This window comes from Curtobacterium sp. MCPF17_001 (genome assembly GCF_003234615.1).
Lineage (GTDB): Bacteria > Actinomycetota > Actinomycetes > Actinomycetales > Microbacteriaceae > Curtobacterium.
The window spans coordinates 1-45,539 of record NZ_QKSL01000020.1 but is presented as its reverse complement, the minus strand read 5'-3'; the positions used below and the strand labels follow the sequence as shown (position 1 = coordinate 45,539).

Here is a 45,539-nt window from a genome sequence, read left to right as displayed (position 1 = left end):
TCCGACCGCCGCGGCCACGATCGAGAGCGTCGCGAAGTGCCCCTCCGGCTCGACCGTGTCCCGGAGGATCGCGTCCCGGTCGTCCGGTGCCAGCGCGGTGGACCTGGCGAGGTCGACGCCACGGGCTGAGCGGGGCACCGAGGCGAGGGTGGTCGGCCCGGTCAGACCGAACGCCCCGGCCGGCCCGTAGTAGGCCCCGGAGGCGGCGTTCCGCCCGACAGCCGCGTACAGCAGGGGCTCGGAGCCCTGCTCGACGTCCTGTGTGAACGGCAGCGCCCGGTCGCTCGACTGCACGGGGCGGTCGCGGCCGAGCGACCGACCCGCCGACTGCAGGTTCGTCCGGGTGTAGCCGGGGTGCGCGATGGTCGAGGACAGGTGCCAGTCGCGGGTGACCGCCACCTGGTGCAGGTGCAGTCCGAGGAGCAGGTCGGCGAGCTTCGACTGGGCGTAGGCGAGCCACGGCTGGTAGCCGGTCTGCCACTGCAGGTCGCCGAAGTGGATCTTGCCCGGCACCGCGGCGATGCTCGACATCGTCGCGACCCGGGGGGCTCCGGCACGCAGCAGGGTGGGCAGCAGCAGGTTCGTCAGCGCGAACGGGCCGAGGTAGTTCGTCCCGAACTGCAGCTCGAAGCCGTCCGCGGTCTCGAAGCGCTCCCGGGGTGCCATCACGCCGGCGTTGTTGACGAGCACGTCGAGCGGACGGTCGTCGGCGATGATCCCGTCGGCGAAGCGGTGCACGCTCGACATGTCGGCGAGGTCGAGTTCGCGGACCTCGAGGTCGGCGTCGGGGTGCTCGCTCCGGATCTCGGCGGCGGCGGCTTCGCCCTTGGAGGCCGTGCGGACGGCGAGGACGACGCTCGCGCCGGCTCCTGCGAGCCTGCGGGCGGTCTCCTTGCCGGTGCCGCTGTTCGACCCGGTGACGACGATGCGTCGGCCGGTCTGGTCGGGGAGGTTCGCGGGCTGCACCATGCGTCGGACCGTACACAGCCGTGCTGGGGGTGCGGGGGCGGGCGGATCGTGCTAGTTTTCATGCGTTCGCATTGATCGACTGCGAGATCCGGGAGGGTCCCATGAGCAACGCCTTCGGCACCGACCGACCCTCGGACGTGCCGCCCCCGGCACCGGACCGCATCGGCCCCGTGCAGCTCGGCCTCGACACCTTCGGCGACGTCACCGAGTCCGCGGACGGGGGCGTGCAGACCCACGCCCAGACCCTCCGCGACCTGCTCGACGAAGCCGTCCTCGCCGACCAGGTCGGCATCGACTTCATCGGCGTCGGGGAGCACCACCGCGCCGACTACTCCGTGAGCGCCCCCGAGGTCGTCCTCGCCGCGATCGCCGCCCGCACCGAGCGCATCCGACTCGGCAGCGCCGTCACGGTGCTCTCCTCCGACGACCCGGTCCGCGTGTACGAACGCTTCGCCACCGTCGACGCGATCTCGGACGGGCGCGCCGAGGTCATCCTGGGCCGCGGGTCCTTCACCGAGTCCTTCCCGCTGTTCGGCTTCGACCTGCACGACTACGAGGTGCTGTTCGAGGAGAAGCTCCAACTCTGGAGCGCCCTCCGCGGGGGCGACACCGTCACCTGGCAGGGCACCAAGCGTGCCTCGCTCGTCGAGCAGGACGTCTTCCCGAAGCTCGAGCACGGCCCGATCCCGACCTGGATCGGCGTCGGCGGCTCCCCGCAGTCGGTGATCCGGGCGGCGTCCTACGGCATGCCGCTGTTCCTCGCGATCATCGGCGGGCAGCCCGCGCAGTTCGCCCCCTTCGCGCGGCTCTACCGCCAGGCGCTCGACCAGCTCGAACTCCCGCAGCAGCCGATCGCCATGCACTCGCCGGGCTTCATCGCCGAGACCGACGAGGAAGCGGCCGAGCGCTACTGGCCCTTCCACAAGGCGGTCACGGACCAGCTGGGTCGGGAGCGCGGCTGGCCGCCGCTCGACCAGGCCGGCTACCGCGCCGGGCTGTCCGCCGGCGGGTCGCTGTACGTCGGGTCCCCGGAGACCGTCGCGCGGAAGATCGCGCGCAACATGCGGATCCTCGGCGTCTCGCGGTTCGACATGCGGTACGCCACCGGACGCCTCCCGCACGCCGACATGATGCGGTCGATCGAGCTCTACGGCACGCGTGTCGCGCCGCGGGTCCGCGAGCTGCTGGCCGAGCCGGTCCCGGTGCCCTGAGCGCGCCTCCCGTCCGGCCCGGCCGGCCGATGCCACCGGTGTCTCGCATCCGTCCGCCTGTCTGCGTCCGCACGGCCGGGAGGCACGGGGCACGCCCGCCCGGTGGCTCCCGGGACGACGCGGGTAGCGTCGGGCGCATGTCGCCGAGCAGCAACGAGACCACCGAACGACGGTTCCGCGGGCGGATCCTCGGCGCCGGGAGCACCTCCGGCGTCCGGTTCGTGGTCGGCATGTGGGAGTCGTCACCGTTCGGCGCCTTCACCGACGTCTTCGTGGAGTTGCCCGACGGCTCGAGCGTCCTGCTGGCCCCGGACGAGATCGTCGCCGCCTACGTCTCCGGCACGTACCGCTTCGACGCCGTGTCCGTGGTCGACATCGACGCCCGCCGCACCGACCGCGGCCTGGAGCTCGACGCCGGCCCGCTCGTCGCCTCGGTCGACGTCGGCGCGATCTCCCCGCTCGGCAGGGTCCTGCGGATCGTCCCGAAGCGCATCGCCCGCGACCCCCGCTGGCTCACCGTGATCGACCCGGTCGCGAAGCTCGTCGCCCCGGGGGCCGGGACCGCCGGCACCGCGGGCAACGGCCGGCGCGAGTACTACGGCGTCACCGGGGCACACGACGTCGTCGGCGTCCGCGGCACCTGGGCGGGGGAGGCGCTCGGCGACCTCGCGCCGCTCGACCCGCCCGTGCGGTTCGGGTTCGCCTCACTGCCGCGGATCCCACAGGTCGTCGACGTCGAGACCACGATCCGCGAACGCGCCTGAGGCACGGGACGGGCCCCTCGCGCGCGTCCAGTGAACGGGGGCACACTGGTCGGAACGGTTCGCGCCCGACGCCCGGCTGACGTGTCAGCGGGGACGGGGCGCACGACGCAAAGGAGCATCATGACCGACACCCAGACCGACCACCGTGCCGCCATCTCGGACATCGTCCACGGTGCCCGCACGGCGCTCCTCACGACGGTGAGCGAGGACGGGCAGCTGCACGCCCGGCCGCTCGCCGTGCAGGACAAGTCCTTCCACGGCAGCCTGCGTTTCCTGGTGCAGGACGGCAGCGAGAAGGTCGAGGACATCGCCCGGAACCCGCACGTGAACGTCGCGATCGAGTCCCAGGGCGGCTACCTGTCCATCGCCGGCACGGCCACCGTCACCGAGGACCGGGCGGTCGTCGACGAACTGTGGTCGCCGTTCGCCGAGGCGTGGTTCCCCGAGGGACGCGACGACCCGTCGATCCGGCTGCTCACCGTCGAGGGCGTCTCGGTCGAGTACTGGACCCAGGACACCGGCACGGTCGGGTCGCTCGTGCAGACCCTCAAGGCCGCGCTCGGGCACCAGTCCCAGCCGGACGTCGGCAGCCACGGCACGCTCGAGGTCTAGCCGTGCGGATCCGCCCGGGCCGCAGCGGCCCGGGCGGGTGCGCGTGCCGGCGCTCCGGGTACCGTCAGGGCGGCCCGAGCAGCCAGAGCACCGCGACGAACACCGGTTGCAGGACCAGCGCCCCGGCGACGAGGGTCCAGCGCATCGCCGGTCTCGCGACGAGTTCCGGCGAGCCCATCAGCGGCGCGAGCGGCATGAGCAGCCGCGGGGTCGACGCCATCGGCAGCGACACGGCGAACACGTAGAGCGCGTACCCGGCGGCGAACACGAGCGTGGTCGTCCCGAGCTTCCGAGTCGACCGGCGCGCCAACCACACCGGGTAGAGCACGAGCAGCACGACGACCATGAGCACACCGCCCACACCGAGCCACTTCGCGGTGGTCAGGAACCACGGCGACAGCGGGACGAAGTGCACCCGGCCGATGAAGTTCACCCACCAGGACATCTCTGTCGCCAGGTACGCATCGGGGCGACCGGTGGCCCAGCCGGCGATGACCGGCCACGCGGCTCCGGCGGCGGCCATCACGAGTCCGGCGACCACGACCTGGACCCGCTCGCGGACGGGGAACCCGTCGAGGCTGCGGGCGCCCGAGCGACGGGCCCCGACGTACCGGACGAGCGCGATGACGCCGAGGGTCAGGGGGATCGCGAGCGCACCAGGACGTGTGAACGAGGCGACGATCCCGAGCACGGTGAGCAACCCGTACCGTCGTCGTTCCATGGCCAGCAGCGCCCCGAAGGTCAGCGCGAGGAACGCGGTCTCCGCGTACCCGACCTGCAGCAGGAACGACAGCGGACCGCAGGTGAAGAAGAAGACCGCCCACAGCGCCGCCGTGTCGCCCGCGTGGTCCTGGACGAGTCGGTGGAGCAGGAACGTCGCGATGAGTCCGGCGATGATCGCGACGGCCGGGCCGCCGATCGTGAACGGCAGACCTGTGGAGACCGTCAGCAGGCGGATCGTGAAGGGGAACGCCGGCAGGAACGCCCACGCGTTCTGGGCGACGTGACCGGTGGCGTCGAGCGGCAGCACCGACGGGTACCCGTGCAGTGAGATCGCCTCGTAGTACTGGCCGTCCCACGAGGTCAGGAACGCCGTGAACCCGTGGTCGTTGCCCCAGAGCGCGTTGTCGGGCTGGACCCGGCTCATCAAGGGGTAGGCGACCATCAGCCACATCGTCGACACCAGGCGTCCGACGGCCCACAGGAGCAGGACCGCAGCCCACGCCGGCATGCTGACGACCGTGTCGACGACGCGACGGCGACCCGCGGCGACCGAGCCCGTCAGGACACCGTCCGGGCGGCTCACGCGCGCGGTCCGCGGAGGTCGGGTACGGCAGACTGCACGAGGCCACGGTAGTCGGCGATCCCTGAAGAGGAGGGACGCGCGACGGTGCGGGTGTCCAGAGCGCGTGATCTGGGCCTCCCGACTGCGTCGGCCGGGACGCGAGCCGGGACGCGAGCCGGACTAGCATGCCAGGCGATGACGACGACGACAGCACGACGGACGAGCAGCACGGCGGTCGCCGTGCTCGTGGCCGGCACCTTCTTCATGGAGCTCCTGGACGGCACGATCCTGGCCACCGCGGCCCCGGCCATGGGCCGCGACCTGGGGGTCGACTCCGCAGCGGTCGGCGTCGTGATCACCGCGTACCTGGTCACCCTCGCCGTGTTCATCCCGGTCAGCGGATGGATCACCGACCGCGTCGGCTCACGGACCGTCTTCGTCTGCGCCATCGCGCTCTTCACGGTCGCGTCCGCGCTCTGCGCCGCCTCCACCGGACTCGTCGAGCTGACGCTCTGGCGGATCCTGCAGGGGCTCGGCGGCGCGCTCATGGTGCCGGTCGGGAGGCTCGTGGTGCTCCGGAGCGCCGGTCGCGACCAGCTCGTCACGGCCATCGCGATCCTCACCTGGCCGGCGCTCGCGGCTCCGGTCATCGCGCCGTTCCTCGGCGGGGTGCTCGTCGACACCCTCTCGTGGCACTGGATCTTCCTCGTCAACATCCCGCTCGGGGTGGTCGCCGTCGTCGCGGCGCTCCTGATCGTGCCGCAGGAGCGGGCACCGGAGCGGGTGCCGTTCGACTGGCTCGGGTCGCTGCTGGCGTGCCTGGGGCTGGGGGCGCTCGTCGTCATGGCGTCGCTGCTGGCGCTCGACACCGTGCCCGTCGTACCGACCGTGCTCGCGGGCGTCGTCGGGGCGCTCTGCACCTGGCTCGCGATCCGGCACTTCCTCCGGGCCGCGCACCCGATCATGGGGCTCGGCGCGTTCCGGCTCGAGACCTTCCGGGTGTCCCACGCCGGCGGCAGCCTGTTCCGCCTGGCCGTGTCCGCCGTGCCGTTCGTGCTGCCGCTGCTGTTCCAGGACGCATGGGGGTGGACCGCGCTCGAGGCCGGGTCCGCCGTGCTCTGGGTCTTCGTCGGGAACCTCGGCATCAAGCCCGCGACCACGCCGTTCCTCCGCTGGTGGGGGTACCGGCCGGTGATCGTGGTGTCCTCGGCCGTCGCCGCACTGTCCGTCGTGGCGATGGTGTTCCTCACGCCGACGACCCCGTTCTGGCTGCTCGTCGTGCTCCTCGTCGTCAGCGGAGCCGCACGCTCGGTCGGGTTCACCGCGTACAACACCATCGCGTTCGCCGACGTCGAGCAGCCCGACATGACCGCGGCGAACACGCTGTCCTCGACGCTGCAGCAGACCGCGGCCGGGTTCGGCGTCGCCGTCGTCGCCGTCGTGCTCCGGGCCGCGGCCGGGGTCGGCGGGGAGGGGCTCGCCGGCTCCGGGCCCTACGCGGTCGCGTTCGTCGTGATCGCGGTGCTGCTGGTCGTCGCCTGCGTCGAGGGGCTCCTGATGAGCCGGACCGCGGGGGAGACGGTGCGGCCGTCGCGGCGTCTGCGAACGGGGTCGTCGGGCGTTCCGCGGAGCTGACCGAGTGTCACGGCTCGTCACCCGGCGTGCACCCGCAGGTCACGTGTCCGGGATGCGCAGCGCGCTACAGTCTCAGCAACCTGCTGCGATGCCCGAGTACCGTGACCGCGGCAGGAGAGCGGGCCGTTCAGGGCCCAGGACGGAAGGCAGCATGGCGGCGCCACACGAGCAGGGATCCACCGAACCGACCACCGCAGTCGGGCAGAGGTCCTTGCGTGTCGTGAGCTACAACCTCCGTGAGCACACCGCGAACAGCGAGCTCGCCGCCCTGGCCGAGGCCTCGCGGGCCGATGTGCTCTGCGTCCAGGAGTGCGACAGCACCGACCTCGCCACCTCGGTCGGCGGGCTGACCCTCGCCGCGTCGACCCAGGCGAACCGTCTCGGTCTCGCCATCTACAAGCGCGACGACCGCTTCGACGTGCAGGACCTCGGCATCCACTCGCTGCAGAAGTCCCTGCACGACCGGGTCCTCTCGCCCGCGCACGAGCGACTGATCGCCATGCACCTGTACGACAAGGAGGCCGAGGCCGAGGTCATCGTCGCGTCGTTCCACGCCTCGCCCCTGACCGCGACGAACTCGCTGCGCCGCAAGCAGATCGAGGCCGCGCACGACTTCGTCCGCGACCTGTCGAGCGAGGCCCCGGCGATCATGGTCGGCGACTTCAACTACCCGTGGTTCCAGACGAACCTGCGCCGGAAGATCGAGGAGTCGGGCTTCGCGCTGTCGCTCTCGGACCAGCCGACGTACCTGCGCTACCGCAAGTTCACCGGGCACTTCGACTTCGCGACGAGCGTCGGGCTGCACATCGCCGGCGTCGAGACCCTGCCCGCGGGCATCTCCGACCACCGCCCGATCCTCGTGCGCGCCGACTACGACGTGCCCGCGTCGGCTGCCGGGACGTCGTCCGCGGTCGCCTGACCCCTCGGCGTCTGCCGGACGGGAGGCGCTTGGCGGGCTGGTCGCGTGCCTCCCGTCCGGCGTCGGTTCGGCGAGGTCGCACGACGTGCCGTCGGCGTTCGGCCGCGGTCGCACGATCTGCCACTCGGGGAGCGGTCCGGCGGCAGATCGTGCGACCTCGCGGCGCCGGACGGGTGACGGACGGGGAGGCCGACGGGAGGCGCGTGGCGGGCTGGTCGCGTGCCTCCCGGCCGGCGTCGGTTCGGCGAGGTCGCACGACGTGCCGTCGGCGTTCCGCCGGGGTCGCACGATCTGCCGCCCGGGGAGCGGTCCGGCGGCAGATCGTGCGACCTCGGCGGCCGACGCGGGCGGACGCACCAGGCCCGGGCTGGCGTCAGCGACGGAGCGTCGCGCGCGCCAGGCGGTTGCCGACGAACTGGCCGAGCTGCACGATCACGACGATCGCCGCGACGGACACGTAGACGACCCACCAGTCGTAGCGCTGCGACCCGTAGGTGATGGCGTACTCACCGAGCCCGCCGCCACCGACCAGCGCGCCCTGTGCGGTCATGTCGACGATGCCGATGTAGATGAACGTGTAGCCGAGGACCAGCGGTCCGAGCCCCTCGGGGATGAGCACGGTCAGCAGGATCGACACCGGGTGCGCACCGGAGGCCCGTGCCGCCTCGACGACACCCGGATCGATCGCGAGGAGGTTCTGCTCCACGATGCGCGACACCGCGAACGCGGCCGCGAGGGAGATCGCGAACGTCACGGCGGGGACGCCGATCGTCGTCTGCACGGCGACGCGCGAGAGCGGTGCGATCGCGGCGAGGAAGATCACGAACGGGATCGGGCGCACCAGGTTCACGACCAGGTTGATGACCGTGTACGCGGTGCGGTTCGACAGCAGGTTGCCCGGCCGGGTGGCGTAGAGCAGCAGCCCGAGGGCCAGGCCGATGACGCCCGCGATGACGAGCGACACCAGGGACATGACGATCGTGTCCCGGGTGGCGGCGAGGAACACGTCGAACGTGTCGATGACGCTCTGGAACGAGTTGTTCATGCGCGTGCCTCCTCGACGACGGTGATGCCGACGGACCGCAGGGCACCGACCGCCCGGTCGACGTCGGCGTCGGTCCCACCCAGTTCGTAGGTGAGCGACCCGATGCGGCGCTCGCGGATCTCGCTGACACCGCCGAAGACGAGTTCGGCGGTGACGGTGGTGTCGCGGAACGCCTGGTCGATGCGGCCCTGCAGTCCGGCCTCGTCGGTGATCCGGACGGACACGAGGCGCCCGGGGTGGCGTTCGTGCAGCCGGGCGACGGTCTCGGCCGAGGGGCGGTCGTGCAGGGCGGTCCGGACGAAGCGCTGCGCGGCCTCGGTCGTGGGGGCGGAGAACACGTCGTAGACGTCCCCGACCTCCACCACGCGGCCCTGCTCCATCACGGCGACCCGGTCGGCGATCCGCCGGACGGCGTCCATCTCGTGGGTGATGACGATGATCGTGACGCCGAGCTCGCGGTTCACACGGCGCAGGAGGGCGAGGACCTCGGACGTGGTCTCGGGGTCGAGGGCGCTCGTGGCCTCGTCGGCGAGCAGCAGCTCGGGGCTCGACGCGAGCGCCCGGGCGATGCCGACGCGCTGCTTCTGGCCGCCGGACAGCTGCTCGGGGTAGGCGTACGCGCGGTCGAGCAGTCCGACGAAGTCGAGCAGTTCCGCGACGCGGCGGTCGCGTTCTGCCTTCGCGACACCGGCGACCTTCAGCGGGTACGCCACGTTGCCGGCGACCGTGCGGGAGCGGAACAGGTTGAACTGCTGGAAGACCATCCCGATGCGTCGACGGGCCTGACGGCGGTCCCGCTCGGGGATCGCCGTCAGCTCCTGCCCGGCGACGGTGACGGTGCCGGAGGTCGGGAGCTCCAGCGCGTTGACGAGTCGGACCAGGGTCGACTTGCCGGCGCCGGAGTACCCGATCACCCCGAGGACCTCGCCCTTCTGGACGTCGAGGTCGACACCCTCGACCGCGGTGACGGTCTCTCCGGTGTCGGCGCGGCGGTAGCTCTTGGTGACACCGCAGAGTTCGACGAGGGCGGCCACTACTCCGCTGCTGCCTTCGCGTCCTGCTCGACCGTGGCGAGCTCGTCCTGCAGGGTCGAGGCCTCCTCGTCGCGGGCGACGGCGTCCGGGTAGTCCTTCTTGAACACCTTCTGCACGGCGCTGTCCTGGAACAGGTGTGCGAGGTCCAGGTAGGTCTTGTTCGTCTTGTCCTCGTCCCGGACGGCGAAGACGTTCACGTACGGGGCGGCCGAGGAGCTGGACGGGTCGTCGGTGAAGACCTTGTCGGAGGCGGGCAGCCCGGCGGCGGTGGCGAAGTTGTTGTTCACGACGGCGGCGGCGACGGAGCCCTGCTGCAGCGCGTTCGCGGTCTGTGAGGCGTCGAGCGGCTGCACGTCCACCTTGTGCGACTCGATGTCGTCGGTGGTCGAGAACGCGCTGCCGCCGTCCTTCAGCTCGACGAGCTCCGCGGACTGCAGGACGAGCAGGGCGCGAGCCTCGTTGATGGCGTCGTTCGGGATCGCGACCTTCGCGCCCTCGGGGATCGCGGACGGCTCGTCGTACTTCGTGGCGTAGAGGGGCAGCGGGTAGACCGCGGTCGACCCGATCGGCTGCAGGTCGTCCTTCGCGGTGACGTTGTAGTTCGCCAGGTACTGGATGTGCTGGAACTGGTTGATGTCGACCTGCCCGTCCTTCAGGGCGGGGTTCGGCAGCGAGTAGTCGGCGAAGTTCGTCAGCTTCACGGTGACGTTGAGTCGTTCCTTCGCGAGCGCCGTGTAGGTCTTCCAGTAGGGCAGCGCCTTGTCCGCGACACCGATCGTGACGGTCTGGGCCTTCCGGTCCGAGCCGGACGTCCCGGCGGCACCGGCCTGGTCGGAGCCGCCACCGCGGACGGCGACGACCACGACGGCGATGACGATCGCGACGACGACGACGGCTGCGGCGATGATCCACCCGATCGGGCGCTTGCGCTGCGGACGGTCGGGCAGGACGGGTGCGGCGGACATGGGTGCTCCTCGTGACGGGGTCGCCCTGGTGGCAGGGACGGTGCTGTGGGGGTCCCGACGCCGGGCGTCGCCCCGCGGGACAGCCACGAGTGTGCCGGGCGGGCCCCGACCGGGTCGATTCGCGTTCCGTCGTGTTACGGCGGAGGTCGCTGCGTGACGGCACGGCGTCGTCCTGAGACGTCGGTGTTCGACGACGGGCAGGCTCGGACGCGTGCGCAGCATCGAACTCGTCCTCGCTCCGGACGCCGAACGGGCCGTCCGGGTCGCCTGGGAGGCCCTGGTCGTCGCCGACCTGCCGAGCATGGGCCGGCACACGTCCGACACGAACGCCCCGCACGTCACCCTGACGGCAGGGGAGACCCTGCCCGTGCCGTCCCATTTCGACGCGCCGCTGCCGACGAGCATCCGCCCCGCCGGTCTCCTGCTGTTCCCGGCCGGCCCCGGGCGTCACGTCCTGGGTGTGTCCGTCGTGGTCGACCGCTCGCTCGCCGTGTTCCACGAGGCGGTGCACCGGGCGGCCCCCGGCGCCGTCGACACCTCCCTGCCGGGTCGGTGGGCACCGCACCTGACGCTGGCGCGCCGCCCGCGGGACGTGGACCTGCCGCGGATGCTCGAGGTGCTCGCGTCGGTGCCGCTGCCGGAGACGCTGGACGTCGCCGGCGTCCGGCACTGGGACGGCGGGACGAAGACGGTCACGCGGCTCGTCTGACGGGCGGACCACGTGCCTCCCGGGAGGCCCTGCTCAGCTCCCCAGGACCCGCTCGCCGAACGCGGACGAGAACTTGCCGACCGGGTCGCGTCGCGCGACCAGGTCGCGGAACGCCGGGAGGTGCGGGTGGAGCGCGGCGATCGCCGCCCCGTCGAGGGAACTCATCTTCCCCCAGTGCGGACGCCCGCCGAACGGGGCGAGCCGCGCCTCCAGGTCGGGCAGGAGGGCCGCGACCTCGTCCGGGTGCTTCTGCCAGGTGAAGGCGATGCAGAGCACGTCCTCGCCCTGCGTCGGGCTGAGCCACAGGTCGTCGGCGGCCATGGTCCGCAGCTCGCAGACGTGCAGGTGCGGCTGGATCCGGTCGGCCAGGCTGCGCAACGCGTCGAGCGCGGCGGCCGCGTGCCGGAGCGGCACGAAGTGCTCGCTCTGCACCTCGGACCCGACCGAGGGCACCGACTCGATCGGGAAGTGCGGCAGGCGGTCCCACCACGGCCCGACCGAGCCGTCACGCGCGGTGTGGTGGCCGTCACCGGGGGAGCCGGGCAGACGGGGTGCGCCCAGGAGGCTCGTGGGGACCTCGACGTCGTCGGCACCGTCCGGGACGCGCGACTTCACGAGCACCTCCGACACGGTGTCGCCGAACAGCGTGTAGGCGCAGACCGAGTAGCCGGCGGCGAAGACCTGGGCGGCGGAAGCGGTGAAGGTGTCCCACGGGATCGGCCCGTAGAGGTCCTGCCGCATCCGGTAGGCGGGTTGCACGTCGACGGTGACGCGGGTGACGATACCGAGCAGCCCGAGGTGGATCGCGGCGCCGGGCAGGTCCGGGTCACCGCGCCGGATCGTCGTCGTGGTGCCGTCCGGGCCGATCAGTTCGAGCGCGGCCACCGCGGTGCTCAGCGAGCCCAGGGTGGTGCCGGAGCCGTGCGTGCCGGTGGCGATCGCACCGCCGAGCGAGATGTGGGGGAGGGACCCCTCGTTGTGCAGGGCGACCCCGGCGGCGTCGAGAGCGGGAGCGACCAGTCCGTACCGGGTGCCGGCACCCATCGTGGCGGTGCGGCGGTCCTCGGCGACGACCAGGTCGGTGGGCACCGCGGTGAGGTCGAGCAGCACGCCCGCGGTGTCGGCGACGTCGTTGAAGGAGTGCCGGGTACCGAGGCCGTGGATCCGCGGACTGCGGGCGACGAGTTCGGCGACGTCGTCGAGTGAGGTCGGCCGCACCACCCGCTCGGCCGTGTAGGTGACCGTGCCGGACCAGTTCAGCTCGCTCGTCGTCGACCGCATGTGCCCACGATGCCACGGCTGCGCAACGCACGACGCGCCCCCTCGGGAAGAGGGGGCGCGTCGTGTGATCCGGGTGGTCGGTGCGGTGTGTCGGGCCGCCGTCAGTGCATGGCGGGCGCGGGGGCGCCCTCCGGCGTGGCCGGCTTCCGGACCATCGCCGAGGCGATGATGCCGAGCATCGAGATCACCGCGCCGACGAGGAACGCCGAGTGCACGCCGGACGCAGTCGCCCGGGCCGTGGCCTCGGCGGCCGTCGCGGCACCCGCGACGTCGCCGTTCGTCGCCGCGGCGGTGGCGCCGAGGGTGAGCAGTGTGACGAACAGTGCCGTGCCGGCCGCGCCGGCGAGCTGCTGGGCGGTGCCGAGGACCGCGCTGCCGTGCGAGTACAGGCGCGGCGGGAGCCCGCCGAGCGCAGCGGTGAACAGCGGCGTGAAGGTCAGCGCCAGGCCCAGGCTCAGCACGATGTGCGCGACGAGGACGAACGTGACGCTGGTGTCCGCGGTGACCGTCGAGAGCGCCCAGAGCACGGCGCTGATGATGACCGACCCGGGGATGAGCAGCATGCGCGGCCCGTGCCGGTCGTAGATGCGACCGACGATCGGGGACAGCAGCCCCATCAGCAGACCACCGGGGAGCAGCAGGAGTCCGACCTGCAGGACCTCGAGGCCGAGCACGCGCTCCAGGTAGATCGGCAGCAGGATCAGCGTGCCGAACATCGCCATGAAGCTGATCGCCATCGCGACGATCGGGATCGTGAAGCCCTTCGTGCTGAAGGTGCGCAGGTCGAGCAGTGCGGCGTCGCGGCGCTGCAGACGGGTCTGGCGGACGATGAACACCGCCAGGGCGACGAACCCGACGACGAGCGAGCCGATCGGCAGTCCGTACCCGGTGTCGCCGGCCTCGCCGATGCTCGACAGGCCGTAGACGATCCCACCGAACGCGAAGGCCGAGAGGACCACCGAGAACACGTCGATCGCGGACTTGCGCGGGGTCGAGACGTTCCGGACCTTCAGCATGCCGAGCACCAGGGCGGCGAGTGCGATCGGCAGGACGAAGCCGAACAGCCAGCGCCACGAGAACGCGTTGAGGATGAGACCGGAGATCGTCGGGCCGATCGCGGGGGCGACCGAGATGACGATCGAGATGTTGCCCATCACACGGCCGCGGTGGGCCGGCTCGATGAGGGTCAGGACGGTGGTCATGAGCAGCGGCATCATGATCGCGGTGCCGCTCGCCTGCACGATGCGCCCGATGAGCAGCATCGTGAAGCCGGGGGCCAGCAGTGCGATCAGCGTCCCGGCGGAGAACAGGCTCATCGCCCAGACGAACACCGGACGGGTGTTGAAGCGCTGCAGCAGGAAACCGGTGATCGGGATCACGACGGCCATGGTGAGCAGGAAGCCGGTGGTCAGCCACTGTCCGGTCGCGGCGCTGATGCCGAGGTCGTCCATGAGTCGCGGCAGCGCCACGCCCATGATCGTCTCGTTGAGGATGACGACGAACGCCGAGACGAGCAGCAGCCCGATCACGAGGCGGTTGCCCGCGGGGGAGGACTCTTCGACGGACCCGGTGCGGGGTGCGGAGTCGACGGCCTGGGTCAAGGGGGCTCCTGGTGTCTTCGTGGTGTGACGGTTGACCCACGACGGGTGGGTACCGAGGCTGCAAGAGCTGACAGGACCACGGCATTCCCGACTGCTGCCGAACGCGGGGTGAACTCCGCGTGTCGCTCGCGTCAGTGCAGGATGCGGAAGCCGTCGTCCTCGCCGAGCGGGGCGACCTCGCGGACGGCCACGTCGGTGACGGTCGCCGAGGGCGGACCGGAGCGGAGCATCACGACGAGGGCGTCGACCGCGGGGCCGGGGCCCTCCGCCTCGACCTCGACGGTGCCGTCGAACAGGTTCCGTGCGTACCCGACGAGTTCGAGTCCGTCGGCCTTCCGTGCCGTCCAGTACCGGAACCCGACGCCCTGCACGGTCCCGGTCACGACGGCGTGCTTCCTCGTGGTGCTGCCCATGGCCCGATGCTACGAGCGACGTGTTACCCGGGCGTCACGGCTGCGTTCCGGTCCGGTGACCATCGTGATACGGTCATCAGTACCCGAACAGTTCGGGTCAGAATGACCATAACAACCAGGAGCAGTGATGGGCGACACCGGGATCCGGCTCGCGGTCTCGACCGTCATCGTCGCGCTCCGCCCGCACCCCGACACCGGCGTCCCCGCGCTGTGGATGCCGCTGGTCCGTCGCGTCGCCGAGCCGTTCGAGGGTTCCTGGGCGCTGCCCGGTGGCTGGGTCGGGTCGGACGAGGGGCTCGACGACTCGGCCGCCGCGCGCCTCCGCGAGACGACCAAGGTGCAGCCGCGGTACCTCGAGCAGCTCTACGCGTTCGGGGCCGTCGACCGTTCGCCGAGCCGGGTGGTCTCGGTCGTCTACTGGGCACTCGTGCACCCGGACGAGGCGAACGTCGTGCCGGACGACTGGAACGTGCGGTGGTTCCTCGCCGACGAGCACCCGCCGCTGGCGTTCGACCACGACCGCATCGTCGAGTACGCGCTCTGGCGACTGCGCAACAAGATGTCGTACTCCCGGATCGCACAGGCGTTCCTCGGCGACCGGTTCACGCTCGCCGAACTCCGTGGCGTGTACGAGGCGGTGCTCGGGCAGACGCTGGACCCCGCGAACTTCCGACGGCAGGTCGCCCAGAGCGACGCGGTCCTGCCGACCGACGAGACCACGAGCGGCGGGCGGCACCGACCGGCCCGGCTGTACCGCTCGAACCCCGACCTGTCGTACGCGGACAACGGCCCGCTGACGACCCGCTGACATCCGACCCCCACCTGAGACGGGAACCGCCGTGTCCATCGCGACCACCATCGAACTGATCTCCAACGGCCGGGCTGCCGGCGCCACCTGCACGCCGGACCTCGCGGCGCCGACCTGGGACTTCGACACCGTCCCCGGCTACGGCCCCGGTTCGTCGATGTCCGACGTCATACCGACCTCGGCCCCGCGGCAGGGCGTGATCCCGGACGAGTACCGGAACGCCCCGGACGACGAACTGCACGAGCGCATCGAACGGGCGAAGGCGACGCTGGGGGACCGGGTGGTCGTCCTCGGGCACTTCTACCAGCGGGACGAGGTCGTCCGGCACGCGGACTTCCTCGGTGACTCGTTCCAGCTCGCCAACGCGGCGTTGACGAAGCCCGACGCCGAGGCGATCGTGTTCTGCGGCGTGCACTTCATGGCGGAGACGGCCGACATCCTGGCGCGGGACGACCAGCGGGTGATCCTGCCGAACCTGGCCGCCGGCTGCTCGATGGCGGACATGGCCGACATCGACAGCGTCGAGGCCGCCTGGGCCGAGCTCGAGGCGCTCTACGGCACCGAGCCGGACGCCGACGGCCGCGTGCCGGTCATCCCGGTCACGTACATGAACTCCGCTGCGGACCTCAAGGCGTTCTGCGGGCGGAACGGCGGCATCGTCTGCACGTCCTCGAACGCCGCCACCGTGCTCGAGTGGGCGTTCGAGCGGGGGCAGCGCGTGCTGTTCTTCCCGGACCAGCACCTGGGCCGGAACACCGCGAAGGCGATGGGCATCAGCACCGACCGGATGCCGATGTGGAACCCGCGGCTGCCCGGCGGCGGCAACACCGCGGCGGACCTGCTCGCGGCGGAGGTCGTCCTGTGGCACGGCTTCTGCTCGGTGCACCGGCGCTTCACCGTGGACCAGATCGAGCAGGCTCGCCGGGATCACCCGGGCGTCCAGGTCATCGTGCACCCGGAGTGCCCGATGGCCGTCGTCGACGCGGCCGACGTCGCGGGCAGCACGGACCTGATCCGGAAGACCGTCGCTGCCGCCACCGAACCGACGACCTTCGCGATCGGCACCGAGATCAACATGGTGAACCGCCTGGCGGCCGAGTACCCGCAGCACACGATCTTCTGCCTGGACCCGGTCGTCTGCCCCTGCTCGACCATGTACCGGATCCACCCGGGGTACCTGGCGTGGGTGCTCGAGGCGCTCGTCCGCGGTGAGGTCCTCAACGAGATCGTGGTGCCCGCCGCCGTGCAGGTCGACGCGAAGGTCGCCCTCGAGCGGATGCTCGCGGCCAAGCCCCGCCCCCTCGCCGGCCAGCGGGACCCCGGTCCAGCCGCCACGGGACCGACTGTCACCGGCCCGACCACCACCGGCCCGGCCACGACCACGGACGCGCGGGCCTGAGGATGCACGTCGTCGTCGTCGGGTCCGGCATCGCCGGCCTCACCGCCGCCATCCGGGCCAGCGCCCGGCACGACGTCACCCTCGTCACGAAGGGCGCCCTCGCCGACGGTGCCACCGCGCGCGCCCAGGGTGGCATCGCGGTGGCGCTCGGGGCGGACGACTCCGCCGCCCTGCACGAGCACGACACCCACGTCGCTGCGGCGGGCAGTGCCGACGCCCGTGCCGTGGACGTCCTCTGCACCGACGGCCCGGCCCGCGTCCAGGACCTGCTCGCGCTCGGCGTGCCCTTCGACCGCAGCACCGACCCGGAGACCCTCGACCGCTACGGGGACGACCTGGCCCGCGGGCGGGAGGCCGCGCACGCCCGCTGGCGGGTGCTGCACGCGGACGGCGACGCGACCGGGGCCGCGGTGGAGCGGACGCTCGTCGCCGCCCTGCACCGTCGGCACGTCACGATCCTCGAGCGCACCTGCCTCACCGACCTCGTCGTGCGGGACGGCCAGGTCGTCGGCGTCGAGGTCCTGGACCTGCTCGGCGAACCCCGACGGCTCGACGCCGACGCCGTGCTGATCGCCTCCGGGGGCGCCGGGCACCTGTACCGCGAGACGACGAACCCCCTGGTCGCGACCGGCGACGGCACGGCCGCGGCCTGGCGCGCGGGAGCCGTGCTCGCCGACCTGGAGTTCGTCCAGTTCCACCCGACCCGGCTCGCGGTCCCGGACGGCGGCCTGGTGTCCGAGGCCGTCCGCGGCGAGGGGGCCGTCCTCCGCGACGCGACCGGTCACCGGTTCATGACCGACGTCCACCCCGAGGCCGAGCTCGCCCCGCGGGACGTCGTCGCACGCGGCATCGCGGCTGCCATGCGATCGCAAGGAGGCCGACCCGTCCTTCTCGACGCGACCGGCCTCGACGCCGACTTCCTCGTCCGCCGCTTCCCGGGGCTCACCCGCGACACCCGGGCGGCCGGCTTCGACTGGACCCGCGAGGGCGTCCCCGTCGCCCCGGCCGCGCACTACGCGATGGGCGGGATCGCGACGGACACGGAGGGCCGCACGAGCCTCCCGGGTCTCCTCGCGGTCGGCGAGGCCGCCTGCACCGGGGTCCACGGCGCGAACCGGCTGGCCTCGAACTCGCTGCTCGAAGGGCTCGTCTTCGCGGTCCGCGCGGCGGACGCGCTCGGGGCACCCCGACCCGGTCGACTCCGGCTGCGCGGCGACGCGACGCTCGTCCCGACCGTCGTCCGGTCGGGCGGCGACCGGACGGGAGGCCCGGCCCGGCTCGATCCCGGCACCTCCGTCCGGCAGTCGCTGCAGTCCGTCATGACCGACCACGTCGGCCTGCTCCGCGACGCGATCGGGCTCGCCGGGGCCCGCGCTGCCCTGGCCGCACTGTCCGCCCCCGCCCCGACCACCGTCCGGGACGCCGAGGACCGCGCGCTGCTCGACCTCGCCCGGCTCACCGCCCTCGCGGCCGAGGCCCGCACGGAGTCCCGCGGCGCTCACGCGCGCACCGACCACCCGGAGACCGACCCGACCGCACCCGTGACGATCGCCTGGGTCATGGCGACGCCCGCGCCCACCGGCACCGCCAGGCCCACCGGTACCGCCACGCTGGAGCCCCTCCGACCGTCCGCCCGACAGGGAGCACTCGCATGACCGGCACGACACCAGCCAGCCCGACACCAGCCAGCACGACGCCCACCACCACCGCGTCACCGACCGCGGCCGCCCTCGACCCCGGCACGATCCCGCCGCACGCGCTCCGCCGGGTCATCGACACCGCCCTGGAGGAGGACGCCCCCTGGGGTGACGTCACGAGCGAGACGCTGATCCCCGCCTCGGCCACCGCGACCGCGACCCTGGCCGCCCGCGAACCCGGCGTGCTGGCGGGCGGGGACGTGTTCGTCGCGGTGATGCACGCCGTCGACCCGGGCCTCGTCGTCGCGCTCGCGCTCCGCGACGGTGCGGCCTTCGGCGCCGGGGACGTCATCGCGAGCGTCACCGGCTCGGCGCGTTCGGTGCTCCGGGCCGAGCGGGTGGCGCTCAATCTGGTGCAGCGGATGTCCGGCATCGCCACGCTGACCGCGCGCTACGTCGACGCGACCGTCGGCACGGGGGCGCGGATCGTCGACACCCGGAAGACGACGCCCGGGCTCCGCGCCCTCGAACGGCACGCGGTCCGCTGCGGCGGCGGTCACAACCACCGCACGTCGCTGTCCGACGCGGTGCTCGCGAAGGACAACCACCTGGCGGTGCTGCTCGCCGAGGGCGTCGGCATCGGGGACGCGATCCGTGCCGCCCGAGCCCGGCTCGGACACACCGTGCACCTCGAGGTGGAGGTCGACCGCATCGACCAGATCGAACCCGTCGTCAGTGCAGGCGTCGACACGATCATGCTCGACAACTTCACGGTGCCGATGCTGCAGGAAGGCGTCGCACTCGTGGCCGGCCGGGCGCTCGTCGAGGCCTCGGGTGGTGTGTCGCTCGACACGGTCGCCGCGATCGCCGCCACCGGCGTCGACATCGTCTCGGTCGGTGCCCTGACCCACTCGGCGCGCGCGCTCGACCTCGGGCTCGACGTCGACGTCGACGTCTGAGGGCGGCCGTGTTCTACCTCGACCGCGCCGCGACCACGCCGGTCCGTCGCGAGGTCCTCGAGGCGATGTGGCCCTACCTGACCGGGACCTTCGGCAACCCGTCGTCGACCCACGGCATCGGGGACGCCGCCGCCCGGGGCCTGGCCGGCGCACGGTCGGTCGTCGCCGGAGCGCTCGGCTGTCGTCCGGGCGAGGTCGTCTTCACCAGCGGCGGCACCGAGGGTGCGAACACCGCGGTCAAGGGGATCGCGCTCGCCGCACCCCGCGGCCGCCACGTCGTCACGAGCGCCGTCGAGCACGAGGCCGTCCTCGAGAGCTGCCGTTACCTGGAACGGTTCCACGGCTTCGACGTGACGGTGCTCCCCGTGGAGCCGGACGGCACGGTGGCGCCGGAGACCCTGCGTGCCGCCCTCCGACCGGACACCACGCTGGTCTCGATCGCGCACGCCGACAACGAGATCGGCACGGTACAGGACGTCCCCCGACTCGCCGCGATCGCCCACGAGGTCGGCGCTCGCTTCCACACCGACGCCGTGCAGTCCGCCCCGTGGCTGCCCGTCGGGCTCGACGTCCTGGGTGTCGACGCGGTCTCGGTGTCGGGGCACAAGCTCGGCGCGACGAAGGGGACCGGTGCCCTCGCCGTCCGTTCAGGCGTCCGGTTCGAACCGCTCGTCCACGGCGGGGGACAGGAGCGCGGACGGCGTTCGGGCACCGAGGACGTCGCGGGTGCGGTCGGCCTCGCCGCGGCCTGGAGGGCCGTGCTCGCCGAGCGGGACACAGCCGCAGCGCACGCGTCGGCCGTCCGTGACGTCGTCGTCGCCGGGGTGCTCGACCGGGTGCCGGGTGCGCTCCTCACCGGATCGGCCGACCACCGCCTGCCGGGACACGCCTCCTTCTGCTTCCCGGGCGTGCACGGCGAGACGGTGCTGCTCGCACTGGAACGACGGGACGTGGTGTCGTCCTCGGGCAGCGCCTGTGCCGCCGGCAGCACCGAGGCCTCGCACGTGCTGCTGGCACTGGGCCTCCCGGAGGACCTGGCGCGCTCCGCCGTCCGGTTGACGTTCGACGCGTCCCTCACGACGGACGACGCGACGGTCGTCGTGGAGGCCGTGGTCGACGCCGTCACGGCGGTCCGGTCCCTCGCCTGACCTGGTGTACTAGACGTTCTACTCCATGTCTGGGGCCGTGTCCCCCCTATTGCGGACACGCGCGGTCGTCCAGAGTGGAGGCATGGCGAACGCGACGACCTCATCGGTGACGCAGGGCGACCGCTTCCGAGCGGTCCAGCTCCTGCCCGCACCGGCGACGGTCCTGGCGCTCGCCGTCGGTTCCGGGCACGGCCTCGACGCCGGCCCGCTCGCGGTCGTCGCCGCGGTCGGTGTGCTCGCGACGCTCGCCAGCGCGCTCCTGCCCGCGCAGCTCGCGCGGGCCGGTCGCCCGATGCCGGTGCCGTCCGAATCCGATCGGTACCGGGGAGACCGGGACCGGAACTGACCTCGAGACCTGCACCGCCCCTCCCGGCGGTGCGCTGGACCGGACGCGACCCCTGATACGCGTCCGGCCGGGACACCGGCCCCTGCCGGACCGTCCCGGAACGACCGGGTCCGCCGTGGCCTTCGGGACCATCGACCCCTGAACGATGCGTCCCGTTCCCCCTGAGGTGCGGCGGGCCCGGTCCCGCTCAAGCGGTCGTGCGGTGCTCCACGGTGCCCGGCCAGAGGTAGTCCAGGTCGTCCGGCACGTCGGGGAAGAGCGGGCGGTAGTGCTCCGGCGCCTTCTGCACGAGCTTCGACCGGTGTGACAGGTGCACACGCTCGTCGGTGTTCCACGAGGGCACCTCGAAGTCGCCGCGCTCGTACGCCTCCAGGTCCTCGGGGACGAGCGCCAGGTCCGCCAGGGTCTTCTCGAGACAGGTGTCCGCGTGCCCGCGCTCGAGCCACACCCGGCACGTGGCGTCCTGGTACGCCATCAGCGCCGGCCGGAAGCCCCGCCACATCGCGGTGACCGGGTGGTGCTGCCAGCCGTAGTCCGGCAGCGTCAGGGCCCGCATCACCTGCAGGGTCTCGACCCGCTGCTTGCCGAGGCGCTTGTCGTCGAGGACCTCGGCGGAGGCGCGGAAGTCGGCGAACGGCAGGAAGGTCTGCATCTGCCGGACGGTACGCCGGAGTGCCCGGGAGTGCCCGGGTCGTCGCAGCGACACATGTCGTCACATCGTCACCGGGCCCGACGGGGCGTGTGAGCATCGACGGCATGAGCAGTTCCCTCGTCGTCGGGGTCAGCGGCAGCCCGTCCGACCCGTCCCGCACCTCGACCCTCGTCGCCGCGACCGTCGACCGGCTCGCCGCCGAGCTGCCGGACGCCGAGACCGTCCTCGTCGAGATCGGTCCGCTCCTGGCGGACCTCGGTGCGGCCGTCGACCGGGAGCACATGTCCGCCGCCACCCGCGCCGCGCTCGAGGCGGTCGAGGCGGCGGACGTGCTGGTCGTCGGGAGTCCGGCCTTCCGCGCCGCGTACTCCGGCGCGTTCAAGCTCTTCTTCGACTGGATCGGGCAGTACGACCTGGTCGACACCCCGGTGCTGCTCACCGCGACCGGGGGCAGCGACCGGCACGCACTCCTCGTCGAGCACCAGATGCGCCCGCTGTTCGGCTTCTTCCAGTCGACGACGCTGCCGCTGGCGGTGTTCGGCAAGGAACGGGACTTCGACAAGCGCGTCGGGGGCTACGACATCGCGAGCATCGACCTCGAGCTGCGGATCGACCAGGCCGTCCGTCGGGCGCTGCCGATCATCCGCGGCGGGTTCGTGGCTGCGGGCGTCGACGAGGTGCGGCGGCCCGCGGAGTTCTGACGGGCCTCCCGCCCGATCGCCGGCGTGGGCGGCGCACGTGTCCCCGAGACGCCCCCGCGTGCCCGAGACACCCCTGCGTGCCCGAGACGTCCCGTCTGGCCGAGACGCCCCCGTGTGCCCGAGACGCCGCGATGGCGTCGAGGCGCCGCGGTACCCGGCGGCGTCTCGACGGCAACGCGGCGTCTCGGATCGACGCCGACGTCTCGCGCCGGCGTCTCGCGCCGGCGCCTCACCGCGGCGTCAGCCGCGCAGGAGCGCCGCGACGTGGGCGACGGCCAGGCGGTACCCGTCCGCGCCAGCACCGGCGATGACCGCCGTCGCGGCCGTGGCGACGTGGTCGACGTGCCGGAACGGCTCGCGCTTCCACGTGTTGGACAGGTGCACCTCGACCACGGGGACGCTCAGCGCCTCGACCGCGTCGTGCAGTGCCACCGACGTGTGCGCGTACGCGGCGGGGTTGATGACGACGCCTGCGAAGTCGTCGAGCGCCTCGTGCAGCCACTCGACGAGCTCGCCCTCGCGGTTGCTCTGTCGGAAGTCGGCCTCGAGCTCGTGCACCGCGGCCTCGGTGTGGACGATCGCCTCGATCTCGGCGAGCGTCACCGTGCCGTACTGCTCCGGGTCGCGTCGGCCGAGGATGTCCAGGTTCGGGCCGTTGAGGACGAGGATGCGCATGCGCCGAGCCTAGCGAGCGACCCGAGCACGCGATCGCGCGGGATGCATGCCTCGGCTATGTGAACGGTCACACGCCGTGTAACGTCTTCGTTCGGGTCGGCGCAGTTGTCGACTGCAACACATCGACGGAGAGTGTGAATGGTCCTCGCAGCAGCGAACAGCGGGATCCGGCTCGACTTGGGCTGGGTCGACTACTTGATGATCCTCGTGTACTTCGGGGTGGTCATCTGGATCGGGTTCACGGCTCGGCGGCAGGTCCGCACGAGCATGGACTTCTTCCTCTCGGGCAGGTCCATGCCCGCGTGGATCACGGGCCTGGCGTTCGTGTCCGCGAACCTCGGCGCCACCGAGATCCTCGGCATGGCGGCGAACGGTGCCCAGATCGGCATGGCGACGCTGCACTACTACCTCATCGGGGCCGTGCCCGCGATGGTCTTCCTCGGCCTCGTGATGATGCCCTTCTACTACGGCTCGAAGGTCCGGAGTGTGCCGGAGTTCATGCTCCGCCGCTTCGGCAAGGCACCGCACCTGGTGAACGCGATCGCCTTCGCGGTGTCGAACGTCCTCATCGCGGGCATCAACCTCTACGCGATGGCGATCGTCATCGAGGCGATGCTCGGCTGGCCGGAGTGGCTCGCGATCATCGTGTCCGCAGGCTTCGTCCTCGCCTACATCACCCTCGGTGGTCTCTCCAGCGCGATCTACAACGAGGTCATGCAGTTCTTCGTGATCCTCGCCGGCCTCATCCCACTGACCATCGTGGGCCTCCACCGCGTCGGCGGCTGGAGCGGCCTGACCGAGGCCATCAAGCAGACCCAGGGCGTGCAGCACCTGCAGACCTGGGCCGGCACGGGCATCGGCAACGTCACGAACCCGATCGGGGCGAACTGGCTCGCGATCGTGCTCGGACTGGGCTTCGTGCTGTCGTTCGGGTACTGGACGACGAACTTCACCGAGGTGCAGCGCGCGTTCTCGGCGAAGAACATGTCGGCCGCCCGTCGCACCCCGCTGATCGCCGCCATCCCGAAGCTCTTCATCCCGTTCATCGTCGTCGTGCCCGGCCTCATCGCCGCGGCCGTCGTCGGCAACCAGTTCGCCGACGGGACGCTGACCTACAACGACGCGATCCCGAAGCTCATCCAGATGTACCTGCCGACGGGTGTCCTCGGCGTCGCCGTCACGGGCCTCCTGGCCTCCTTCATGGCCGGCATGGCGGCGAACGTGTCGAGCTTCAACACGGTCTTCACCTACGACATCTGGCAGCGCTACATCAAGCCGAACATGCCCGACCTGCACTACCTGAAGACCGGTCGCTGGGTCACCGTCGTGGGGGTCGTCGTCGGCGTCGGCACGGCGTTCCTCGCCGCGCAGGCCGGCAACATCATGACGTACATGCAGACGCTGTTCTCGTTCTTCAACGCGCCGTTGTTCGCCGTGTTCATCCTCGGCCTGCTCTGGAAGCGGATGACCACACAGGGCGCACTCTGGGGCTACGTCCTCGGCATCATCACCCCGACGATCACCTGGATCGCCTACCTGGTGAACCCGGACCTGTTCTCGACCGCCACGGCCGAGACCATGTACGGCGCGATCATCTCGTTCGTCACGGTGATCATCGTCGCCGTCGCGGTCTCGATGTTCACGAAGCCGAAGCCCGTCTCGGAACTCGGAGGCCTGGTCTACGGCATCGGCAAGATCGACATGAGCGCGGGCGCCGTCGCCACCGACACCGCCTGGTACCGCTCGCCGGCGCTGCTCGGCACGGTCGCCCTCGTGCTCTGCGTCGTCCTCTACCTGCCGTTCCTCTGATCCCGACCCCGAAGGAGACACCCCATGGCTGACACCACGAACACCTCGGGCTCGATGACCGAGGACGAGAAGGCGGCACTCGTCCGCTCGACCCGCCGCCTGGACCTGCGTCGGATCCTCGGCGGTCTGTTCCTGCTCTACGGCGTCATCACGACGATCGTCGGCATCGTGCACTGGGACAGCGATCCGAAGATGACCGGTGGCATCCACATCAACCTGTGGGTCGGGCTCGCGATGCTCGCCGCCGGCCTGCTCTTCTTCCTCTGGGACCGCCTCGCGCCGGTCCCGGCAGAGGACATCGTCGGCCAGGCCGAGGCGGAGGCGCACCAGCGCGCCGCCGGCGAGGGCCGCGAGCTCGCGTAGCCGACGGCCGGTCGCCCACGCGACCACCATCGGACGGGAGGCCCGGTACCAGCTGGTACCGGGCCTCCCGTCCGTCGTGCGGTGCGGCCGCGTCCTCCGGAGCCTGGTTCCGCCACGGAACGGTTGCGCGCGATGCCGGAGGAGGCCAGGTTGGTCACGACGGAAGGGACCCCACATGTCGACCATGGTGTTCATCAACCTGCCGGTGTCCGACCTGGCGCGGGCGACCGCGTTCTACCAGGCGCTCGGGTACCCCCTGAACGCGGTGTTCAGTGACGACACCGCCTCGAGCATCGTCGTCAGCGACACCGTGTACGTGATGCTCCTGACGCACGCGAAGTTCACCGAGTTCACCGACAAGACGATCGCCGCGCCCGACACGATCGAGGTGATCAACTCCCTCACCGCCGAGACGAAGGAAGAGGTGCACCGGATCGTCGACGCGGCCGTCGAGGCCGGCGGGACCGAGGACCGGCCGGAGATGGACCTGGGCTTCATGTTCCAGCGGAGCTTCACCGACCCCGACGGCCACCGCTGGGAGTACGTCTGGATGGACCCCGCCGCCGCCGAGGACGGCCCGCACGCCGACTGACCCCGACGGGTGCCACGGCAGGATGGGGGGATGACCGACGACCTCGTGACCGGCGCGGACGGCCTCGCCCGGCCGCTCTGGGCGTCGACGGACCCGATGCTCCGCGCCTACTACGACACCGAGTGGGGGATGCCGGTCCGCGACGAGCGGGGCGTGTTCGAGCGGCTCTCGCTCGAGGCGTTCCAGTCCGGGCTGTCGTGGCGCACGATCCTCGCGAAGCGCCCCGCGTTCCGGGCCGCGTTCGCTGACTTCGACCCCGATGTGGTCGCTCACTTCGGGGACGACGACGTCGCCCGGCTGCTCGGCGACGCGGGCATCGTCCGGAACCGCGCGAAGATCGCCGCGACGATCACCAACGCGAACGCCACCGTCGCGCTGCGGGCGGACGGGGGACTCGCCGACTTCGTGTGGTCCTTCCGGCCGACCGACACGCCGAGACCGCGCACCGCCGCCGAGGTCCCGACGACCAGCCCGGAGTCGACCGCGCTGTCGAAGGCGCTGCGGAAGCGCGGGTTCGCGTTCGTCGGACCGACCACCATGTACGCGCTCATGGAGGCGCTGGGGATCGTCGACACGCACCTGCTCGGCAGCCACCGGCGAGCGTCGTCCGGCGTCTGGCCGGACTGAGGACGGGCGCCGACCGGTGGGGCGGCTGTCGTCAGCCCAGCGGCAGCCGCATCTGCACCGAGGCGACCTCGTACCCGAGCTCCTCGTACAGGTGGCGAGCGCCGGTGTTGTACCCGAAGACGTTGAGGCCGATGCTGGTCGCGCCCCCCGCCCGCGCGACCTCGTGCGCGAGCTCCAGCGCTCGTCGGGCGTGACCCTGCCGGCGGTGGGCCGGGTCGACCTCGACCTCGAAGACCCACCAGTCGGCGCTGCCCGGGGTGAACGGGCCGATCCAGAGGTGCCCCACCACGGTGTCCGCACCGAGCGTCAGTTCCCACACGTGGTGGCCCGCCGCCGGCGAACCGCCCGGGAACCACTGCTCGAGGGACTGCCGCATGTTCGCCTCAGCCTGCTCGCGGCTCTCGCCCGAGCGCATGCGCGACGCGACGTACTCCGCCATCGAGCGGTCCAGCCAGCCCGGCAGGCGTTCCCCGGGCATCGGCTCGAGCCGCAGCTCGCTCCGCGCCGCGGTCCTGCCCGTGTCTGCCGGGTCCATGGTCAGCGGTTGCCCTTCGAGCCGCGCTTCGGCTTGCCGGACATGCCACGCGGGGTCCGGCCGCGACCGGTGGAGTTCTTCCCACCGCCACTCTTCGCACCCGTGCCCTTCGTGGCGCTGCGCTTCGCGACCGTCTTCGCGTTCGCCGCCGTGGCCTTGCCACCGGCCGCCTTGCTGCTGGTGGCCTTGCCGCCGACCGCCTTGCCGCCGGTCTTCTGGCGTGCGTCGTCCTGCTCGTCGGGATCCGTGCCTCCCGGCTGGTCCGGCTGCTGCCGGGAGCTGTTCGCGGTCCGGCCGCGGACGACGCCGATGAACTCCTCGGTGAGTTCCGAGGCGTCCTCGTCACGCCAGACGAGCGCGACGCGGGTGCCGGGGGAGCCAGCGAGCGGGCGGGAGATCAGGGACTTGCGGCTCTCGGCCCGGAAGAGGGACTGGGGGAGGACGACCACGCCGACGTTGGCTTCGACCAGGTCGAGCGCTGCCGCGACGTCCGGTGGCACGGGGCCCGCGTCGAGGACGGTGACGCCGGCGAGGTCCGCGTCGGTTACCTCGTCGAGGTCGGCGAGGGGGGAGTCCTTCGGGGCGGCGACGACCGCGGTCTCGGTCCACAGCGGGATCGCGTGCGGTTGTTCTCCGTCGGCCCGCTCGGGCACCGGCATCCGGGCGAAGACCATGTCGGCGTCGCCCTCGATCGCGTCGAGGACCCCGTCCGCGCCGACGGGCATGAGGACCAGGTCGACGTCCGGTCGGCGCTCGCGCCAGACCCGCACCCACTTGGCGGGGGAGACCCCGGGTACGAAGGCGATGGAGAGCGCGGTCATGCACCCGAGCATACGGGCCGTACTCTGGTCACCATGGCCCAGGAACAGACCATGAAGCCCGAGACCGCTGCCAAGAAGCTCGGCATCCTCCTCTCGGCGACGCCCGAGTCGTTCCGTGCGGGCCCGATCGCTCGCACGACGTTCGACGAACTGCAGAGCGAGCCGCCGACGTGGCTGCAGGACCTCCGTCGCGACGGTCCGCACCCCCGACCGGTCGTCGCCGCGCGCCTCGGGGTGTCGATCTCCGGACTCGCCCGCGCCGGCGTGGACGACGTCCTCACCACGGAGCAGATCAAGCAGCTCCTGCAGGACATGCCGGCGTGGCTCGTGCAGGAGCGTTCCACCCAGGCCGCGGTCCGCACCGAGAACGTACGCGTGAAGCAGGAGCGCGCAGCCCGCACCGAGGGCTGATCCCACCCGTGCACGGGACCGTCGCCGACGCCATGCTCGTCGTGCCGCAGCTCGCGTCCGTGTGCTGCATCGTCGGCGACCGGTACCGCCCGCGTCCCGGCGTGATCGTGCCCGCGACCGTGATGCTCGTCGCGATGCTCATGCCCGTCGTGCAGGCCGGGCCGTCGTGGACGATCCTGGCCGCGGCACTGCTGCTGGTCCTCGCGCCGATGCCCGTGGTGCGGCGACGTCGGCGGGACGGACGTCGCGCCGAGCCGATGGACGTGCACCGGGCGCTCTCCGCGGTCGTGATGGCGGGGATGCTCCTGATGGGGCACACCACCGAGCTCCCCGGCACCGCCGTCCACGTCCACGCTCTGGTCCTGACCGCGGTGCTCGGCGCCGGGGTGATCGGCTACTGCGCCTTCAGCGGCTGGCTGCTCCGGCACGAGTGGGCACGGGAGGACCGTCGCGCGGTCCGGAGCGGTGAGGTCTTCGCGATGACCGTCGCCGTGGTCGGGATGACCCTGGCGATGTGACCGGCGTTACGGTGGTGCCGTGTCCGACCGCATCGTCCGCCGACCCGACGCTCCACCGCCGCGCCTCGACGAGGTCGACGAACGGATCCTCTGGGTCCTCGCCTCGGACGCCCGGATCCCGAACAACCGGCTCGCCGCTGCCGTGGGCATCGCGCCGTCGACCTGTCTGGTGCGCGTCCGGGCGCTGGAGGACGCGGGCATCATCACCGGCTACCGGGCCGAGGTCGACATCGCTCGTCTCGGGTTCTCGATCGAGGCGATGGTCTCCGTCCGGGTGCACGCTGCCGCGCGGCACGAACTGCGGGAGTTCGCGAAACGCCTGCTCCGGGTGCCGGTGGTGCTCGACGTCTCGTTCCTGGCCGGGGACAAGGACTTCCTCGTGCACATCGCGTGCACGTCGACCGAGCAGCTGCGGGACTTCGTCGCCGACGAGCTGAGCGGGGACCCGTCGGTCGCGACGACGCAGACGTCGATCGTGTTCGAGCGGCTGGTGGCGGACCGGGAACACCAGGCCCGCTCCTACGGCGAACTGCGCCGCTGGCAGGCCTGAGCGCAGCGAGCGCGGTCCGTCAGCGGGTCCGGACCATCGGGGTGTGCGGGATCGCGTCCTCGAGGAAGTCCTCACCCGAGCGCACGAAACCGAACTGTGCGTACCACTCGCCGAGGTGTGCCTGCGCGTTGATGCTGATCCGCTCCGAACGACTCTCGGCGATCGCGGCCTGCATCAGCGCGGCACCGAGGCCCTTGCCCCGGGCGTGCGCTGCGGTGGCGACCCGGCCGATCCGCTCGGTGCCGTCGGGTTCGCGGAGCAGCCGCAGGGTCGCGTCGACCGAACCGCTGCCGGCCCAGAACTGCACCGTGCCGGGCTCGAGGTCGCGGCCGTCGATGTCGTCGTAGGCGCATGCCTGCTCCACCACGAACACGTCCTGTCGCAGGCGGAGGATCTCGTGCAGGGTGACGACGTCGAGGTTGCGGGTCGGGGCGCTGAAGGTCGAGGGCACGACGTTTCCTGACTTTTTCTTGTGAATGGGTTCCGCACGGCACCCGTCGAGGCGTACCGTGCCGGTCAACCACTCTACGTGCGCAGCCGAGATCAGGAGGTGAGCGCATGGACGCATCGATGCGTGCACCCCTGAACGCGGTCATCCGTTGGGCTCTCATGGCCTCCGGGATCGCGGTGGCACTGGTGCTGCTCTCGCTCTTCTTCGGTGCTCGGCCCGCTGCGGCGGCCGGGGTCCTCGGACTGGGTGGGGCGTCTCCGAGCGGCTCGCAGACGAACTCGTCGCAGCGCTCGGACGGCCTGCTGAGCGGCGTCGTCTCGGGCGTCGGTGGCACGGTCGAGGGCGTCGGACGGGCCGTCGGGAGCGTCGTCACCCCGGTCCGACCGGCCCCCGCGCCGGTTCCGGCCGTCCCGGCAGCACCGGCCCCCGCCCCGGTCCCGGCCGCGCCGGCGCCGGTTGCGCCCGCTCCGACCGCCGCAGCACCCGCCCCGGTCGCCGCAGCCCCCGCTCCGGTCTCCGCACCTGCAGCCACTCCGGCGGTCCCGGTGGCTGCGCCGGCCCCGGTCACCGCAGCGCCGGCCAGCACGCACACCGACCCGGCCGCAGCCCCCGCGCCGACCGCGGCCGACCAGCCGTCGCACGCCGGCGCCACACCGGCCGACGCACCCGGAGCGCCCGCAGCCACGCCGACGACCCGCCCGGGCACCTCGCTCGTCGGCGGCGTCGTGTCGGCCGTGAACGGCGCCTCCCGGCCCGTCACCGACACCGTCGTCACCGTCCTCGACCCCGTCACCGGAGCCGTGCAGGACATCGCCGGTGACCGTCCGGTGACCGCGATCGTGGCCGTCGTCGACCGGGTGGTCGGGAGCCTCCCGGTCGTCGGCGGACTGCTCGGTGACGACACGCTCGGCACCGTCACGGCGCCCGTCACGGGCGTGGTGGACGACACCCTCGGCTCGGTCGGTGACGTCGTCGGCGCTGTGCCGGGCGTCGTGGCCGAGGTGCCCGACGTCGTCGGCGGCCTGCCCGGCGTCGGTGGCGGTCTCCTGCCGGGAGGCTCCCTCCCCGTCGTCGACGTCCCCTCGGTCCCCGTGGTGGGCACCCCGGGCACCGGTGGCGCCATCGTGCCGACGGTCCCGGCAGGATCGGTCCCCGCGTCGCCCACAGCCACGGCCGCCGTGCGACCCGCGGGGACGACCAGCGGTCCGGCAGCCGCGCTGGCTGCACCGATCACGGGCGCAGCGGACCAGCCGGCTGCGACGACCACCCCGTCCGCCGTCCGCGCGAGCACCTCGGCGATCGTCGCCGGTCCGCTCGCTGCCGTGACGACGTCGACCTCCCTCGCTGCCGCGACCTTCGGCGGCGAGGCCCTCGTCCTCCCGGACGGCGGCGCGCCGACGCACGCACCGTTCGAGGGCGCCACCGGCGGCACCGCAGGCGGATCCGCCGCGGGCGGCTCGGCCGGCGCGACCCCGATCGGCACCGTCGGTGCCGACGCACAGACCTCCCCCCTCGCCACGGGTCACCGTGGCCCGGTCACCGACGACGCCCTCCCGGCCTCGCTCGTCGGCGACCACGACGTCGCTCCCGATTGAGATCGGCGCACCTGCCCGCCACGGCAGGACGCGCCACCGACCGCTCCCGTGCGGTCGACCGACCATCTCGATCAGGAGTGAACGACCATGAACAAGAACGTCACCCGAGGGCTCTTCTTCGCCCTCTGCGTGGGCGGGCTGACGCTCGGTGGAGCCGTCGCGGCGAACGCGGCGACGACCACCGGAGCGGACGGCATCGCCTCCGGGACCCAGATCGCGCCGAACGTCGACGCCCCGGTCTCCGTCACCCGCAACGCCTTCGGCATCGTCGGCGACGCGGTCTCGACCGCCACGAGCCCGGCGGCTGCGCCGGCCCCCGCGGCGCCGGTCCCCGCACCGGCCCCCGCGGCGCCGGTCCCTGCGCCGGCACCCGCCGCGCCGACGACCAGCGGTGCTGACGGCGTCGCCTCCGGCACCCAGGTGGTGCCGGAGGTCACGGCTCCGGTGGATGTCACCGGCAACGCAGTCGGCGTGCTCGGCGACGCGACGGCTGCTCCCGCACCAGCGGCACCGGCGGCGCCCGCACCAGCTCCTGCTGCACCGGCTGCTCCTGTTGTTCCGGCTCCGACGACCAGTGGCGAGGACGGCGTCCTCTCCGGCACCCAGGTCGCGGGCGACGTCGACCTCCCGGTGACCGTCGGCGGCAACGCCGTCGCCGTCGCCGGGGACGCCGCCAGCACCGGCTCGAGCACGGCGGCTCCGGCCTCCGCGCCGGCCACTGCGGCTCCGGCAGCAACGGCCGCAACCACCTCGGGCGCGGACGGCCTGCTGTCCGGCACACAGGTCCTGCCGGACGTCTCGATCCCGGTCACGGTGTCGGGCAACGGCATCGGGCTCCTCGGGGACGGTGCCGCGACCGCCGGTCCGTCGACTTCCGGCACGCCGGTCGGTTCCGGCTCGACGGGAGGCGCGCCCTCCCCGACGACGTCGGGCTCCGACGGTCTGATCTCGGGGACACAGCTCCTCGGCACCGTCTCCGTGCCGATCACGGTGACCGGCAACGGCATCGGGGTCCTCGGTGACGGCACCAGCACCGGCGGCTCGACCACCGGAACGGGGACCGGTACCGCTCCGGCCTCGGGCGGGACGACCTCGGGGGAGGACGGTGTCGGTTCCGGCACCCAGGTCGCTCCCGTGGTGTCGATCCCGGTCACGATCGGTGGGAACGGCATCGGTGTGGTCGGTGACGGCACGAGCACCGGTGGCTCGACCACCGGCTCCGGCACGAGCACCGGCACGACGCCCGTCGGCGGGGGCACGACCTCGGGTGAGGACGGTGTCGGTTCCGGCACGCAGGTCATCCCGGTGATCGACGTCCCGGTCACGATCGGTGGGAACGGCATCGGTGTGATCGGTGACGGCACGAGCACCGGTGGGTCGACCACCGGCTCCGGCACGAGCACCGGCACGACGCCCGTCGGCGGGGGCACGACCTCGGGTGAGGACGGTGTCGGTTCCGGCACGCAGGTCATCCCGGTGATCACCATCCCGGTCACGATCGGTGGGAACGGCATCGGTGTGATCGGTGACGGCACGAGCACCGGTGGCTCGACCACCGGCTCCGGCACGAGCACCGGCACGACGCCGGCTTCGGGTGGCACGACCTCGGGTGAGGGCGGCATCGGCTCCGGCACGCAGATCATCCCGGTGATCACCATCCCGGTCACCGTCGGTGGGAACGGCGTCGGCGTCATCGGCGACGGTTCCAGCAGCACCCCGGGCACCACGACGCCGGGCACGACCGACCCGGGCACCACGACGCCGGGCACGACCGACCCGGGTACCACGACGCCGGGCACGACCGACCCGGGCACCACGACGCCGGGCACCACGGGCCCCGGCACCGGAGTCACCCCCGAGACGGGTACGACTCCCGGTACCACCACCCCGGTCACCACCCCGGCCACGGCCACCCCGGCCACGACCGTCCCGGCCACCCCGGCCGCGCTGGTCACCCCGGTGGCAGAGGTCACGCCCCGTGCCGCAGCCACCGCGGTCGACTCCACGTCGACGGGCAGCGGGGTCAGCACGACCCGCACGGCCACCGGTACCACCGGCACGCTCGCCTACACGGGAGCGGACCGGCCGGTCCTCCCGGCCCTCGCAGCACTGCTGCTGCTCCTGGCCGGTCTCGGGACGATGTCCCTGCGGCGCCGCCACTGACGCCGAACCGCTGAACGGCTGCGGAGCACCGGGATCCCCGGGGCTCCGCAGCCGCCTGCCCGGCCGAGCCCGACCCGGACGAGCTGGCCCGGCCGCCCTGGTTCCAAAGGGGCGGACCCGCGGTGACGAGTCGTGACCAGGACTCGTCCTGGGGGAGTGCTGTGCGCCTCCTGGGCGAGCGTCGGCCCTTGCTGAACACAGCGGCAGCCGACCAGTGGCTGTGCGTCAGCTGGACGGCAGCACGATGAACCCGTGCCATCCGACGTGCTCCAGCTCCCGATCGTCCTCCCGGCCGTGCTCGTGCCGGTGGACGTGGTCGCCGTCGTCCTCGTCCTCGTGACGGTCTTCGGACCGCGCGGTCGGGCGAAGGACGCCGGCGCGACCGACCACCCGGTGAGGCGACGGCGGGACCGAGGCGTCCCGGCCGTGCTCGTCCGGATCGCGGCGATCGCGGTCGGCGCCGGCATCGGCCTGGTCGCCGTCTGGTGGTTCGGTGACGTCCAGGACCGCTTCGGCGTGTCCTTCACGGCCGTCACGCGCATGTGGGTCGCGTTCACGGTGGCCGCCGTCCTCCTGTTCCTGGTCGTCCTGGTCCAGGGCGGCAACGGTCGCCGGATCGTCGGGCTCGGAGCTGCCCTCGCGGTCGCCCTCACCGCGGGCCTCGGCATCAACGTCGACTTCGGGGCGTACCGGACCATCGGCGAGGCCGTCACGCCGAACCCCTACCCGATCGGCACCCTGGACCACCAGCACGCGGCCAGGCCCGGCGCACGGGTCGTCGACGCGGCGACGTGGACCGCACCGGAGGGGATGCCCGATCGTGGCCGCACCATCGCGGTCCGCATCCCCGCGACGGTCTCGCACTTCCACGCCCGCCCCGCCGTCGTCTGGCTGCCGCCGGCCGCGCAGGTCGCGGACCCGCCGACCCTGCCGGTCCTCGTCGCGCTCTCCGGGCAGCCCGGGCAGCCGGCCGACATGTTCCAGACCGGCCGGCTCGGGTCCTTCCTCGACCACTACGCCGCGGCGCACCACGGCATCGCGCCGATCGTCGTCTCGCCCGACCAACTGGGGGCTCCGGGCCACAACCCGATGTGCGTCGACAGCCGTCGTCTCGGGCGGAGTGCGACCTACGTGATGACCGACACGGTCCGGTGGATCCACGAGCACCTCGACGTGGCCTCGGGCAGCGCGGCGTGGGGCATCGGCGGCTTCTCGCAGGGGGCGACCTGCGCCGTGCAGTTCTCGAGCGCGTACCCCGAGGTGTTCGGCACCACCCTCGCGATCTCCAGCGAGCTCGCCCCGGCGAACGGCGACCTCGAGCACACGATCGCGGTCGGGTTCGGCGGCTCCCGTCCGGCCTACCTCCGGGCCACCCCGGAGGCCCTGCTCGCCGCCCACACGCCGTACCACGACCACCTCACCGTGTTCGGCTACGGCGAGGACGACGCTCCCTACGAGGCCTCGACGCTCGCGCTCCGCGCCGCGTCGGAACGCGCCGGGATCGCGACCACCCTCATCGTCTCGCCCGGCTCGGCCCACGACTGGAACACCGTCCGGTACGTCCTGGGCCACGGCCTCCCCACCGTGATCGCCCACCTCGGACTGCCCGTGGACGGGATCCGTCGATGACCGCGAAGGGCGCACCCGACACCGCCGCTCCGGAGCAGCCCGCGGCCCCGCCGCAGGAGGTCGGCCACGCGGCCGCCGCGCGCGTCCTGCGTGACGTGGGGCGGGCCTCCCGGTCGGTCCGGCACGCCGTCACGCGACAGCCGGTCACGGCCGTCGTCCTGGTCCTGGTGCTGCTGGCGTCGATCACCGCCGCGTCGCTGCGGTTCGCCCAGGGCCGACAGGTGCCGGACGCCCTCGTGCCCTTCCGGGTGTTCGCCGTCACCACCGGTGTCCTCGCGCTGGTCCTGACGCTCGCCGGTGTCGTCGTGCTGGTCGGAGCCTCCGAACGGCTGATGGGCTCGCGGCGCACCGTCTCCGCCTTCCTGGCGACGAGCGTCATCGGGGCGGCGGCCGCAGCCGTCGTCGGCCTCGTCGACCCGGACGGGCACCGTGGTGCCGCCCTGCTCTCCGGGGCCGAGGGCCTCGACCCGTGGACGGCGATCCTGGGGACGGTCACCACGGCGAGTGCCTTCGCCGGCCCGCTCTGGCGTCGTCGGATCCGGGTCAACGCGCTGGCGGTCGTCCTCACGCTCTTCCTCTACGCCGGACACACCGCCGACCTCTCCGCCGTCGTCGCCACGGCCGCCGGCTGGGGACTCGGCGAGGTGTTCCGACGCACCCCGAAGCGCACCGGCTGGACCCGCAGCTCCCACCGCGAGACCCGGGTGCTGCTCGGGACGGTCGTCCTGGTGTCGGCGGTCGGACCGGTGATCGCGCTGGTGTCGCGCGCCCGGGTCGGTCTGCTCGCGCCGCTCGCCGCGGTCGTCGGGATGGGCCCGGCGGACCAGCCCTCCGCCTGTCGCGCCGACGGCGTCGCCGGGGAGTGCCTGCACCGCCTGCTGACCTTCCGTGCGACGGACCCCTGGTCCCTGCTGCTCGCGATCGCACCACTGCTCGTGCTCGTCGTCGGGGCGGTCGGCCTGTTCCGTGGCAGCCGCTTCGCGGTGTGGCTCGTCGTGGTGGTCGACACCGTCACCGGGATCGCCGCCGCCGTGACCTACACCCACGTGCCCGGTCGGGTCGAGCAACTCCGCGGGTCCGAGGACGACGTCGTCGTGGTCCTGTCGATCGCCGCGTCGATCGCGGTCCCGCTCCTCACCGGGCTCGTCCTGCTGCTGCTGCGGCGGTCGTTCACGGTCGCGGTCGCCCGGAGCCGCGTCGTCACCTTCAGCGTGACGGTCCTGGTCGCGGCCGCTGTCCTGGCGACGGTCGTCGTCGTCGTCGCCGACGCGTCACCGGTGCGGGTGCACGACCCGCTCGGCCTGGTCGTCGCCGTCCTCGGACCGCTGTCACCGGTCCTGCACCACCGTGACCTGCCGATCCGGGACCCCGGTCTCCGGACGGTGCTGGGCCTCGTCGGCCCGCTGCTGTGGGCCGTCGTGGCCGTCGCCGCGATCCGTCCCGCCGGTGCGACGCCCGGCGCAGCCGACTCCGACGTGTCCGCCGCGGACCGTGAGCGTGCCCGCGCGCTGCTCGTGGCGGGTGGCGGCGACACCTTCGGCTGGATGGCGACGTGGCCGGGCAGCGCGCACTGGTTCAGCGCGGACGGTCGCGCCGGCGTCGCCTACCGACGGACCGGTGCCGTCGCGGTCGCCCTCGGCCCGTTCGGCTGGCCGGACGCGCGAGGACCGGCGCTCACCGAGTTCGCCCGGTACTGCGACGACAACGGCTGGACGGCGGTCTTCCACGGCATCGACACGACCAGCGCCGCGGCCCTCACCCGGCTCGGCTGGCGCACCCTGCCGGTCGCCGAGGACGCCGCGTTCGACCCGCGTGCCTGGACCACGAGCGGCAGCCGGAAGCAGGACGTCCGCACCGCCGTCAACAAGGCCCGTCGCTCCGGGTTCACCGCCACCTGGTCGTCGTGGCAGGACCTGCCCGTGGCGACCACCCGGCAGATCGAGGCCATCTCCGAGGAATGGGTCGCCGATCGTGAACTCCCCGAGATGGGCTTCACGCTCGGCAGCCTCGACGAGATGCGGGACCCGGCCGTCCGGACCCTCGTCGCGCAGGACGCCGAGGGCACGGTCCTCGGGGTCACGAGCTGGTTGCCGTCCCACCGTGCGGGCCGCGTGGTCGGCTGGACGCTCGACGTCATGCGGCGCCGGAGCGACGCCCCGAACGGCGTGATGGAGTTCCTGGTGGCCTCCGCTGCCGAGGTGATGCGCGACCAGGGCGTCGAACGACTCGGCCTCTCCGCCGCGCCGCTCGCCCGCACGTCCGGTGGCGCAACCACCGGGGACGGCGTCGAGACCCTGCTCGAACTCGTCGGCGGCGTCCTCGAGCCGGTCTACGGGTTCCGGTCGCTGCTCCGGTTCAAGCGGAAGTTCGGCCCGGGACTCGAACCGCTCGTCCTCGCCTACCCGGACCCGGTCGCGCTGCCCGCCATCGGCGTCGCGGTGGTCCGCGCCTACCTGCCCGACCTGTCGCTCCGGCAGGCGTTGGCACTGGTCCGCGGACGCGGCTGAGCCGCCGGACGGGAGGCCCGGTGCACCCCCGAGACGCCGCGTGACGCCCGGCGGACCATCCGCCCACGACGGTCGGGGTGCTGGGGTATCGTCGGTGACACGCAAGCGCTCCGGGGTCGGTGCAAGTCCGAACCGGTGGTGACAGTCCACGAGCGCCGCGCCGGGTCCGCCCGGTGCGGGGTTGACCTGGTGCAATCCCAGGACCGACGGTGAGAGTCCGGACGGGAGGAAGCGCTGACGGAAGGTGATGGTCGTTCCGCGATCCCGCCTGCCGTCCGCCGACGACCGTCGCGCGCACCCGGAGTCCCGTTGAGAGGACACCAGTGTTCACCGGCATCATCGAGGAACTCGGCACCGTCACCGCCGTCGACGAACGAGGCGACTCCGTCGCGCTCACCGTCCGTGGCCCGCTCGTCGTCTCCGACGCGCAGCACGGCGACTCCATCTCGGTCTCGGGCGTCTGCCTGACCGTCGTCGAGCAGAGCCCGGAGACCTTCACGGCGTTCGTCATGAAGCAGACCCTCGACATGAGCGCGCACGGGTCGTTGCGGGCCGGTGACCGGGTGAACCTGGAGCGTGCGGCCTCGGTCGGGGACCGGCTCGGCGGTCACATCGTGCAGGGTCACATCGACGGCACCGCGACCGTCCTCCTCACCGACGACGGGGACGGCTGGCGGCGGGTGCGGTTCACGCTGACGCCGGAACTCGGCCCGCTCGTGGTCGACAAGGGCTCGATCGCGATCGACGGTGTCTCGCTGACCGTCAGCGCGGTGTCGCCGGAGTCCGTCGCACCGGACGCCGCCTGGTTCGAGGTCAGCCTCATCCCGGAGACCCTGGCCGCCACGACGCTCGGTGCACGGGTGCCGGGGGACCGCGTCAACATCGAGACCGACGTCCTGGCCCGGCACGTCCGCCGGATGCTGCGGCTCGACGCTGCTGCCGCTGCTGCCGGTGCTGCCGGTGCTCCGGTCTGGGCGGAGGCCCGCTGATGGTCGCCGACACCGCTCCCGTCGTGCCGACCCTCGCCGACGACCCCGGCCTGTCCTCGGTCGAGCAGGCGATCGTCGCCATCGCCGCCGGCCGTCCGGTCATCGTGGCCGACGACGAGCACCGCGAGAACGAGGGCGACGTCGTCCTCTCCGCGGAACTCGCGACGCCGGAGTGGATCGCGTGGACGGTCGCGCACTCGTCCGGGTTCATCTGCGCGCCGGTCAGCGCCGAGATCGCCGACGCCCTCGACCTGCCGCCGATGGTCCAGCACAACGAGGACGTCCGCGGCACCGCCTACACCGTCACGGTCGATGCGGCCGTCGGCGTCACGACCGGCATCAGTGCCCACGACCGCGCACGGACGCTCCGGGTCCTCGCCGACCCGGGTTCGGTCCGCGAGGACCTGCACCGACCGGGACACGTCGTCCCGTTGCGGGCACGCCCGGGTGGCGTCCGGGAGCGCGCGGGGCACACCGAAGCCGCGATCGACCTCGTCACCGCCGCCGGACTCCGGCCCGCGGCGGCGATCTGCGAGATCGTCGACGAGCACGGCGGCATGATGCGCCTGCCGGAACTCGTCGGACTCGGGGCACGCGAGGGCGTGCCCGTCATCACCATCGCCGCGTTGGCCGTCTGGCTCGACGCAGCCGACCGGGCGACGGACGTCGCCCACACCGAAGGGACACACGCATGAGCGGAGCAGGAGCGGCGGAGCGCGAGCTCGTCGACGGCAGCGGCATCCGGGTCGCGGTCATCGCCGGACAGTGGCACGACGTCATCGCGAACGGACTGCTCGCAGGGGCGCAGCGCGAGATCGAACGCCTCGGTGCCACCGCGCAGGTCGTCCCCGTCCCGGGTAGCTTCGAGCTCCCGGTGGTCGCGAAGGCCGCCCTCGAGTCCGGCTTCGACGCAGCGGTCGCCCTCGGCGTGATCATCCGCGGCGGGACCCCGCACTTCGAGTACGTCTCGGACGCGGCGACGAGCGGGCTGACGAAGGTCGCGATCGACACCGGCAAGCCCGTCGGCTTCGGCGTGCTGACCCTGGACGACGAGCAGCAGGGGATCGACCGCGCCGGACTGCCCGGGTCGAAGGAGGACAAGGGCGCCGAGGCCGCGCACGCGGCGATCGCCACGGCCGTCACGCTGCGCGGGCTGCGCGCTTCCGTGTAGCGGGACGGCGTTCGTCCACCGTCGTGCACCGGTACGACGCAGAACGGCCCCACACCGTCAGGTGCGGGGCCGTTCTGCGTGTGGGGGTGTGTGGCTACCGCTTGCCGAACACGTGGATCGGCAGGAAGAAGGAGAGGCTCATCAGCAGCACACCGGCGATGAACACGAAGGCCTGACCGGAGTCGACCTGGAACGCGAACCCGAACAGGTACATCGACACCAGCAGCAGCAGGATCGAGAAAACAGCAGCGAGGACGCGGCCCACGGTGGTACCTCCGGGAATCGAGCGGGTGGATCGCGCCCAGTCTATCCCCAGGACCGGGAGCGGCCGTTCACGCGGCCGGTTTCGTCGCGATCAGGCGGTCGACGACCTGGAGCAGTGCCGCCATGTCGACCGAGGCCCGGTCGGGACGGACGTCGCTCGCGGCCCCGAGCGACGCCGCGTGGTAGAGCCCGTCGCCGAGGAGCTTGACCGCCTGCGCGGTGGGGACGTCGTCCAGCGCGTCGACGAGGGTGGCGAGCCAGGCGTTCTCGGTCTCGTCCAGGGTCCGGCCGGCCTCTTCGTACCCGGCCTGCTGCAGGCGCGAGGCCGCGAGCAGGGCGAGGTCGAGCTCGCTGCCGACGAACTGACAGTTCTCGACGAAGTAGCGGGCCGGGCCGTCCTCGGCAGCGCGCATCCGTTCGATGTCCAGGGCGGACAGGTCGGCGAGCCGTTCGCACAGTCCCTCGACCAGGGCGGCCTTGGAACCGAAGTGGTAGAGCAGTCCGCCCTTGGAGACACCGGCGCGCGCGGCGACGGCGTCGAGGGTGGCGGGACGTTCGCCCTCCTCGCACACGATGGCGACGAAGCTGTCGAGGACGCGGTCGCGAGCACTGGCCATGCGCACGAGTCTAGGGACACGCCGGGGGGAGTGTGTTCCGTGAACGTTCACGGTCCCTTGTTCCGAGGGTCTGTACCGGATAGCCTCGCCGCGACCGTGAAGGTTCACGACGAACAGGATCCGCATGTCAGCGCAGACCGCGACCCCCACGCCCACCACGAACGACACGACCCCCGGCTGGGCGGTCCTCGGCCCCGGGGGGATCGCCCGACGGTTCCTCTCGCAGCTGTCGACGAGCAGCGGCCGACTCGTCGCCGCCGGCAGTTCGTCGGTCGAGCGGGCGCAGGCCTTCGCGGACGAGGCCGCCGAGCACGGGTTCCCCGACGTGGTGGCGGGCACCTACGACGACGTCCTCGCCGACCCCCGGGTGTCCGCCGTCTACGTCGCGACCGTGCACACCGGGCACGCGGCCCTCGTCCTCGCCGCACTGCGGGCAGGCAAGGCCGTGCTCTGCGAGAAGCCACTCACGCCGAACCACGGCACGACGATGGTGCTCGTCGACGCCGCACGACAGGCCGGACTGCCGTTGGTCGAGGCGTTCATGTACCGCTTCCACCCGCGGACCGCGGCCTTCCTCGACCTGGTCCGCGACGGCACGGTCGGCACCGTCACCCACGTCGACGCGTCGTTCGCGTTCCGCACCGAGGAGCGCTCCGGCCGGCTCTTCGACGTCGAGACCGCCGGCGGCGGGATCCTCGACGTCGGCTGCTACCCGGTCACCATGACCGCGGCGGTCGTGCAGGCCGCGACCGGGGTCGCGGTCGCCGAACCCGTCGAGCTGCACGCCGTCGGGACGCTCGGTCCGACGGGCGTCGACGAATGGACCGTCGCCAGCGCGACGTACGCGTCGGGCATCACCGCGAGCCTCCGGACCGGCGTCCGCGTCGAGGACACGAACGCGGTCGTCGTGCACGGCACCCGCGGCACGATCGTGCTCCGCGACCCGTGGACCATCGGCGGCGACCCGGTCATCGAGGTCCGGACCGTCGACGCCCCACCTGCCGAGACGTCCTTCGCCGGTGCCGCCCCCTACGGGCTGGAGGCCGACGCCACCATCGACGCCCTGCGCGCCGGCCGGGTCGACGCGCCGCAGATGACCACCGACGAGAGCCTGGCCGCCGCCCGCACCCTCGACCGCTGGCGCGCCGCGATCGGCCTGCGCTACCCGTTCGAGGCCGAGACCGCCAACATCCCCACGGTCAGCGGCCGCCCGCTCACCGTCGCGCCCGACGCCCCGATGACGTACGGCGAGCTGCCCGGCATCGACAAGCGCGTCTCGCGCCTGGTGATGGGCGTCGACAACCAGCCGGACCTGGCCCACGCGAGCGCGATCTTCGACCACTTCGTGGAGCAGGGCGGGACCGCCTTCGACACCGGGTACGTCTACGGCGGAGGCGTGCTCGAGGGCCGCTTCGGCGCCTGGGTCCGCAACCGCGGCATCCGCGAGGACGTCGTCGTCATCACCAAGGGCGCACACACGCCGTACTGCGACCCGGAGTCACTCACCCGTCAGCTGCTCGAGAGCCTGGAGCGCCAGGGCACCGACTACGCGGACGTCTACATGATGCACCGGGACAACCCGGACATCCCGGTGGGGGAGTTCGTCGACGTCCTCGACGAACACCGCCGCGCCGGGCGCATCCGGGTCTTCGGCGGGTCGAACTGGACCCCCGCCCGGTTCGACGAGGCGAACGCCTGGGCCGCGGCGAACGGCAGGCACGGGTTCGAGGTGCTCAGCAACCACTTCGGTCTGGCGGAGGCCCTCGACGTCCCCTGGGCCGGGTGCGAGCACGTCACCGACCCGGAGTCGAAGCGCTGGCTCGAGGAGCGCCAGATCCCGCTGCTGCCGTGGTCCTCGCAGGCGCGCGGCTTCTTCACCGGTCGGGCCCGTCCGGACGACACGAGCGACGCCGAACTCGTCCGCTGCTACTACTCGGACGCGAACTTCGAGCGCCTCCGCCGCGCCGAGGAACTCGGGGGGCAGTACGGCGTCCCGGCGACCGCGATCGCCCTGGCGTACGTGCTGCACCAGCCGTTCCCGACCTTCCCGCTGTTCGGCCCGCGGACCATCGCCGAAGCGCGTTCGTCGATGCTCGGCCTGACCGTCGACCTCACGCCCGAGCAGGTGGCATGGCTCGACCTCCGCAGCTGACCGGCACCAGCGGCCGCGCGACGATCCTCGACGTCGCAGCCGCCGCCGGGGTGTCCCGGCAGACCGTGACCCGTGCGGTGAACGGCCTGCCGGGGATCAGCGACGCCACGAAGGGGCGGGTCCTCGCCGCCGCGGAGCAGCTCGACTACCGCCCGTCCCGCTTCGGGCGGGGGCTCGTGTCGGGCGGCACCCACCAGCTCGGGCTGCTCGTCGACGACCTCCGGAACCCGTACTCGCCGGAACTCGCCGCCGCGGTCCTCCGGCTGGCGGCCGCGCGCGGCTGGAACGTGATGCTCGCCGACGTCGGTCTCGCCGGTGACTCCGACCGGTCGGTGCAGGACCTCGGTGCGCAGACCGACGTCGTCATCGGTTCCCTCGGTACCCGCGCTGGGGAGTGGATCGAACGGCTCGGCTCGGTGCCGGTCGTCGAGCTCGACCCGCACGGCCCGCCCGCCCGCGGTGCCGTCCGGCTCGACCCGGAGGGGGCGGTGGAGAGCCTCGCGGACCACCTGGTGGCGGTCGGCGTCAAGCACCCGCTCGTCCTCGATGCACCGCCCTCCGCCGAGGCACCGGGCGAGCCGAGCACCCGCGGTGCGCTCCTGCTCGACGCCCTGCGCCGACGGGGGTACCTGCCCGAGCACCTGCACGCCGAGGCTGCCTCCGCCGATGCCGGTGCCGCGGGCACCGCCGCAGCACTCGCGCGGCACGCCCGTCTCGACGCGGTCGTCGCGTTCAACGACGTGATGGCGCTCGGGGTGCTCGCCGCCTGCCGTCGCGCCGGTGTCGAGGTCCCGGACCGCGTCCGCGTGGTCGGGATCGACGGCCTGACGCTCGGCACGCTCGTCGCGCCGACCCTCACCACGCTCGCGGTCGACCTCGACGAGGTGGCCCGCCACGCGGTGGACCTGGCGCTCGGCATGCTCGACGGGTCGCTGCCGCGGTCCGGCCCGGCTGTGGAGCGGGTGGTCCGGCACCGGCTGGTGGTGCGCGAGTCAGCGTGAGCGGCTGACCAACCGGCCGATCGAACAACCGACCGGCGGACGGGAGGCGCGAGGCGGCCCGGATCCGCGCCTCCCGATTGGCGTTGGTTGCATTTGCAACCACAACCGTCTGGACGGTACACTAACGGGACCCTGACGGGGCGCGTGACGACTTCCGCGTCCCGTCTCGTCTGCGCTCAGCCCCTGCGGGTGGCCAGCGCGACACGCTCGAAGTCCTGGAGTCCGCCATGTCCGCCCTGCTCACCAGCCCCGTCGCCACCCGGATCACCACCAGTCGTGGCTCCCGGTTCGCCGCGCTCGCGGTGCTCATGCTGCCGGTGCTGCTCATCTCGGTCGACAACACCGTCCTGAGCTTCGCGCTGCCCTCGATCTCCCGCGCCCTGCACCCGGACGCCACCACGCAGCTCTGGATGGTCGACGCGTACCCGCTCGTCCTGGCCGGGCTGCTCGTCGTGATGGGCAGCGTCGGTGACCGCATCGGACGGCGCCGGATCCTGGTGGTCGGCGCGACCGGCTTCGCGCTGCTCTCCGCCGTGGCGGCCTTCGCCACCGAGGCCTGGATGCTCGTCGCGGCCCGGCTCGCGATGGGTGTCTTCGGCGCGATGCTCATGCCCGCGACGCTGTCGATCATCCGCAACGTGTTCCCCGACGCCGGCGAACGACGGCTGGCGCTCGCGGTCTGGTCGACGATGTTCGCCGCCGGCAACGCCCTCGGCCCGCTCGTCGGCGGCGTGCTGCTCGCGCACTTCCACTGGGGCAGCGTCTTCCTCGTCGCCGTGCCGATCCTCGTCGTGATGCTCGTCGCCGTGCCGTTCTGCGTGCCGGAGTCCCGCGACCCGGAGCCCGGGCCGGTGGACGTCCCGAGCATGCTGCTGTCCCTCGGCGCCCTCGCCCCGACGGTCTGGGCGATCAAGTCCCTCGTGCACCCGGAGGAGCGCGGTCTGGCGATCGCGATGGTCGCCGTCGGGGTGCTCTGCGGCATCGCGTTCGTCCGCCGTCAGCTGCGCTCCCGCACGCCGATGCTCGACATGCGCCTGTTCCGCAGCACCGCGTTCACCGGCAGCGTGCTGATGAACATGGCGGCGATGTTCTCGCTCACCGGGTTCCTGTTCTTCATCGCCCAGCACCTGCAGCTCGTGGCCGGACTCGACCCGTTCGCCAGCGGCGTGGTGCTCGTGCCCGGCGCGGTGCTGACGATCATCGCGGGCCTCGCCGTGGTGCCCGTCGTCGCCCGTGTCGCTCCGCGCTGGGTCGTGTCCGTGTCGCTGCTGTTCTCGGCGGCCGCGTACGCCCTCGTCGCGGTGCTCGGCCACCACGCCTCGATCGCCGCGCTGGCGTTCGCGTTCGTGCTGCTCGGCATCGGCATCGGCGCGTCCGAGACCGTCACGAACGACCTCATCATCTCGACCGCCCCGGCACACAAGTCCGGTGCGGCGTCGGCGATCTCGGAGACCGCGTACGAGATCGGCGCCGTGCTCGGTACCGCCGTCCTCGGCACGATCCTGGCCACGGCCTACCGAGCCCACGTCGTCGTGCCGGACGGACTGTCCTCGACGGCGCACACCGCGGCGGGAGAGACCCTCGGCGGTGCCGTCACCGCGGCGACGCAGCTCGGCGGGTCGGCAGGGCAGGCGCTCCTGGAATCGGCCCGTGCCGCCTTCGACTCGGGTGTGACGACGACGGCGGGCGTCGCGGCGGCGCTCATGGTCGTCGCCGCAGCGGGCGCCGTCGTGATGCTGCGGCGTCGCTGACCCGGCCGTCGCGGCACGCCCGGGATGGGCCGATCCTGTGAATCATGGACCGGCACCCGGGCGCAGGTCCTACGTTGGGAGGTGGCCGCGACGACCGCGGCCGCACCCACGAACGAGGAACGACCACGACTGACATGCCCGACGCCGCTCCGGTCGACGTCCCCCAGCCCGGCAGCCGACGACCCCATCTGGGGCAGGCTCCCCTCGGGGGACCGCTACCTGCCCGACGCCGCCAGCGCACTGCGCTGCCGGCCG

45 protein-coding genes and 1 riboswitch are annotated in these 45,539 nt (G+C 72.6%); of the genes, 30 read left to right on the top strand and 15 right to left on the bottom strand.

Annotation, left to right across the window (positions count from 1 at the left end):
- Window positions 1–969 (bottom strand): SDR family oxidoreductase (locus tag DEJ24_RS15125; RefSeq protein ID WP_111079325.1); only part of this gene is annotated, 969 nt, incomplete at its 3' end.
- Between the two features lie 101 nt (window positions 970–1,070).
- Between DEJ24_RS15125 and DEJ24_RS15120 the strand changes: the two genes are divergently transcribed.
- From DEJ24_RS15120 to DEJ24_RS15110, 3 genes are all read left to right on the top strand, one after another.
- Entirely contained in the window at window positions 1,071–2,180 is a 1,110-nt protein-coding gene (locus tag DEJ24_RS15120; protein WP_111079324.1) for an LLM class flavin-dependent oxidoreductase, read from the top strand.
- A gap of 137 nt (window positions 2,181–2,317) precedes the next feature.
- Window positions 2,318–2,944 carry a hypothetical protein gene (locus tag DEJ24_RS15115; RefSeq protein ID WP_111079323.1) on the top strand — a complete coding sequence of 209 codons (627 nt, stop codon included), beginning with the start codon at window positions 2,318–2,320 and terminating at the stop codon, window positions 2,942–2,944.
- A gap of 120 nt (window positions 2,945–3,064) precedes the next feature.
- Window positions 3,065–3,556, top strand: coding sequence for a pyridoxamine 5'-phosphate oxidase family protein (locus tag DEJ24_RS15110; protein ID WP_111079322.1), 492 nt, complete (start codon window positions 3,065–3,067; stop codon window positions 3,554–3,556).
- A 64-nt stretch (window positions 3,557–3,620) separates the two neighbouring features.
- Here the strand turns inward: DEJ24_RS15110 and DEJ24_RS15105 are convergent, their stop codons facing one another.
- A complete protein-coding gene (locus DEJ24_RS15105) occupies window positions 3,621–4,862 on the bottom strand; it encodes a hypothetical protein (protein WP_111079321.1) in 1,242 nt (413 codons plus the stop codon).
- Between the two features lie 174 nt (window positions 4,863–5,036).
- Between DEJ24_RS15105 and DEJ24_RS15100 the strand changes: the two genes are divergently transcribed.
- Window positions 5,037–6,476 (top strand): MFS transporter, encoded by a 1,440-nt coding sequence (locus DEJ24_RS15100; protein ID WP_111079320.1) that lies wholly within the window; start codon window positions 5,037–5,039, stop codon window positions 6,474–6,476.
- 211 nt (window positions 6,477–6,687) lie between these two features.
- On the top strand, window positions 6,688–7,395 hold the full coding sequence (locus tag DEJ24_RS15095; protein ID WP_258374667.1) for an endonuclease/exonuclease/phosphatase family protein: 708 nt from the start codon (window positions 6,688–6,690) through the stop codon (window positions 7,393–7,395).
- A gap of 373 nt (window positions 7,396–7,768) precedes the next feature.
- Here the strand turns inward: DEJ24_RS15095 and DEJ24_RS15090 are convergent, their stop codons facing one another.
- From DEJ24_RS15090 to DEJ24_RS15080, 3 genes are read right to left on the bottom strand one after another with little or no spacing between them, the layout of a single operon-like run.
- Window positions 7,769–8,440: a methionine ABC transporter permease gene (locus DEJ24_RS15090; RefSeq protein ID WP_111079318.1), complete on the bottom strand. Its 672-nt coding sequence runs from the start codon at window positions 8,438–8,440 to the stop codon at window positions 7,769–7,771.
- The gene (locus DEJ24_RS15085) at window positions 8,437–9,474 is read right to left on the bottom strand and encodes a methionine ABC transporter ATP-binding protein (protein ID WP_111079317.1); all 1,038 of its coding nucleotides are present in this window, start codon (window positions 9,472–9,474) and stop codon (window positions 8,437–8,439) included. Before DEJ24_RS15085 ends, DEJ24_RS15090 begins: the two co-directional genes overlap by 4 nt.
- Window positions 9,474–10,439 (bottom strand): MetQ/NlpA family ABC transporter substrate-binding protein, encoded by a 966-nt coding sequence (locus DEJ24_RS15080; protein WP_111079316.1) that lies wholly within the window; start codon window positions 10,437–10,439, stop codon window positions 9,474–9,476. Before DEJ24_RS15080 ends, DEJ24_RS15085 begins: the two co-directional genes overlap by 1 nt.
- A 211-nt stretch (window positions 10,440–10,650) precedes the next feature.
- On the opposite strand from DEJ24_RS15080, the gene DEJ24_RS15075 reads away from it, so the two are divergent.
- Window positions 10,651–11,148 carry a 2'-5' RNA ligase family protein gene (locus DEJ24_RS15075; RefSeq protein WP_111079315.1) on the top strand — a complete coding sequence of 166 codons (498 nt, stop codon included), beginning with the start codon at window positions 10,651–10,653 and terminating at the stop codon, window positions 11,146–11,148.
- 33 nt (window positions 11,149–11,181) lie between these two features.
- Here the strand turns inward: DEJ24_RS15075 and DEJ24_RS15070 are convergent, their stop codons facing one another.
- The 3 genes from DEJ24_RS15070 to DEJ24_RS15060 form a co-directional block, all read right to left on the bottom strand.
- Window positions 11,182–12,429 carry an FAD-binding protein gene (locus DEJ24_RS15070; RefSeq protein WP_111079314.1) on the bottom strand — a complete coding sequence of 416 codons (1,248 nt, stop codon included), beginning with the start codon at window positions 12,427–12,429 and terminating at the stop codon, window positions 11,182–11,184.
- Window positions 12,430–12,530: 101 nt separating this feature from the next.
- Complete coding sequence (locus DEJ24_RS15065) at window positions 12,531–14,030, bottom strand: MDR family MFS transporter (protein WP_111079313.1); 1,500 nt, start codon at window positions 14,028–14,030, stop codon at window positions 12,531–12,533.
- Between the two features lie 131 nt (window positions 14,031–14,161).
- The gene (locus DEJ24_RS15060; RefSeq protein WP_111044419.1) at window positions 14,162–14,443 is read right to left on the bottom strand and encodes an acylphosphatase; all 282 of its coding nucleotides are present in this window, start codon (window positions 14,441–14,443) and stop codon (window positions 14,162–14,164) included.
- Window positions 14,444–14,570: 127 nt separating this feature from the next.
- On the opposite strand from DEJ24_RS15060, the gene DEJ24_RS15055 reads away from it, so the two are divergent.
- The 6 genes from DEJ24_RS15055 (at window position 14,571) to DEJ24_RS15030 (ending at window position 20,740) form a co-directional block, all read left to right on the top strand.
- Window positions 14,571–15,251, top strand: coding sequence for an NUDIX domain-containing protein (locus DEJ24_RS15055; RefSeq protein ID WP_111079312.1), 681 nt, complete (start codon window positions 14,571–14,573; stop codon window positions 15,249–15,251).
- A gap of 31 nt (window positions 15,252–15,282) precedes the next feature.
- Window positions 15,283–16,650 (top strand): quinolinate synthase NadA, encoded by a 1,368-nt coding sequence (nadA, locus tag DEJ24_RS15050; protein ID WP_258374651.1) that lies wholly within the window; start codon window positions 15,283–15,285, stop codon window positions 16,648–16,650.
- Between the two features lie 2 nt (window positions 16,651–16,652).
- Entirely contained in the window at window positions 16,653–18,305 is a 1,653-nt protein-coding gene (nadB, locus tag DEJ24_RS15045) for an L-aspartate oxidase (protein ID WP_111079311.1), read from the top strand.
- Complete coding sequence (gene nadC, locus DEJ24_RS15040) at window positions 18,302–19,246, top strand: carboxylating nicotinate-nucleotide diphosphorylase (RefSeq protein ID WP_111079310.1); 945 nt, start codon at window positions 18,302–18,304, stop codon at window positions 19,244–19,246. Before nadB ends, nadC begins: the two co-directional genes overlap by 4 nt.
- Window positions 19,247–19,254: 8 nt before the next feature.
- Window positions 19,255–20,394 carry a cysteine desulfurase family protein gene (locus DEJ24_RS15035; RefSeq protein WP_111079309.1) on the top strand — a complete coding sequence of 380 codons (1,140 nt, stop codon included), beginning with the start codon at window positions 19,255–19,257 and terminating at the stop codon, window positions 20,392–20,394.
- 82 nt (window positions 20,395–20,476) lie between these two features.
- A complete protein-coding gene (locus DEJ24_RS15030; protein ID WP_111079308.1) occupies window positions 20,477–20,740 on the top strand; it encodes a hypothetical protein in 264 nt (87 codons plus the stop codon).
- Between the two features lie 187 nt (window positions 20,741–20,927).
- Here DEJ24_RS15030 and DEJ24_RS15025 read toward each other — a convergent pair whose 3' ends face one another.
- Complete coding sequence (locus tag DEJ24_RS15025) at window positions 20,928–21,392, bottom strand: MSMEG_6728 family protein (protein ID WP_110902572.1); 465 nt, start codon at window positions 21,390–21,392, stop codon at window positions 20,928–20,930.
- Between the two features lie 104 nt (window positions 21,393–21,496).
- Between DEJ24_RS15025 and DEJ24_RS15020 the strand changes: the two genes are divergently transcribed.
- On the top strand, window positions 21,497–22,093 hold the full coding sequence (locus DEJ24_RS15020; RefSeq protein WP_181436631.1) for an NAD(P)H-dependent oxidoreductase: 597 nt from the start codon (window positions 21,497–21,499) through the stop codon (window positions 22,091–22,093).
- A 240-nt stretch (window positions 22,094–22,333) separates the two neighbouring features.
- Here DEJ24_RS15020 and aroQ read toward each other — a convergent pair whose 3' ends face one another.
- On the bottom strand, window positions 22,334–22,768 hold the full coding sequence (aroQ, locus tag DEJ24_RS15015; protein WP_111079306.1) for a type II 3-dehydroquinate dehydratase: 435 nt from the start codon (window positions 22,766–22,768) through the stop codon (window positions 22,334–22,336).
- 138 nt (window positions 22,769–22,906) lie between these two features.
- Here aroQ and DEJ24_RS15010 point away from each other — a divergent pair, with 138 nt between their 5' ends.
- The 4 genes from DEJ24_RS15010 to DEJ24_RS14995 all read left to right on the top strand — a co-directional run bounded on the left by DEJ24_RS15010 (window position 22,907) and on the right by DEJ24_RS14995 (window position 26,159).
- Window positions 22,907–24,577: a sodium:solute symporter family protein gene (locus DEJ24_RS15010; protein ID WP_111079305.1), complete on the top strand. Its 1,671-nt coding sequence runs from the start codon at window positions 22,907–22,909 to the stop codon at window positions 24,575–24,577.
- A 24-nt stretch (window positions 24,578–24,601) separates the two neighbouring features.
- Window positions 24,602–24,940, top strand: coding sequence for a hypothetical protein (locus DEJ24_RS15005; protein ID WP_220033191.1), 339 nt, complete (start codon window positions 24,602–24,604; stop codon window positions 24,938–24,940).
- Window positions 24,941–25,115: 175 nt separating this feature from the next.
- Window positions 25,116–25,532: a VOC family protein gene (locus DEJ24_RS15000; RefSeq protein ID WP_111079304.1), complete on the top strand. Its 417-nt coding sequence runs from the start codon at window positions 25,116–25,118 to the stop codon at window positions 25,530–25,532.
- A gap of 30 nt (window positions 25,533–25,562) precedes the next feature.
- On the top strand, window positions 25,563–26,159 hold the full coding sequence (locus DEJ24_RS14995; RefSeq protein WP_111079303.1) for a DNA-3-methyladenine glycosylase I: 597 nt from the start codon (window positions 25,563–25,565) through the stop codon (window positions 26,157–26,159).
- 31 nt (window positions 26,160–26,190) lie between these two features.
- On the opposite strand, the gene DEJ24_RS14990 is transcribed toward DEJ24_RS14995, so the two are convergent.
- Window positions 26,191–26,694, bottom strand: coding sequence for a GNAT family N-acetyltransferase (locus tag DEJ24_RS14990; RefSeq protein WP_111079302.1), 504 nt, complete (start codon window positions 26,692–26,694; stop codon window positions 26,191–26,193).
- A 2-nt stretch (window positions 26,695–26,696) separates the two neighbouring features.
- Window positions 26,697–27,515, bottom strand: coding sequence for a LysR family transcriptional regulator substrate-binding protein (locus tag DEJ24_RS14985; RefSeq protein WP_181436630.1), 819 nt, complete (start codon window positions 27,513–27,515; stop codon window positions 26,697–26,699).
- A 33-nt stretch (window positions 27,516–27,548) separates the two neighbouring features.
- Between DEJ24_RS14985 and DEJ24_RS14980 the strand changes: the two genes are divergently transcribed.
- From DEJ24_RS14980 to DEJ24_RS14970, 3 genes are read left to right on the top strand one after another with little or no spacing between them, the layout of a single operon-like run.
- Window positions 27,549–27,926, top strand: coding sequence for a DUF5997 family protein (locus DEJ24_RS14980; protein WP_110902580.1), 378 nt, complete (start codon window positions 27,549–27,551; stop codon window positions 27,924–27,926).
- A gap of 8 nt (window positions 27,927–27,934) precedes the next feature.
- Window positions 27,935–28,444, top strand: a complete 510-nt coding sequence (locus DEJ24_RS14975; protein ID WP_111079300.1) for a hypothetical protein — start codon at window positions 27,935–27,937, stop codon at window positions 28,442–28,444.
- 19 nt (window positions 28,445–28,463) lie between these two features.
- Window positions 28,464–28,994, top strand: a complete 531-nt coding sequence (locus tag DEJ24_RS14970) for an Lrp/AsnC family transcriptional regulator (protein ID WP_110902582.1) — start codon at window positions 28,464–28,466, stop codon at window positions 28,992–28,994.
- A gap of 19 nt (window positions 28,995–29,013) precedes the next feature.
- Here the strand turns inward: DEJ24_RS14970 and DEJ24_RS14965 are convergent, their stop codons facing one another.
- On the bottom strand, window positions 29,014–29,445 hold the full coding sequence (locus DEJ24_RS14965; protein ID WP_220034040.1) for a GNAT family N-acetyltransferase: 432 nt from the start codon (window positions 29,443–29,445) through the stop codon (window positions 29,014–29,016).
- A gap of 107 nt (window positions 29,446–29,552) precedes the next feature.
- Here DEJ24_RS14965 and DEJ24_RS14960 point away from each other — a divergent pair, with 107 nt between their 5' ends.
- The 7 genes from DEJ24_RS14960 to ribH all read left to right on the top strand — a co-directional run bounded on the left by DEJ24_RS14960 (window position 29,553) and on the right by ribH (window position 39,499).
- Window positions 29,553–31,040, top strand: a complete 1,488-nt coding sequence (locus DEJ24_RS14960; RefSeq protein ID WP_146245994.1) for a hypothetical protein — start codon at window positions 29,553–29,555, stop codon at window positions 31,038–31,040.
- 87 nt (window positions 31,041–31,127) lie between these two features.
- Window positions 31,128–33,203, top strand: a complete 2,076-nt coding sequence (locus DEJ24_RS14955; RefSeq protein WP_111079297.1) for a cell wall anchor protein — start codon at window positions 31,128–31,130, stop codon at window positions 33,201–33,203.
- Between the two features lie 252 nt (window positions 33,204–33,455).
- Complete coding sequence (locus tag DEJ24_RS14950) at window positions 33,456–34,832, top strand: esterase family protein (RefSeq protein ID WP_111079296.1); 1,377 nt, start codon at window positions 33,456–33,458, stop codon at window positions 34,830–34,832.
- Window positions 34,829–37,339 (top strand): DUF2156 domain-containing protein, encoded by a 2,511-nt coding sequence (locus DEJ24_RS14945; RefSeq protein WP_111079295.1) that lies wholly within the window; start codon window positions 34,829–34,831, stop codon window positions 37,337–37,339. The genes DEJ24_RS14950 and DEJ24_RS14945 overlap by 4 nt, the downstream gene beginning before the upstream one ends.
- 103 nt (window positions 37,340–37,442) lie before the next feature.
- Window positions 37,443–37,576, top strand: a riboswitch (FMN riboswitch).
- An 86-nt stretch (window positions 37,577–37,662) separates the two neighbouring features.
- Complete coding sequence (locus tag DEJ24_RS14940; RefSeq protein WP_111079294.1) at window positions 37,663–38,328, top strand: riboflavin synthase; 666 nt, start codon at window positions 37,663–37,665, stop codon at window positions 38,326–38,328.
- Complete coding sequence (ribB, locus tag DEJ24_RS14935) at window positions 38,328–39,023, top strand: 3,4-dihydroxy-2-butanone-4-phosphate synthase (protein WP_111079293.1); 696 nt, start codon at window positions 38,328–38,330, stop codon at window positions 39,021–39,023. The genes DEJ24_RS14940 and ribB overlap by 1 nt, the downstream gene beginning before the upstream one ends.
- Window positions 39,020–39,499 carry a 6,7-dimethyl-8-ribityllumazine synthase gene (gene ribH / locus DEJ24_RS14930; protein ID WP_111079292.1) on the top strand — a complete coding sequence of 160 codons (480 nt, stop codon included), beginning with the start codon at window positions 39,020–39,022 and terminating at the stop codon, window positions 39,497–39,499. The genes ribB and ribH overlap by 4 nt, the downstream gene beginning before the upstream one ends.
- A 94-nt stretch (window positions 39,500–39,593) precedes the next feature.
- Here the strand turns inward: ribH and DEJ24_RS17025 are convergent, their stop codons facing one another.
- Window positions 39,594–39,764 (bottom strand): hypothetical protein, encoded by a 171-nt coding sequence (locus DEJ24_RS17025; protein ID WP_181421469.1) that lies wholly within the window; start codon window positions 39,762–39,764, stop codon window positions 39,594–39,596.
- A gap of 67 nt (window positions 39,765–39,831) precedes the next feature.
- Complete coding sequence (locus tag DEJ24_RS14925) at window positions 39,832–40,380, bottom strand: TetR/AcrR family transcriptional regulator (protein WP_110902591.1); 549 nt, start codon at window positions 40,378–40,380, stop codon at window positions 39,832–39,834.
- A gap of 124 nt (window positions 40,381–40,504) precedes the next feature.
- On the opposite strand from DEJ24_RS14925, the gene DEJ24_RS14920 reads away from it, so the two are divergent.
- The 3 genes from DEJ24_RS14920 to DEJ24_RS14910 all read left to right on the top strand — a co-directional run bounded on the left by DEJ24_RS14920 (window position 40,505) and on the right by DEJ24_RS14910 (window position 45,284).
- Window positions 40,505–42,532, top strand: a complete 2,028-nt coding sequence (locus DEJ24_RS14920) for an aldo/keto reductase (RefSeq protein WP_111079291.1) — start codon at window positions 40,505–40,507, stop codon at window positions 42,530–42,532.
- Window positions 42,511–43,533: a LacI family DNA-binding transcriptional regulator gene (locus tag DEJ24_RS14915; RefSeq protein ID WP_111079290.1), complete on the top strand. Its 1,023-nt coding sequence runs from the start codon at window positions 42,511–42,513 to the stop codon at window positions 43,531–43,533. Before DEJ24_RS14920 ends, DEJ24_RS14915 begins: the two co-directional genes overlap by 22 nt.
- A gap of 227 nt (window positions 43,534–43,760) precedes the next feature.
- Window positions 43,761–45,284 carry an MFS transporter gene (locus tag DEJ24_RS14910; RefSeq protein ID WP_111079289.1) on the top strand — a complete coding sequence of 508 codons (1,524 nt, stop codon included), beginning with the start codon at window positions 43,761–43,763 and terminating at the stop codon, window positions 45,282–45,284.
- The last annotated feature ends 255 nt before the right edge of the window (window positions 45,285–45,539 follow it).

Bases quoted from the DNA above. Each gene is read 5' to 3' on its own strand.
- DEJ24_RS15120 (WP_111079324.1), top strand. From the start codon at position 1,071: ATGAGCAACGCCTTCGGCACCGACCGACCCTCGGACGTGCCGCCCCCG.
- DEJ24_RS15115 (WP_111079323.1), top strand. From the start codon at position 2,318: ATGTCGCCGAGCAGCAACGAGACCACCGAACGACGGTTCCGCGGGCGG.
- DEJ24_RS15110 (WP_111079322.1), top strand. From the start codon at position 3,065: ATGACCGACACCCAGACCGACCACCGTGCCGCCATCTCGGACATCGTC.
- DEJ24_RS15100 (WP_111079320.1), top strand. From the start codon at position 5,037: ATGACGACGACGACAGCACGACGGACGAGCAGCACGGCGGTCGCCGTG.
- DEJ24_RS15090 (WP_111079318.1), bottom strand. From the start codon at position 8,440: ATGAACAACTCGTTCCAGAGCGTCATCGACACGTTCGACGTGTTCCTC.
- DEJ24_RS15080 (WP_111079316.1), bottom strand. From the start codon at position 10,439: ATGTCCGCCGCACCCGTCCTGCCCGACCGTCCGCAGCGCAAGCGCCCG.
- DEJ24_RS15070 (WP_111079314.1), bottom strand. From the start codon at position 12,429: ATGCGGTCGACGACGAGCGAGCTGAACTGGTCCGGCACGGTCACCTAC.
- DEJ24_RS15060 (WP_111044419.1), bottom strand. From the start codon at position 14,443: ATGGGCAGCACCACGAGGAAGCACGCCGTCGTGACCGGGACCGTGCAG.
- DEJ24_RS15055 (WP_111079312.1), top strand. From the start codon at position 14,571: ATGGGCGACACCGGGATCCGGCTCGCGGTCTCGACCGTCATCGTCGCG.
- nadB (WP_111079311.1), top strand. From the start codon at position 16,653: ATGCACGTCGTCGTCGTCGGGTCCGGCATCGCCGGCCTCACCGCCGCC.
- nadC (WP_111079310.1), top strand. From the start codon at position 18,302: ATGACCGGCACGACACCAGCCAGCCCGACACCAGCCAGCACGACGCCC.
- DEJ24_RS15030 (WP_111079308.1), top strand. From the start codon at position 20,477: ATGGCGAACGCGACGACCTCATCGGTGACGCAGGGCGACCGCTTCCGA.
- DEJ24_RS15025 (WP_110902572.1), bottom strand. From the start codon at position 21,392: ATGCAGACCTTCCTGCCGTTCGCCGACTTCCGCGCCTCCGCCGAGGTC.
- DEJ24_RS15020 (WP_181436631.1), top strand. From the start codon at position 21,497: ATGAGCAGTTCCCTCGTCGTCGGGGTCAGCGGCAGCCCGTCCGACCCG.
- aroQ (WP_111079306.1), bottom strand. From the start codon at position 22,768: ATGCGCATCCTCGTCCTCAACGGCCCGAACCTGGACATCCTCGGCCGA.
- DEJ24_RS15010 (WP_111079305.1), top strand. From the start codon at position 22,907: ATGGTCCTCGCAGCAGCGAACAGCGGGATCCGGCTCGACTTGGGCTGG.
- DEJ24_RS15005 (WP_220033191.1), top strand. From the start codon at position 24,602: ATGGCTGACACCACGAACACCTCGGGCTCGATGACCGAGGACGAGAAG.
- DEJ24_RS15000 (WP_111079304.1), top strand. From the start codon at position 25,116: ATGTCGACCATGGTGTTCATCAACCTGCCGGTGTCCGACCTGGCGCGG.
- DEJ24_RS14995 (WP_111079303.1), top strand. From the start codon at position 25,563: ATGACCGACGACCTCGTGACCGGCGCGGACGGCCTCGCCCGGCCGCTC.
- DEJ24_RS14990 (WP_111079302.1), bottom strand. From the start codon at position 26,694: ATGGACCCGGCAGACACGGGCAGGACCGCGGCGCGGAGCGAGCTGCGG.
- DEJ24_RS14985 (WP_181436630.1), bottom strand. From the start codon at position 27,515: ATGACCGCGCTCTCCATCGCCTTCGTACCCGGGGTCTCCCCCGCCAAG.
- DEJ24_RS14980 (WP_110902580.1), top strand. From the start codon at position 27,549: ATGGCCCAGGAACAGACCATGAAGCCCGAGACCGCTGCCAAGAAGCTC.
- DEJ24_RS14960 (WP_146245994.1), top strand. From the start codon at position 29,553: ATGGACGCATCGATGCGTGCACCCCTGAACGCGGTCATCCGTTGGGCT.
- DEJ24_RS14955 (WP_111079297.1), top strand. From the start codon at position 31,128: ATGAACAAGAACGTCACCCGAGGGCTCTTCTTCGCCCTCTGCGTGGGC.
- DEJ24_RS14945 (WP_111079295.1), top strand. From the start codon at position 34,829: ATGACCGCGAAGGGCGCACCCGACACCGCCGCTCCGGAGCAGCCCGCG.
- ribB (WP_111079293.1), top strand. From the start codon at position 38,328: ATGGTCGCCGACACCGCTCCCGTCGTGCCGACCCTCGCCGACGACCCC.
- ribH (WP_111079292.1), top strand. From the start codon at position 39,020: ATGAGCGGAGCAGGAGCGGCGGAGCGCGAGCTCGTCGACGGCAGCGGC.
- DEJ24_RS14925 (WP_110902591.1), bottom strand. From the start codon at position 40,380: ATGGCCAGTGCTCGCGACCGCGTCCTCGACAGCTTCGTCGCCATCGTG.
- DEJ24_RS14920 (WP_111079291.1), top strand. From the start codon at position 40,505: ATGTCAGCGCAGACCGCGACCCCCACGCCCACCACGAACGACACGACC.
- DEJ24_RS14915 (WP_111079290.1), top strand. From the start codon at position 42,511: ATGGCTCGACCTCCGCAGCTGACCGGCACCAGCGGCCGCGCGACGATC.
- DEJ24_RS14910 (WP_111079289.1), top strand. From the start codon at position 43,761: ATGTCCGCCCTGCTCACCAGCCCCGTCGCCACCCGGATCACCACCAGT.